Origin of the sequence: Glycomyces sp. YM15, assembly GCF_016918015.1 — a bacterium.
GTDB lineage: Bacteria > Actinomycetota > Actinomycetes > Mycobacteriales > Micromonosporaceae > Glycomyces.
The window spans coordinates 267,261-309,018 of sequence record NZ_JAERMK010000003.1; the positions used below are offsets into that span (position 1 = coordinate 267,261).

At 70.3% G+C, this 41,758-nt stretch carries 34 protein-coding genes and 1 tRNA gene; 13 read left to right on the forward strand and 22 right to left on the reverse strand.

All coding sequences use genetic code 11. The features are described 5' to 3' along the window. Positions 1-92: 92 nt before the first annotated feature. Both JHY01_RS05600 and JHY01_RS05605 read right to left on the reverse strand, forming a co-directional pair. Positions 93-1,004 carry a D-alanine--D-alanine ligase gene (locus JHY01_RS05600; protein WP_205324660.1) on the reverse strand — a complete coding sequence of 304 codons (912 nt, stop codon included), beginning with the start codon at positions 1,002-1,004 and terminating at the stop codon, positions 93-95. Positions 1,005-1,054: 50 nt separating this feature from the next. Further along, positions 1,055-2,302, reverse strand: a complete 1,248-nt coding sequence (locus JHY01_RS05605) for a PLP-dependent aminotransferase family protein (protein ID WP_374199497.1) — start codon at positions 2,300-2,302, stop codon at positions 1,055-1,057. 324 nt (positions 2,303-2,626) lie between these two features. On the opposite strand from JHY01_RS05605, the gene JHY01_RS05610 reads away from it, so the two are divergent. Next, a complete protein-coding gene (locus tag JHY01_RS05610) occupies positions 2,627-3,328 on the forward strand; it encodes a GNAT family N-acetyltransferase (protein WP_205324615.1) in 702 nt (233 codons plus the stop codon). Positions 3,329-3,392: 64 nt separating this feature from the next. Here the strand turns inward: JHY01_RS05610 and trxA are convergent, their stop codons facing one another. The 6 genes from trxA to murJ form a co-directional block, all read right to left on the reverse strand. Then, complete coding sequence (trxA, locus tag JHY01_RS05615) at positions 3,393-3,710, reverse strand: thioredoxin (RefSeq protein ID WP_205324616.1); 318 nt, start codon at positions 3,708-3,710, stop codon at positions 3,393-3,395. A 35-nt stretch (positions 3,711-3,745) separates the two neighbouring features. Then, positions 3,746-4,696, reverse strand: a complete 951-nt coding sequence (trxB, locus tag JHY01_RS05620) for a thioredoxin-disulfide reductase (protein WP_205324617.1) — start codon at positions 4,694-4,696, stop codon at positions 3,746-3,748. A gap of 181 nt (positions 4,697-4,877) precedes the next feature. After that, the gene (locus tag JHY01_RS05625; protein WP_205324618.1) at positions 4,878-5,675 is read right to left on the reverse strand and encodes a hypothetical protein; all 798 of its coding nucleotides are present in this window, start codon (positions 5,673-5,675) and stop codon (positions 4,878-4,880) included. After that, positions 5,672-6,466: an RNA polymerase sigma factor SigM gene (gene sigM, locus JHY01_RS05630; RefSeq protein WP_205324619.1), complete on the reverse strand. Its 795-nt coding sequence runs from the start codon at positions 6,464-6,466 to the stop codon at positions 5,672-5,674. The genes JHY01_RS05625 and sigM overlap by 4 nt, the downstream gene beginning before the upstream one ends. 11 nt (positions 6,467-6,477) lie before the next feature. After that, entirely contained in the window at positions 6,478-7,989 is a 1,512-nt protein-coding gene (locus tag JHY01_RS05635; RefSeq protein WP_205324620.1) for a protein kinase family protein, read from the reverse strand. Between the two features lie 136 nt (positions 7,990-8,125). After that, complete coding sequence (gene murJ, locus JHY01_RS05640) at positions 8,126-9,922, reverse strand: murein biosynthesis integral membrane protein MurJ (protein WP_205324621.1); 1,797 nt, start codon at positions 9,920-9,922, stop codon at positions 8,126-8,128. 30 nt (positions 9,923-9,952) lie between these two features. Between murJ and JHY01_RS05645 the strand changes: the two genes are divergently transcribed. Continuing rightward, positions 9,953-11,377, forward strand: a complete 1,425-nt coding sequence (locus JHY01_RS05645; protein WP_205324622.1) for a CCA tRNA nucleotidyltransferase — start codon at positions 9,953-9,955, stop codon at positions 11,375-11,377. On the opposite strand, the gene JHY01_RS05650 is transcribed toward JHY01_RS05645, so the two are convergent. Next, the gene (locus JHY01_RS05650) at positions 11,268-12,800 is read right to left on the reverse strand and encodes a glycosyltransferase family 87 protein (RefSeq protein WP_205324623.1); all 1,533 of its coding nucleotides are present in this window, start codon (positions 12,798-12,800) and stop codon (positions 11,268-11,270) included. The two genes, JHY01_RS05645 and JHY01_RS05650, sit on opposite strands and share 110 nt — an antisense overlap. 63 nt (positions 12,801-12,863) lie before the next feature. Beyond that, entirely contained in the window at positions 12,864-16,163 is a 3,300-nt protein-coding gene (locus JHY01_RS05655) for a transglycosylase domain-containing protein (RefSeq protein ID WP_205324624.1), read from the reverse strand. A gap of 343 nt (positions 16,164-16,506) precedes the next feature. Here JHY01_RS05655 and JHY01_RS05660 point away from each other — a divergent pair, with 343 nt between their 5' ends. From JHY01_RS05660 to JHY01_RS05675, 4 genes are all read left to right on the forward strand, one after another. Then, entirely contained in the window at positions 16,507-17,190 is a 684-nt protein-coding gene (locus JHY01_RS05660; RefSeq protein WP_205324625.1) for a PadR family transcriptional regulator, read from the forward strand. Continuing rightward, positions 17,183-18,253, forward strand: coding sequence for an inositol-3-phosphate synthase (locus tag JHY01_RS05665; RefSeq protein WP_205324626.1), 1,071 nt, complete (start codon positions 17,183-17,185; stop codon positions 18,251-18,253). The genes JHY01_RS05660 and JHY01_RS05665 overlap by 8 nt, the downstream gene beginning before the upstream one ends. Positions 18,254-18,364: 111 nt before the next feature. Next, the gene (locus tag JHY01_RS05670; RefSeq protein WP_205324627.1) at positions 18,365-19,714 is read left to right on the forward strand and encodes an MFS transporter; all 1,350 of its coding nucleotides are present in this window, start codon (positions 18,365-18,367) and stop codon (positions 19,712-19,714) included. Further along, positions 19,669-20,652, forward strand: a complete 984-nt coding sequence (locus JHY01_RS05675; RefSeq protein ID WP_205324628.1) for a peptidylprolyl isomerase — start codon at positions 19,669-19,671, stop codon at positions 20,650-20,652. The genes JHY01_RS05670 and JHY01_RS05675 overlap by 46 nt, the downstream gene beginning before the upstream one ends. 7 nt (positions 20,653-20,659) lie before the next feature. On the opposite strand, the gene JHY01_RS05680 is transcribed toward JHY01_RS05675, so the two are convergent. The 6 genes from JHY01_RS05680 to JHY01_RS05705 form a co-directional block, all read right to left on the reverse strand. Continuing rightward, a complete protein-coding gene (locus JHY01_RS05680; protein ID WP_205324629.1) occupies positions 20,660-21,343 on the reverse strand; it encodes a 1-acyl-sn-glycerol-3-phosphate acyltransferase in 684 nt (227 codons plus the stop codon). 202 nt (positions 21,344-21,545) lie between these two features. Continuing rightward, positions 21,546-22,154, reverse strand: coding sequence for a bacterial proteasome activator family protein (locus JHY01_RS05685; protein WP_205324630.1), 609 nt, complete (start codon positions 22,152-22,154; stop codon positions 21,546-21,548). A 156-nt stretch (positions 22,155-22,310) separates the two neighbouring features. After that, positions 22,311-22,393: transfer RNA gene (locus JHY01_RS05690), tRNA-Leu, on the reverse strand. A gap of 87 nt (positions 22,394-22,480) precedes the next feature. Beyond that, a complete protein-coding gene (locus tag JHY01_RS05695; protein ID WP_205324631.1) occupies positions 22,481-23,458 on the reverse strand; it encodes an asparaginase in 978 nt (325 codons plus the stop codon). Between the two features lie 21 nt (positions 23,459-23,479). Next, positions 23,480-24,535, reverse strand: a complete 1,056-nt coding sequence (locus JHY01_RS05700) for a folate-binding protein YgfZ (RefSeq protein ID WP_205324632.1) — start codon at positions 24,533-24,535, stop codon at positions 23,480-23,482. Further along, complete coding sequence (locus JHY01_RS05705) at positions 24,532-24,972, reverse strand: Fur family transcriptional regulator (protein ID WP_205324633.1); 441 nt, start codon at positions 24,970-24,972, stop codon at positions 24,532-24,534. Before JHY01_RS05705 ends, JHY01_RS05700 begins: the two co-directional genes overlap by 4 nt. Before the next feature lie 306 nt (positions 24,973-25,278). Here JHY01_RS05705 and JHY01_RS05710 point away from each other — a divergent pair, with 306 nt between their 5' ends. Continuing rightward, positions 25,279-26,133 (forward strand): aminotransferase class IV, encoded by an 855-nt coding sequence (locus JHY01_RS05710; RefSeq protein WP_205324634.1) that lies wholly within the window; start codon positions 25,279-25,281, stop codon positions 26,131-26,133. Positions 26,134-26,453: 320 nt separating this feature from the next. Here the strand turns inward: JHY01_RS05710 and JHY01_RS05715 are convergent, their stop codons facing one another. From JHY01_RS05715 to JHY01_RS05725, 3 genes are all read right to left on the reverse strand, one after another. Then, positions 26,454-27,815 (reverse strand): FAD-binding oxidoreductase, encoded by a 1,362-nt coding sequence (locus tag JHY01_RS05715; RefSeq protein WP_205324635.1) that lies wholly within the window; start codon positions 27,813-27,815, stop codon positions 26,454-26,456. A 145-nt stretch (positions 27,816-27,960) separates the two neighbouring features. Beyond that, positions 27,961-28,932, reverse strand: coding sequence for a hypothetical protein (locus JHY01_RS05720; protein WP_205324636.1), 972 nt, complete (start codon positions 28,930-28,932; stop codon positions 27,961-27,963). Between the two features lie 540 nt (positions 28,933-29,472). Continuing rightward, a complete protein-coding gene (locus JHY01_RS05725; protein WP_205324637.1) occupies positions 29,473-30,411 on the reverse strand; it encodes a hypothetical protein in 939 nt (312 codons plus the stop codon). Between the two features lie 220 nt (positions 30,412-30,631). Here JHY01_RS05725 and JHY01_RS05730 point away from each other — a divergent pair, with 220 nt between their 5' ends. Continuing rightward, on the forward strand, positions 30,632-32,530 hold the full coding sequence (locus JHY01_RS05730) for a hypothetical protein (protein WP_205324638.1): 1,899 nt from the start codon (positions 30,632-30,634) through the stop codon (positions 32,528-32,530). 104 nt (positions 32,531-32,634) lie between these two features. Here the strand turns inward: JHY01_RS05730 and JHY01_RS05735 are convergent, their stop codons facing one another. Next, positions 32,635-33,096, reverse strand: coding sequence for a hypothetical protein (locus JHY01_RS05735; protein ID WP_205324639.1), 462 nt, complete (start codon positions 33,094-33,096; stop codon positions 32,635-32,637). Positions 33,097-33,188: 92 nt separating this feature from the next. Between JHY01_RS05735 and JHY01_RS05740 the strand changes: the two genes are divergently transcribed. Beyond that, positions 33,189-34,412, forward strand: coding sequence for an arginine deiminase (locus tag JHY01_RS05740; RefSeq protein ID WP_205324640.1), 1,224 nt, complete (start codon positions 33,189-33,191; stop codon positions 34,410-34,412). A 102-nt stretch (positions 34,413-34,514) separates the two neighbouring features. On the opposite strand, the gene purD is transcribed toward JHY01_RS05740, so the two are convergent. Continuing rightward, entirely contained in the window at positions 34,515-35,735 is a 1,221-nt protein-coding gene (purD, locus tag JHY01_RS05745; RefSeq protein ID WP_205324641.1) for a phosphoribosylamine--glycine ligase, read from the reverse strand. A gap of 364 nt (positions 35,736-36,099) precedes the next feature. On the opposite strand from purD, the gene purB reads away from it, so the two are divergent. The 4 genes from purB to purL all read left to right on the forward strand — a co-directional run bounded on the left by purB (position 36,100) and on the right by purL (position 40,840). Then, positions 36,100-37,518 (forward strand): adenylosuccinate lyase, encoded by a 1,419-nt coding sequence (gene purB / locus JHY01_RS05750; RefSeq protein ID WP_307814268.1) that lies wholly within the window; start codon positions 36,100-36,102, stop codon positions 37,516-37,518. A 108-nt stretch (positions 37,519-37,626) separates the two neighbouring features. Beyond that, positions 37,627-37,872 (forward strand): phosphoribosylformylglycinamidine synthase subunit PurS, encoded by a 246-nt coding sequence (gene purS, locus JHY01_RS05755; protein ID WP_205324642.1) that lies wholly within the window; start codon positions 37,627-37,629, stop codon positions 37,870-37,872. After that, the gene (gene purQ, locus JHY01_RS05760) at positions 37,869-38,567 is read left to right on the forward strand and encodes a phosphoribosylformylglycinamidine synthase subunit PurQ (protein WP_205324643.1); all 699 of its coding nucleotides are present in this window, start codon (positions 37,869-37,871) and stop codon (positions 38,565-38,567) included. Before purS ends, purQ begins: the two co-directional genes overlap by 4 nt. Continuing rightward, positions 38,564-40,840 carry a phosphoribosylformylglycinamidine synthase subunit PurL gene (purL, locus tag JHY01_RS05765; protein ID WP_205324644.1) on the forward strand — a complete coding sequence of 759 codons (2,277 nt, stop codon included), beginning with the start codon at positions 38,564-38,566 and terminating at the stop codon, positions 40,838-40,840. The genes purQ and purL overlap by 4 nt, the downstream gene beginning before the upstream one ends. Positions 40,841-40,984: 144 nt before the next feature. Here the strand turns inward: purL and JHY01_RS05770 are convergent. After that, positions 40,985-41,758 (reverse strand): IS630 family transposase (locus JHY01_RS05770; RefSeq protein ID WP_205324645.1); only part of this gene is annotated, 774 nt, incomplete at its 5' end.

A 41,758-nucleotide genomic window follows, 5' to 3' on the forward strand; every position in this document is an offset into this window, starting at 1 on the left:
CCCCGGCCGCTGTCGGCCCTCCGCGCCGTGCGGGTTATGCTGCCCCCCACCCCCCCCCCCCCACCCCTCAGGTCGTCGTTGAGCGCGGAATCCTATGAGCGGGCGAGGGCCCGGCGAACCATGGTCGCCAGCGTCTCGCCGAAGTCGAGGCCCGCCGCCTCGATCGCCATGGGCAGCAAGGAGGTCTCGGTCGTCCCGGGGGCGACGTTCGCCTCCAGCACCTGGATGCCGCCGGCGTCGTCGACGATCATGTCGATGCGGGACATGTCGCCGAGGCCGAGCGTCCGGTGGACCTGGACCGCCAGTTCGGCCACGCGGGCCGCGACCGGCTCGCTCATGGCCGCCGGGACGGTCCAGCGCGTCGCGCCCGGGTTGTACCGGGCCGCGTAGTCGTAGTCGCCGTGCAGCGGAGCGATCTCCACCGGCGGCAGCGCCGTCGGGCCGTCGCCGAGGTCGACCACGCCGACCGCGATGTCCCGGCCCTCGATGAAGGTCTCGATGAGCGCCTCGTCGCTGTACGAGAAGCAGCCCATCATCGCCGACGGGAAGTCGTCCTCCTTGTGCACCGCGTGGACGCCGAGACCCGAGCCGCCCGAGTTGGGCTTGACGACGAGCGGCAGACCCATCTTCGCGGCGATCCGGTCGAGGAGCTTGCGGGCCCCGAAGTCCGAGAACGCCTGGCGTGGCATCACGGTCCAGTCCGGCGTGGGAATCCCGGCCGTGCGGAGCAGGTCCTTGGCCGTGATCTTGTTCCATGCGCGGCGCGCGCCGACCGAGCCGGTGCCCACGATCGGGATGTCGGAGAGCTCCAGCACCGCCTGCAGCGAGCCGTCCTCGCCGGGAGAGCCGTGCACGAGCGGCAGCACGACGTCGGGCGGGAACTCCTGGAGCGCGGGCAGCAGCTCGCCGTCCAGGTCCCGGACATCGCAGACCATGCCCTGGCGCTGCAGGGCGTCGGCGGCCCGGCGGCCGGACTTCAACGAGACCTCGTGCTCGTAGGACATGCCTCCGGCGAGGATGAGCACCCGGATGTCCGAGGCTGCGGCGCCCGCCTTCACGCTGCGCCTCCGGCGAAGGTGTCGCGCAGGTCGATGTCACCGGCGACCACGCCCGCCAGGCGGCGCACGCCTTCGCGGATGGTCTCGGAGGTCTGGGTCGAGAAGTTCAAGCGCATCTCCCTGCGGCCATTGCCGTCAGCGTAGAAACCGGTGCCCGGGACGTACGCCACGCGCTCTTGGAGCGCGCGCGGCAGCATCGCCTTCGAGTCGAGCCCTTCGGGCAGCGTGGCCCAGATGAACAGGCCGCCGCCCGGCATCGTCCACGTCATGCCCTCGGGCATGTAGTCGCCGAGCGCGCCGAGCAGCGCGTCGCGCCGGTCCCGGTAGAGCGTGTTGAAGACCTTCACCTGCTGGCGCCACTCCATCTCGGTGAGGAAGCGGAGCGTGGCCTCCTGGGTGAGCCCGGAGGGGCACAGGATCGAGGCCTCGATCGCCAGCAGCAGCTTGTCGCGCACCGCGGGCGGCGCGAGGACCCAGCCGAGGCGCAGCCCCGCGGCGAAGATCTTGGAGACCGTGCCGAGGTAGATGACGCCGCGTTCGGCGCGGGCGCGCAGCGGCGCGGGCGGGGCGCCGTCGAAGTTGATCATCGAGTACGGGTCGTCCTCGATGATGAGGAGACCGTGCCGTTCGGCGATCGCCAGGATCTCCTCGCGGCGCCCCTCGGTGAGGGTGACGCCGGCCGGGTTCTGGTACGTCGGGATCGTGTACAGGAACTTCGCTTGGCGCCCTTCGCGTTCCAGCGCGGCGAGGCCCTCTTCGAGCCCGGCGGGGATGAGCCCGTCGTCGTCCATCGGCAGATGCCGGACGTCGGCCTGCGCGGCCTGGAAGGCCCCGAGCGCGCCGACGTAGGTCGGGCCCTCGGCGAGCACGATGTCGCCGGGGTCGAGGAAGGTGCGGGCGAGCAGGTCGAGGCCCTGCTGCGCGCCGGTGGTCAGGACGAGGTCGTCCGCTGAGGCGCGGATGCCCGAGAGCTCCAGGACCCCGCACAGCGCCTCGCGGAGCGCGACGCTGCCCTGGCCGGGGCAGTAGCCGAGCGCTTCGGCGCCGACCTGGGCGAGGAGGCGGGTGAACATCTCGCCGAGCTCGTCCATGGGGAGCGCGGCGGTGTACGGGTTCCCTCCGGCGAGGGAGACGACCTCGGGGCGTGATGCGACCGAGAACAGTGCGCGGATCTCCGACTGTGCCATCCCGTGAACCCGGGATGCGTAGCGACCGGTGTAATCGTCGAGTGTTGTACCGGACACGCGGAGACCTCCTCTGATGGTCCTCGTCGCCCGCGATCCGTGGTCGCGGGTCGGTGCGGCGGTGTCGTTCGGCCCTTCGCCCGGAAGCTCGGGTCGTGTACGGCGCCGCTCGCGCGGGATCTCGTATGGACACGTCCGGCCGCGGCACGCGGTTGACCCGCGAGGGCCGAAACGGTGTTCCGACCAGCGTACGCGCTGAGGCGTCGCCGCCGCTCGAAAGATTCGCGGCGCGTGACGTGCGATCGGACAACTCTACTGGCACCAGGAGCGAAGGCCCCGCGTGTTTTCCGTCATGTGGACTGCGGCTCGACGTAGTCTGGACGGGTGCATCGGCGCATGGTCAACCTCACACTCGACTCCTTGGAAGACCTTCCGGGGCGTTGCCGGGCCTGCGTGTTCTGGGAGCTCTCACCCCTGTGCGCGGAGGCCGCCCGCGATGTGGGCGAGCCCGCCCTCGAGAAGGAGGCGTGGCTGTCGCACACGCTGCTCGAATGGGGCGGGTGCGGCCGGATCGCCTATGAGGGCGAGGAAGTCGCCGGATACGTCACGTACGCGTCCCCGAAGTTCGTGCCGCGTTCCATGGAATTCCCGTCCGGCCCGGTCTCGCCGGATGCGGCACTCTTGATGACCGCCTACGTGAACCCGACCTACGCGGGCACGGGCCTGGGCCGCCAGCTGGTGCAGACCGTCGCGGCCGACGTGGCGCGGCGGGGGATCTACGCGATCGAGACGTTCGGCGACGCCCGCGGCGAAGCGCGCGCGTGCCTGGTCCCGGCCGACTTCTACCGCTCGGTGGGCTTCAAGACGGTGCGCCAGGACCCGCGCTATCCGCGGCTGCGCCTGGAGCTGCGCTCGGCGCTCGACCGGAGCGTCGAGGCGGAGGAGTCGTCGGTGTTCACCGACTCGGTGGAGTGGTTCAAACTCGACGACTTCGAACTGGAGCAGTTCCTCGGCGAGCCGACCACGGGCGGTCACTCCCGGATCGACCGCCCCGGCACGCAGCGCGGCGGCGAACGCTTCGACTGATCCCGAGTCCTTGACACGGCGATGGGCGCGACGCCAGCGGCGTCGCGCCCATCGCGCTACCGGGCTACTGGCCCAGGAACTTGCGGATGGCGGCCTTGGGCTGGGCGCCGATGAGCTGCTGGGCAGGCTTGCCGTCCTTGAACAGGATCATCGTGGGGACGCTCATGACCTGGTACTCGCGGGTGATCTCCGGGTTCGCGTCCGTGTCGAGCTTGCGGATCACGAAGTCGTCGGTCTCCGCGGCCAGCTCCTCGAGCACCGGGGCGACCTTCTTGCAAGGCCCGCACCATTCGGCCCAGAAGTCGACGAGCACCGGCTTGTCGGACTCCAGCACCTCGGCCTGGAATTCGGCCTGGCCGTTGACTGCTTTGATGGCGCCCATGGGCATCCTCCTGTGTGTCGATGAGAGCGGGTGGGTCAGCTGATCTGCGCGGTGCGGTCTTCGAGTGCGGCGATGTAGCGCTCGGCGTCGAGCGCGGCCGTGCAGCCGGTGCCGGCGGCGGTGACCGCCTGCTGGTAGGTGTGGTCGACGAGGTCGCCCGCGGCGAACACCCCTTCGAGGTTCGTGCGGGTCGAGGGCGCGGCCACCTTCACGTAGCCGGACTCGTCGAGCTCCACCTGGCCCTTGAACAGCTCCGAGCGCGGGTCGTGGCCGATCGCGATGAACAGGCCCGTCGCCGGCAGCTCGCGCTCCTCGCCCGTGACCGTGTCGACGAGCTCGACGCTCGAGACCTTGCCGTCGGTGCCCTTGATCTCCTTGACCGCGGAGTTCCAGGCGACCTCGATCTTGGGGTTCGCCAGGGCGCGCTCGGCCATGACCTTGGAGGCGCGGAACTCGTCGCGGCGGTGAATGACGGTGACCTTGGAGGCGAACTTGGTGAGGAACGTCGCCTCCTCCATCGCCGTGTCGCCGCCGCCGACCACCGCGATGTGCTGGTCGCGGAAGAAGAAGCCGTCGCAGGTGGCGCAGGCGGAGACGCCGCGTCCCATGAGCTCGCTCTCGCCGGGCACGTTGAGCGGGCGGAACGCCGAGCCGGTCGCGAGGATCACGGTCTTGGCCTGGTACTCGCGGTCCTCGACCCAGACCTTCTTGATCGGGCCGGTGAGGTCGACGCGGGTGACATCGTCGGAGACGAGTTCGGCGCCGAAGCGCTCGGCCTGCTTGCGCCACTGGTCCATGAGCTCGGGGCCCATGATGCCCTCGGGGAAGCCGGGGTAGTTCTCGACTTCGGTGGTCTGCATGAGTGCGCCGCCGAACTGGAAGCCCTCGAACACGAGCGGGCGCAGATCGGCGCGGGCGGTGTACAGCGCGGCGGTGTAGCCGGCGGGGCCCGAGCCGATGATGATGACGTCGCGGATTTCGCTCACCGGGTTCGCTCCTGAGATGGTTCGGCGCTCCAGGGACGGCTCCCTGAACTGACTGCTTCAACGTCATCTTATTGACCCGAAATTCCGCCCCCGGGCGCTGTGGCGGGCTTGTGACAGGTGAATATCCCGATCGTGGGGAACCTCACCCGTCCGCCGGCCGCGAACGGGCCGCGCCGCGGCCTCAGGGCTGCTCGGCGAGCGGCTCGATGACGCCCTCGGCGCACGCGGGGGAGAGGGCCACGGCGATGTCGCCGTCCTCGCCGACCATGAGCGCCATGATCGCCGGCTGCGAGTCGAAGCGGGCGAAGTCGACCGCGACGAGCAGGCCTTGGTACCGCTCCGCGATGGCCTCTTCGCAGTTCCGCCAGAAGTCGCCGCCCGCGGCCAGGTCGGCCAGTTCGGGCGGGACCTCGCCGGAGGTGCCGCCCGCGCCGAGCTCGCGCAGGACCGCGACGAGATCGGTGCCCTCGCCGTAGTCGCTGCCGGTGGCGAAGGTCTCGATCCCCGCGAGGCCGTCGGCACCCGCCTCGTCCTCGGCGGATTCGTTCTGCGCCTCTTCGGACTCCTCGGAGCCGGGCTCGCCGGGCGCCGCCTCCTGGTCGCCTCCGCGGTCGGTATGGTCCTCCGCGAAGATCTCGGAAGAGGTCGCGGCGCCGTCCTGCGACCCTCCCGAGGTCAGCTGGATCGCGGTGGCGACGCCACCGACGGTGACCAGCACGGCCGCCGCGGCACTGGCGATCGCGTACCGGACCCGCTTGGGCCGCAGGCGCTCAGCGAACCGTTCGGCCCAGGTCTCGACAGCGCCCTTTCCAAACCGGCCGCGCTCGCCCGCGTGCAGCGTGTCCGCCGGGGGAAGGGCGCCCAAGACGCGGTCGAGCCGGTCCCCGACCTGGTCGGGAAGGTCGCCGTAGCCGCTGGAAGCCCGCCGCAGCATGCGGCTGACCTCGGCCTCGGCGTCATCCGGGCGGTGCGGGCTCATCGGTTCCCCTCCCCTCTGCCGTTGCCGTCCTCGAGCGTGCCGGTCTGGTACGTCGCTCCTGGTTCGACGCCCGGCTGCCGCGGCGGGTTCCCCGCCTCGGCACCCCCGGCGCCTCCCCGCGACGTGTCACCGCCCACGCCGCCCAGGGCATGGTGCCCGGCGGCCGGATCGGGGAAAGCGCGGCCCTGCAAGGCGGGGTCGAACTCGGGCAGGCGCGCCGCCAGGCGCTTGCGCGCCCGCGAAGCCCGCGACTTCACCGTGCCGGGACGCACCTTGAGGATCGCGGCGACCTCCTCGACCGGGTAGCCGAGCATGTCGACGTAGACGAGCACCGCCCGCTGGTCGAACGGCAGCTCCGCGAGCGCCCGGTGCACGCTCAACCGGAGCGCGGCCTGCTGCGGATCCGAGGCCGCGTCCACGGTGGGGAGCGACAGGCCGTCGTCGTCGGCCAGCGGCACGGTCGGCCGCCGCCCCGAAGCGCGGATGCGGTCGAGGCAGGCGTTCACGACGATGCGGTGCAGCCAGGTGGTCACCGCGGAGCCGCCGCGGAAGTTCCCGGCACCCTGGTAGGCCTTGATCATCGCGTCCTGCACCGCCTCGGCGGCGTCCTCCGGGTCGCCGATCGTGCGCACCGCCACGGCCCACAACCGCCCGCGGTGGCGGCGGAACAGCTCGCCGAAGGCCTCCCGCTCGCCGCCCACATGGCGGCGCAGCAGCTCGGCGTCGGTCGCACCGTCCAACTCGGGACCCGGTCCGACCGGGCCCCGGCCGTGCGGGAGAGGGGCGGGCATGCGTGTCCTCGCTACCGGGCGAAGACGTTGATGTCGCTGATGGTGAGCTTGTAGCCGTCGGAGACCGCCGGCAGCTCGGTCACCCACACGACGATGTAGCGGACCGTCTCACCGCCGGCCTTCAGCTCGATGTTGGTGTCCGCGTCCGGGACCTGGTCGGCCAGGACGGAGAAGCCGTCCACGATCGCCTGGTCGCCCTCGCTGGAGTCCCCGGGGTCCTCGGCGCCGCCGAGCAGACCCACCGTGGCACCGGCGCTGGTCATCTGGACCCGCACGGACGCGACCTCCTTGGCCTCGCCGAGGTCGATGAGGATGCCCATGCCCGGCTTGAGGTTGCCGAAGTTCGCGTCGCCGCGGTACGTGTTGGTGGTCCAGCCGGTGGAGGCGTTGTCGTCGATGACGTTCTCGACGCCCTCGCTCTGGTTGCGGTCTCCGGTCGGCGGGTCGACCACGCGGATCGAGTCGGCGGTGAGCGCCACCTCGGTCGGCGCGGCGGTGTCGGTGGTCTCGCCTTCGGCGCCAGAGGTCGTGTCGGTTCCGGTGTCCTCGCCGGTGACCTGGTCCTCGGCCCCGGCGGGGTCTTCGCCGCCGCCGAAGACGACGGCGCTGGTGACCACGCCCGCGAAGATGACCGCGGCGACGACCGCGGCGACCACCGCGAGGCGCTTCATCCCGGCGGGCGGCGCGTCGGCCGCGGCGCCTCCGCCACGGCGGCCCAAGGTGATCGCACCGAGGACGCTCGTGGGCGCCGCGATCGCGGCGGTCGGTTCGACCCCGCCGGTCTCGGCGAGGCGGCGCAGGTCGACCGCGAGTTCGGCCGCGGAAGGCGGCGTCTGCGAGTGGTCGAGCAGGTCGGCGGTGAGCTTGGCGAGGGAGGCGGGGAGGCCGGGGACGACCTTGTCCGCGTCGAGGACGCGACCCCACTCGTCGGTGGCGGCGTCGGCGAGGCCGGTGTTCTCGGCGGGCACGACGCGCGGCCACGTGCTGGTCAGGCAGGCGTAGAGGGTCGCGCCGAGCGCGCGGACGTCCTCGATCTGGGTGTTGCCGGGCTCGTTGCGGGGCTCGGTGACCATGACCCGGTCGTCCTCGGAGAGGAGGATCGTGCCCGGGTGCAGGTCGGCGTGCGTGACGCCGCCTTCGTGGAGGGCGGCGACCGCGTCGGCGACGGAGGCGACCAGCTCGAGCGCGTGCGCGCTCTCGAGCTGCTGCCTCTCCAGCACGCCGCGCAGGGAGGAGCCGTTGACCCATTCGCGCACGACGTACGCGAAGCGTCCTTCGTCGACGGCGTCGTACACGTCGACCATCGAGTCGACGTGCGCGCGGGAGGCGGCGACGGCGGCGGTCATGGTGGGGGCGGCGTCCTCGCCGCCAGGGGAGCGGAGCACGACCGCTACGGAGCGGTGCAGCAGGACGTCGACGCCCCGCCACAGCTGGCGGTAGCCGTTCGCGCCCCCGACGTGCTCTTCGAGGCGGTACCGCTCGGCGAGCAGGTCGCCCACGGACGGCACTTCGGCGGTGGTCATGATGCGGGGTCCTCCCCTCTCAACGCGACCCCGCGAGGGGGTCCCGGCCGGGGCCTTCGTGGGCCGGTTCGGTCATGGTGCGATCCAAGTGGCTCTGCGGGATCCGGCCAGAGTGCACGTATGGATCGTACTTGCCTCATCGTCGCAGCTTTGCGCGCACCGTTGCCTGGAGCGACGCCGTTTCAGTGACGCGGAATACCAGGCAGGCCGCGAAGTACACGCCCAGCAGCGCCAGCCCGAGGACGATCGACGAGGCGAACTGCCCCAGTTTCGCCATGGCCCCGTCGACCGGCAGGTCGGGCCAGAGCAGCCATCCCCCGTACGCGACCGCGCCCGCGATGACGGCCGCCGCACCCGTGCGGACCAGGCCGTTCGCCGTCTTGCGCATGTCGAGCAGCCCGATCCGCTTGCGCAGCAAGCTCATCGAGAGCAGCAGGCTCACCAGGTAGGAGACGCCGTTGGAGGCGAACAGTCCGACCACGACCCACTGGGCGGGCAGGAACGCGAACGCCAGGAGGTACCCGCCGATGCGGAACGCGATCACCGGCAGGTTGAACAACGCCACGGTGCGCGTGTCCGTCTGCGCGTAGAACGCGTAGATCTGCAGCTGGCTGACCGAGAACGGCAGCAGCACCAGCCCGGCCATGAGCAGCACCTGCCCGGTGGCGACGGCCTCGGCAGGCGTGTAGGCGCCCCACTGGAAGATCATCAAGGCGATCGGCTCGTGCAGCGCGACGAACGCCGCCGCGATCGGCACCAGCAGGAACGACGCGAGCCGGATGCCCGAAGAGAGGTGTCCGGCGAGCTCGGGCCAGCGCCGGTCGTCGGCCGCGCGGGTCATGCGCGGCATGAGCGCGGTGATGACGGAGACCGCGACGATGCCGTGCGCCATCATCATCATCAGGTACGCGTTGTTGTAGACCGTGACACCGGGGACGAACACCTCGCTGTCGACGTCGGTCGCGGCGTTGGCGACCTTGATGACCGCCATGACCGCGATCTGGTTGGCGGCCACGAACAGCAGCGTCCAGGCGGCAAGGTGGCCGATCGTGCGCAGCGGCAGGCTGCGGAAGTCGAAGCGCAGCCGCCAGCGGAACCCGGCTCTGCGCAGGGCCGGGGCGAGGCAGAGCACCTGGATGACGACGCCGGCGGTGGTGCCCGCGCCGAGGAGCACGATCATGCCGGTCGCCACCTGGTCGGCGCTGTCGAACAGGCGCCCTGTGGTGGTGCTGACTTCGGCGTCGCGGGTGTAGATCACGTAGAAGGCCGCGGCGACGGTGATGACGACGAGGTTGTTGATGATCGGCACCCACATGGGGGCGCCGAAGTGCTCGCGGGAGTTGAGGACGCCGGAGAGGACCGCGAAGAGCCCGTAGAGGAGCAGGGCCGGGAGCATGTAGTAGGAGAACTGGGTGACGAGGTCGCGTTGCTCCGGGTTCGCCATGAACAGGGAGATGAGGGGCGCGCAGAGGGTGACGAGGATCGCGGCGACGCCGAGGACGAGCGTCGCGAGGGTGAGGAGGCGCTGGGCGAAGGCGTCGCCGCCGTCGGGGTCGTTCTTGTGGGCTTTGACGAACAGCGGCATGATGATGCTCGCGAACACGCCGCCGAGGACGAGCTCGTAGATCATCTGGGGGAAGTACTGCGCGGTCGTGTACGAGTTGCCGAGGAGTCCCGCGCCGATGGCGGCGGAGATGGCGACGGTGCGGCCGAAGCCGGTGACGCGGGAGACGAGGGAGCCCGCGCCCATGAGGAGACTGGAGCGGACCACGTTCTTGCCCTGCGGCTGCGGCTGCGGCGCCGGAGGGACCGGCGCGCCGATGGGGGCGTAGCCGTTGCCGGTCTGAGGATAGTTCGGAGGGGTTCCGTAGGGGCCTCGGACGGGCCCAGACGGCGAGTGCCCGGGACCCGGTCTCGCGCTAGGTTCGGCCATTCTCGCACTCTCCGCTAAGCTTGCCCGGCGATGTCTGACAACAGTAGCGGTAAGGAAATCACGGTCCCGCCCATAGCCGATGATCTGGGTCGGGTGTTCGCGGACGGCGGCTACGAGCTGCACCTGGTCGGCGGCCCGGTCCGGGACGCGGTGCTGCGCCGCACCGTGAGCGACCTCGATTTCACGACGGACGCCCGTCCGGAGTCGACGGAGGCGATCCTGCGGGCGCACTGTTCGACGGTGTGGACGACGGGAGCGGACTTCGGGACCATCGGGGGGTTGTTCCGGGGCGAGCAGGTCGAGGTGACGACGTTCCGCGCGGACGCGTACGACCGGGTGGGCCGCCATCCGATCGTCCAGTACGGGGACAACCTCGTCGACGACCTGGAGCGCCGCGACTTCACGGTGAACGCGATGGCGGTCTCGCTGCCGGGGCACGAGTTCACCGACCCGTTCGGCGGCTTGGCGGACCTCGCCCGCCAGACGATCCGCACGCCGGCGTCGCCCGAGTCGTCGTTCGCCGACGACCCGCTGCGGATGCTGCGGGCCGCGCGGTTCGCGGCGCAGCTGGGCTTCGGGATCGACCCCGAGACGCTGGACGCGATGCGCCGCATGGCGCCCGAGCTGGGCCGGATCACCGCCGAGCGGATCCGGGACGAGCTCGTGAAGCTCATCATGGCGCCCGACCCGGTGGTGGGCCTGCGCATCCTGGTCGACACCGGCCTGGCGGAGCAGTTCCTGCCGGAGCTGCCCGCGCTGCGCATGGAGATCGACGAGCACGCCCAGCACAAGGATGTCTACGAGCATTCGCTGCAGGTGCTGCGCAACGCGATCGGGCTCGAACAGCACGGCCCGGACCTGCTGCTGCGGCTCGCGGCGCTGCTGCACGACATCGGCAAGCCGGAGACCAAGGACGTGGTCCCGGGCGGCGGCGTCACCTTCCACCACCACGATGTGGCCGGGGCCCGCCTGGCGCGCAGGCGGATGCGGGAGCTGCGGTTCCCGAAGTCCGATGTGCAGGCCGTTTCGCTGCTCATCAGCCTCCACCTGCGCTTCTACGGCTACGGCGACGCCGGCTGGAGCGACTCTGCCGTGCGCCGGTACGTGACCGACGCGGGCGCGCAGCTCGACCGGCTGCACCTGCTGGTGCGATCGGACTGCACGACCCGCAACCGCCGCAAGGCCGAGCGGCTGCGCCGCGACTACGACGCGTTCGAGGACCGGATCGCGCGCATCCGCGCCGAGGAGGACCTGCGCGCGGTGCGCCCGGACCTCGACGGCAACGCGATCATGGAGCTGCTGGGCCTGCCGCCCGGCCCCGAGGTGGGCCGGGCGTGGGCGTACCTCAAGGAGCTTCGGCTGGAGCGGGGCCCGATGCCTCGCGAGGAAGCGGAGTCGGAGCTGCGGGCTTGGGCCGCAAGGGAAGGCGTCGTACCGCGTCCATCCGCGGAATGAGGATCTCCTGCACGACGAGGGCGCACATCACGGCGACCATGATCCAGCGTGACGCGGCGGCGGTGAGGAACAGCCATTCGGCGATGCCGCGGTCCTCCCCTTCGGCGGAGACCTGCAGCATCTTGCCGTAGAACGAGAAGAAGTAGAACAGTTCGGCGGCCTGCCAGAGCAGGAACGCGCCCCACTTGGGGCGGGCGAGGACCACGAGCGGCAGGAGCCACAGCACGTACTGCTGCGACCAGACCTTGCCGAAGAGCAGGAAAGCGGCCACGACGAGGAAGCACAGCTGCGCGAGGCGCGGCATGAGGTCGTCGGCGGTCGCGACGCCGCGCAGCCCGGGAACGCCGGGGCGGCGGCCCGCGAAGCACCCGAGCAGCGCGATCCCGATGCAGGACAGGGCGAACAGAACCAGGTAGAGGTCGTTGACGAACTCGGAGTCCCAGAGCCTCTCCCAGCCGGTGACGCCGCGCAGGACGTACCAGCCGGTGCCCCAGTCGACGGGGCGTTCGGAGTTGAGCTCGAAGAACCGCATCCACGAGTCGCGCCAGAAGTAGGCGACGGGAGCGTTGATGACGGCCCACACGACCGCGGCGGTCGCGGTCGCCTGCAGCGCGGGCAGGAGTTTGCGCTGGCGCAGGGCGAGGACCAGGAGCGGGCCGATGAACAGGAGCGCGTAGAACTTCGCGGCCACGGCGAGGCCGAGGAACAGTCCGGCCATGATCGGGCGGCTGCGCTGCCAGTACAGGAAGAACGGCATCGACAGGGCGATCGCGAACAGGTCCCAGTTCACGGTGGCGGTGACGAGGACGACCGGCGCGGCGGCGAGCATCATCGCGTCCCATGGCCGTGAGGGCCGGGAGTGGACGAGCGCCGGGTCGGGGTTGGGGCCGGGGAGGTCGGTGCGGCGGTTGTCCTCGCGGATCCTGTGGAGGATCGCGATGGCGGCGGCGCCGCAGATGAAGAGCACGATCGCGTTGAGGTGGTAGAAGATCGGGCCGCCGTCGGTGCCGAAGACGTTGCCGATGCGGTAGGCGATCTGCCCGAGGATCCCCATGAACCATCCGGTCAGTACCGGGTATTCGACCGGGTGGTCACGGTAGGGGACGGCGCCTTCGTTGAGTCTCTCGGCTCCCCACAGCGCGCGGATGTCGGTGTAGCAGGCGTTCGTGTACTGCGACCAGTCGGTCCAGCCGCCCGCCGCGCACGGGTACTTCTGCAGCCAGTTGACCGCGAAGGCGATGAGTCCGGTGAGGAGGATGACGCGGACCGGCGTCCAGTAGCGGCGCCGCGGCGGGTCGACGGCGTGGTCGCCGAGGGGTCCGCCGATGAGGCCGGAGGCGATGCGGGCGATGCGGTCGGTGAGGGTGGGGGCGACCGGGGGGCGTTCGACCGGACGCGGCTGCTCAGTGAAAGACGGCGGCATGGGCCCTATTGTGGCCCATGCCGCCGTCCCGGCGCTATCGGCGGTTCGCCGCGTTACCGCGGGTCAACCGTTGCCGTTGCCGTTGCCGCCTGCTTCTGGACTCGAGCTCGACTCTGGGTCGGGCGATGTGGACTCCTCGTTGCAGCTCGGGGGCGGGATGAATCCGCCGCATTCGTCCGTGCCGCCGGACTCGCCGTCGGTGGGTTCCTCGGTGGTCGTCGGCTCGCCCTCGCCAGGGGTGGTCTCGCATTCCTGGTCGTTCCCGCCGCCGTTGTTGCCGTCCTCGCAGGTCTCTTCGTCTTCTTCTTCCGGTGTGCCGCAGGCGGTGTCCTCGGGGTTCGCGGCGCAGTACGCGCCCTCCGGGTTGAAACCGGCGTTCTCGAGGTCCCAGGTGTTGGCGGAACCGTACTTCGCGGGATCTTCCCAGTCGATCGGCTTCCAGTCGTCGTCGCCGTCCTTGGCGTCGATGATGAGGTTCATCGCGTCCAACCAGACCGGGTAGGCGGTGTTTCCACCGAACACGCCTTCAAAGCTGCCGTCGGGGCCGGCGATCGGGGCCGACTCAGAGGAGAGGTTGCCGACCCAGGACGCGATCGCCAGCTGCTTGATCGCGCCGACGTACCAGGCGTGGGCGTTCCAGCCGGACGGGTACTTGTTGCCGTCCTCGTCCTCGCCGGTGGCCTCCCAGGTACCGGTCTTGCCGAAGTAGTCGCGCTCGAGTTCCTCGCCGACCGTGCTCTCGCCCTTGATCTCCGAGCCGATCCACTGCAGGTCGCGGGCGACCTCGGGCTTGATGGCCTGGCCCTCGTTGAGATCCCGCACCGGTTCGATCTCCTGGCCGTCGTTGTTGAAGACCCTTTCGACGTAGTGGGTCTCGTGGTAGTAGCCGTCGTTCGCGATGGTGGCGTACATGGCCGCCATGTCGCGGACGCTGGTCGGGTACTGGCCGAACGAGAGGTGGTAGTAGAACGGGTCGGTCTCGCCGTTGGCGCCGACCTCGCACGAGGTCGCCTCCGCGGCGGTGTCCTCGATGAACGCGCCGTCGAGATTGATCTCGGGGTTGCAGTCCTCGTCGACCTGGATGAGCGCCCAGTCGTCCCAGTTGCCCGAGGCGTTGGTGACGGGTTCGCCTTCGGCGTCGACGGCCTTGCCGTGCAGCGTGTACCTCGGGGTGTCCCCGCCGGTGATGGAGTAGTTGACTATGACGTCGTGGTTTTCGCCGTTGTCGTCCTGAAGCGACCGGGTCTGGCTCATCTGGGTGAGCCCCATCTTGGCGGCGTACTGCAGGATCGCGTCAGCCCCGTACTCCTCGGCGATGGCGTACATCGGCGTGTTCTTGGAGTCGCGCACCGCGTCGGTGAGTTCGAGCTCGAGGTTCGGGTTGGACTGGCTGCCGTTGCGCAGCGTGCATTTCGGGTACTCGCCGCCGCCGATGCAATCCTCGGCGTCGTCGAGTTTGAGGCTCTCGAATTCCCGGGGCGAGCCGGCATTGAACCAGGACTCGAAGGAGTCGCCGTTCTCGATGGCCGTAGCCGCGGTGATCATCTTCATGGTCGAGGAGGGTGGGTGCGGGGATTCGGCGCCGGCCTTGTCGACGCCGAACCCGTCGTCGCCGCCGTAGTAGCCGCGGACCGCGCCGGTCTGCGGGTCGATGGCGACCATGGCCGACATCATGTATCGCTTGTAGCTCTCGAGTGTGGCGTCCGGGTTGTCGTTCTTGAACTGCGCATAGCCCTCCTCGGACTCGACCGGGGCCGCCTCCGCTTCGGTCGCGACGGGATTGCCCTCGGAATCGACCCACTCGCCGTCGTCGTTCCTCTGCTTCTCGACGCCGCCGCGTGAGCCCGTGGTGACCAGGGCGTTCTGGATCTCGCTGTCGATCGTCAGCTCGACCTTGTAGCCGCCGTTCTCGCCGTTCTCGCCGCCGAGCATCTCCGGAGTGATCCCGTACCGCTCCGCGAGCTCGGCGAAGACGTACCCGTCCTGCTCGTTGATGAGGAACCCGAGGGGGGTGTTGCCGCCCCAGGAACCGCTCGCGTTGAACTTGTCGATCGGCGTCGGGTACTCGTACCCGTCGCGATCGGCCTGGGAGAGCTTCTCGGTCTCGACCAGGGCGCTCATCGCGAAGTTCCAGCGGCCTTTCGAGGCCTCCTCGTCGAAGTAGTCGCCGTTCTCGGGGCCGAAGTACGGGTCGTAGTAGCCGTTGGGGGACTTGACCTGCATGACGATGAACGCGGCCTGGCCGTAGTCGAGGTCCCCCAGGGGGACGTTGAAGTAGTTCTTCGCCGCCGCCTCGATGCCGTAGGCGCCGCGGCCGAAGTAGGCCACGTTGAGGTAGGCGGTGATGATCTCCTTCTTGGAGTACTTGTTCTCCATCTGGATCGCCAGGGCCGCTTCGCGGGCCTTGCGGTCGTAGGAGATCTGGTCGCGGGCCTCGAGGTAGATGCCCGCGTACTGCTGGGTGATGGTCGAGGCGCCCTGCATGTCGCCGCCGGTGAGGTTGTTGACGAGCGCGCCCGCGGTGCGGGTGAAGTCGACGCCGCCGTGGTCCCAGAACTTGCGGTCCTCCAACGCCACCAGGGCGTCGGTGACCGTCTTGGGAATGTCCTCTTCCTTCGCCTGCATGCGGAGGGTGTCGCCGAACGCGCCGACCTGGGTGGTGCCGTCGGCGAGGTAGAAGGAGGAGGACTCGCCGTCGCGGGCGAGGCCGGTGAGCGGCGGCGTGTCCTGGAAGTAGTAGACGCCGACCACGGTGATGGAGGCGATGCCGATGACGCCGAGGGCGATCATCGCGGCGAGCATCTTGCGGCCGATGCGCTTGCGCTTCTTCTTGCCGCCCTCGCCTTCGAGGTCGCGCTTGTTCCTCGGGCCGGCGCGGCGGGTGCCGGTCACGCTGGCGCGGCCGGTGCCCTCGCCGGGACCGGCCGGGCTGACGGGCCGGACTGAGGCGGAGCCGACGGAGGCCGATCCCACGGAAGCGGAACCGACCGAGGCGGAGCCGACGCTCGCCCGGCCGGTGCGGCCGGGGCCGCCGACCGAGGCGCTGCCGCCGACGGAGGCGGAGCCGGTGGGGCGGCCGCCCACGGCTGCGCTTCCGGACGTGCCGCGTCCCGGCGGGACCGAGCCGCGGCCGACCGAGGCGCTGCCGACCGAGGCGCTGCCCGAGGCAGGCGTGCCGTACGGCTGCTGGCGCGGACGCGGGGCCTGGCCGTGGCCGCCCTGCTGCGCGCCGCCCCAGCCGTAGTCGCTCTGGCGGTCACCGGAACCGGCGTTGCCATAGGCGCGGCCGTCCGGTCGTCCGCCTTGGCCCTGGGGCCTGCCGTCCTCGGGGGGCGGGGCGGGACGATAACCGTAGTCGCTCATGCTCAACCATCCACGTGCTGTGTAACCCAGGCATATTGCGGGTTTTGCCGGTCGGCCCGGTGCACCTGGCGCGCGCTGTCCCGAGGGGGACGCGCCCGGCGGACCGGCGGTCGCAAAGGTCTACTCCCGGCATGGGGGGTGGCCGGTCGTCTCGCAGTTTCGCACATCGAAATTGAGAGAACTCTGCTAGATCGCTCGGTGGGCCAGCTTATCGGATGACAAGCCCTCTGAACAGGGCGCGGACCCGTACCTTGACGTGATTTGCGCCTGCCGCTATGGTTAACCCTGATGTATCGGAGCGATACATCAGCGCGTTAGATCGCCGTGTGAGAGGAGGGACGCGATGCTCGAGCTGGCCATCCTGGGACTCCTGCACGAGACCCCCATGCACGGCTACGAGCTGCGCAAACGCCTGCTCGCCCTGCTCGGGGCCATCAGAGCCGCGTTCAGCTACGGCTCCCTCTACCCGACGCTCAAACGCATGCGCATGCGCGGGCTCATCGCCGAAGAAGCCCCACGAGAGGGTGCGGCAGAGACCCCGCTGCTCACCGGGCGCCGGGCCCGCAAGGTCTACCGGCTCACACCCGAAGGCAAAGAGCACTTCGCTCAGCTCATGGCCGACGCCGGCCCCGAATCGGCCGACGAGGCCCTGTTCGGGGTGCACTTCGCGTTCTTCTCCCGCACCGACCCGGCCACGCGCCTGCGGATCCTCGAGGCCCGCCGCCGCCGCGTCGAGGAGCGCCGCGAGCGCATCCGCGAGGCCCTCGCCCGCACCGCCGAACGGCTCGACGCCTACGGGCTCGAACTCCAGCGGCACGGGCTCGAGACCGCCGAGCGGGAGGTGCGATGGCTCAACGAGCTCATCGCCTCCGAGGAGAGCCGCCGCCCCGAGCGGCACGACGACTTCGGCGAGCCCTTCGCCGAACCGGGACGGCACCAGGCCGTCACGGAACAGGGAACACCCGATCCGGCTGCGAGCGCCGGAGACCCAAATAAACAAGGCAAAGGAGGCATGCGCGATGGGTAAGCTGCGCGTAGCCATTGTCGGCGTGGGCAACTGCGCCAATTCGCTGGTCCAAGGCGTCGAGTACTACCGCGACGCCAAGCCCGAGGACCGGGTGCCGGGCCTCATGCACGTCCAGTTCGGCGACTACCACGTGAACGACATCGAGTTCGTCGCCGCATTCGACGTCGACGCCAAGAAGGTCGGCCAAGACCTGGCAAGCGCGATCTTCGCGTCGGAGAACAACACCATCAAGTTCGCCGACGTGCCTCCGACCGGCGTCCCGGTCCTGCGGGGCCCGACCCACGACGGCTTGGGCGAGTACTACACCGAGATGGTCACCGAGTCCTCCGACGAGCCGGTCGACGTCGTCGCCGCGCTCAAGGCGGCGAAGACGGACGTCGTGGTCTGCTACCTGCCCGTCGGCAGCGAGAAGGCCGCGAAGTTCTACGCGCAGGCCGCGATCGACGCGGGCGCCGCGTTCGTGAACGCCCTCCCCGTGTTCATCGCCTCCGACCCCGAATGGGCCCAGAAGTTCACCGACGCGGGCATCCCGATCGTCGGCGACGACATCAAGTCGCAGGTCGGCGCCACCATCGTGCACCGCGTACTGGCGAAGCTGTTCGAAGACCGCGGCGTGCGCCTCGACCGCACGTACCAGCTGAACTTCGGCGGCAACATGGACTTCATGAACATGCTCGAGCGCACCCGCCTCAAGAGCAAGAAGATCTCCAAGACCCAGGCCGTGACCTCGCAGATCCCGCACGAGATGCTCGGCGCCGACGTGCACATCGGCCCCTCGGACCACGTCCCGTGGCTCACCGACCGCAAGTGGGCGTACATCCGCCTGGAGGGCACCACCTTCGGCGACGTGCCCCTCAACGCGGAACTCAAGCTCGAAGTGTGGGACTCGCCGAACTCCGCGGGCGTCATCATCGACGCCGTCCGCGCGGCGAAGATCGCCCTCGACCGCGGCCACGGCGGCCCGGTCGAATCGGCCTCCAGCTACTTCATGAAGTCGCCGGCCAAGCAGTTCTCCGACGAAGAAGCTCGCATCTCCGTCGAGAACTTCATCGCGGGCCTGTAGACCCGACACGCACCCAAGGGGGACTCCGACTGGAAGCCCGAGCCGGATTACGGCTCGCGAGCTCGCCGAGAAGGGGTCCCCCCGGGCATTCACCGGAGTTATCCTCGGACAATGCGCACCGACGGCCACGTTCGGAACCTCGCGAGCAACCGCCGATTCCGGCACCTGCTGGCGGTGCGGCTGACGTCGCAAGCGGCCGACGGCATGTTCCAGGCCTCCCTCGCGCTCTCCGTCTTCTTCAACCCCGCCCTCGGCGAAGCCAGCGACCCCTTCCGCTACGCCGCCGGCGTCGCGATCCTCCTCGGCCCGTACTCCCTGCTCGGGCCCTACGTCGGCACCGTCCTCGACCGCTTCAGCCGCCGCAACCTCATCGGCGGCGCGAACCTCGTGCGCGCCGCACTCATGATCGTCATCGCCCTGACACTCCCCGGCGGCTTCAACTGGTCCTGGGTGCTGTGCGCGATGATCGTCCTCGCCGCCAACCGGTTCGTCCTCGCCGGACTCGGCGCCGCCCACCCCCAGGTCGTCCCCGCCAAAGACCTCGTCACCGCCAACTCCCTCGCCTCCACCCTCGGCGCGCTCGCCTACGGCCTCGGTCTGGCCACCACCGGCATCGCCAAACTCCTCGACTCCGGCGTCTCCTACTCGATGCTCGCGCTGGCCGCCGGGGTCGGCTACCTCGCCTCGGCGTGCATCGTGGGGGCCTCGTTCCGCAGCGCCGACCTCGGCCCGCCGGAGGACGCGAACGCCGCCACCGGCCTGTGGCGCGGCATCGCCCAGACCAGCTCGGGCATGTGGGAGGGGTTCAAGCACCTCGGCCGCCGCAGAGGACCCGCGCTCGTCATGGCCGTGCAAGGCCTGCACCGGTTCCTGTACGGGATCGTGTTCATCATCGCGATCGCCCTGTTCATGGGCTTCTTCTGGGACGTGCAGTCCGACCCGACCCGCACCACCACCATCTCGTGGCTGCTCGTCCTCGCCGTCCTCGGCAACGTCGGCGTCCTCGCGGCGGCCATCGCCACCCCGCGCGCCACCCGCGTGTGGGGCCCCAAGAACTGGATCGTCGTGCTCATGGCGCTGTGCGCGCTCGTCGTCGCCGCGCTCTCGAGCACGATGCTGCCGGTCATGTTCGCCGTCGCGGTCCTCCTGGTGAACATCGCCTCCCAAGGCCTCAAGATCACCGTGGACACCAGCATCCAGCGCGGCGTCGAGGACGCCTACCGCGGACGCGTCTTCAGCGTCAACGACACCGTCTACAACGTCGGCTACCTCGCCGGCCTCTTCGCCGCCGCGTTCGTCGTCCCCGAGAACGGCTACGCCCCCGGCACCCTCGTCGGCGTAGCGCTCTCCTACGGTCTGATCTGCGTCGGATACGCCTACCTCGCGCGAGACGAGGCACCGTACGATGCTCAGACATGGAGCCCCGCCGCGACCCCAGCGAGACCGACCACGAACCCGTAGCGTCGAATCCCTACCGCGGAACGGCGCCGTGGCAGCGCGAGGGCACCGGCAGCTGGAAACGCGGACTCGCCGGACTCGGCGCGGTCGTCCTCACCGCCGGCTCGATCGCCGCGGTCACCTGGCTCGCCTTCCGCGACGACGGCGGCGACGCCGGCGAGACCGGCGACGTCATCGCCCGGCAGTGCACCGTCACCGAAGCCGACGACGCCGGGCAGGGCGCCGACCCGATGGAACCGGGCACCCCCGCCGAACGCTCCCTCGCCACCGTCCAGACCAACTACGGCGAAATCGTCGTCCTCCTCTGGGGCGACCTCGCCCCCTGCGGCGTCCAGGCCTTCACACACCTCTCCCAGACCGCGTTCTACGCCTCCCACGAATGCGACCGGCTCACCACCCAGGCCGTCGCCCCGACCGCGATCCTCCGCTGCGGCAGCCCCGGACTCGAGCCCGGCGCCGCCGCTGAGAACGGTGAGGAATCGCACGGACCGGGCTGGCGCTACCAAGCCGAGACCGGCATGGCCGGCAACGACGTCGCCGACGTCCTCGCCCTCATCACCGACGACCAGGGCCGAGCGGGCAGCTCCTTCGCGCTCATCCGCGGCGCCGCGGTCCCCACCCCCGGAGTCAGCATCATCGGCGGCATCGTCGACGGCTACGAAGTGCTCGACCAGATCGCGGCCCTCACCGAAACCGTCGAATACGACGGCGCACCGCCCGTCCCGGTGGAGATCTGGGGCGTCACCATCAGCGACGTCGACGGCCTCCCGACCGCCCCCGCACCGACCACCGAAACCCCTGCGCTCCCAACGGGAACCGCGACACCGACCGGCACCGCCGCCACCGCGCCCGGAAGCACCCCCAGCGGCACCCCCACGGGCACGACCACACCCACGGGAACCGCCACGCCGACCGGCGCCGCCACCACCACCGGCGGCTGACGAAACGTCAGTCGGAAGCCTCGGAACTCGAACCGTTCCGCTTCGCGTACTTGTCCACGTACTCCTGGCCCGTCAACCGGCGGATCGCGTCCATCACCTCATCGGTGACGGCACGGATCACCACCCGGTCGTTCTCCATGCCCTTGTACCGCGTGAAATCGAGCGGCTTGCCCACCCGCACGCCCACCGGCGCCACACGCGGCCGCGACTCCCCGATCGGCAGCACCTTCTCCGTCCCGATCAACCCCACCGGGATCACCGGCGCACCCGACGTGAGCGCCAACCGCGCCACCCCCGGCTTGCCCCGGTACAGCCGCCCGTCAGGCGAACGCGTGCCCTCCGGGAAGATCGCGAACACCCGGCCCTCCTCGAGCACCTCCAGCGACGGCTCCAGCGAAGCGGCGCTCTTGCGCCCGCCCGAACGGTCCACCGCCACCTGGCCCAGCGCCTTCACCGTCGACGAGATCAGCTTGCCCTTCAGACCCGCACCCGTGAAGTACTCGATCTTCGCCATCGTCGCGATGTGCCGCTTGGTGGTCAGACCCAGAAAATAGTGGTCGGCCACGGAGAGGTGGTTGGACGCCAGAATGACCGGACCGTCCTCCGGGATGTTCTCTTTCCCGTCGATCCAAGGCCTGTAGATGAGCTTGATGGTCGGCGCGGCCGTCCATTGCAACGTCTTGTACAGCACCGTGTTCAGCTCTCCAGTGGTCTCACCCCGACTGCGGGAGACGTCGGGGTCGCGCAAATTAACGGCTCGCGGGCTTCGCCGTGGCTACCAATTATGGCTCGCGCAACGCACCAGGCGAAACCCTCGAACCACACCGGCCCCCGCCGCGGGCGCGGCCGGACCCGCCGGGAAGGCAGGCCCGAGTCTAAGGCATGAGACAGCCCTACAGGTACTGACCAGGGTGGTGGTCGCGATCGTCACCGCGCGCCGCCCGCTCCGCCATCACGGCCCGGAGCTGCGGCGGAAGGTCCTCACCCGCGGGCAGCGCCTTCAACTCGCCCGAACGCATCTGGTCCAACTGCAGGCGCGCGGCCATCTGCTGCGCCACCAGCGCCGCCTGGATGCCGTGGAACAGGCCCTCGAGCCAACCCACGAGCTGGGCCTGAGCGATCCGCAGCTCCGCCTCGGTCGGGATCTCATCGGCACTGAACGGCAGCGACAGCCGCTCCAGCTCGTCCCGGAGCTCCGGGGCCAGCCCGGACTCGAGCTCGGCGATGGAGCGGGCGTGGATGTCGCGCAGGCGCTGGCGTCCCTTGGCGTCGAGGTCGGCGGCGCGGACCTCTTCGAGCAGCTGCTTGATCATCGAGCCGACGCGCATGACCTTGGCGGGCTCGGGAACGAGCTTGGTCGGGTCGGACTCGTAGCGGTCCTCGTCCTCGACGTCTGCGGGCTCGGCCTCGGTCTTCACCGGATTGCCCTCGGCGTCGACGATGAACGGCTGCTCGTCGGACTCGCGTTCGCCCTGCTCCGACTTGCTGTTCGCTTCACTCATGGTTCGGTGTGGCCCCACTCGTCTCGATGCTGATCCGGTTCCCTCCCGAGCCTAACGCGCAAGGTTCGCGGGGTGTTCCCGCTCGCGTCCGGCCAGGAGGCCGGGCTCTTGGAAGAAGTGAAGGGCCCGGAGGTCGAAACCTCCGGGCCCTGTCGGTGCGCGAGGGGGGACTTGAACCCCCACGTCCTTACGGACACTGGCACCTGAAGCCAGCGCGTCTGCCATTCCGCCACTCGCGCGAGTGTTGGTACTTGCAACGCGACGATACTACCGTGCCCGGACCTGGGTGTTCAACGGGGTATTGCCCCGGTTGAGTTGCAGGCCACTCACAGGAGGGTGCGCAGGCGCCCGACCGGTTGGTCGCCGCCGACCACTTCCGGCCACAGGAGCGCGTCCACCTCGGGCTTGGCCTCCGCGGGGATCTCGAGTCCGGCGATGGTGGTGAGCGCGCGCAGCGCGACGGGCGTGGAGGCCCGGCCCGCGCCGTCGTCGATCTTGACGGCGACCGCGCCGACGCCGGGAGCGGCGAGCACGTGGACGCCTTCGGCGCCGCCCTTGGCGAGCAGGCCGGGGAGGGCGGTCATCATGCGGTGGTCGGGACCGCGGGTCCCGTCGATGAGCTTCGGGTTGGCGCGCATGGCATCCGCGACGCGGCGTTCGTTCGTGCCCGCGGGGGCTTCGACGAGGCGCGAGAAGGCGCGGGCGATCCCGGCGAGGGAGACGGCGAGGACCGGGGCGCCGCAGCCGTCGACGCCGATGGTCTCGACCTCGTCGCCGGTGAGCTCTTGGACGGTGGTGATGACGAGCCGCTGGAACGGGTGCTCGGGATCGCGGTAGGTCGCGAGGTCCCAGCCGTTCGCGGCGCAGGCCGCGAGCATCCCGGCGTGCTTGCCGGAGCAGTTCATGTAGACGCGGCGGGGCTCCCCGCCGTCGGCGACGACCGTATTGCGGGCGGTGGGGTCGCTCGGCAGGTCGGCCGGGCATCGGAGGTGGTCCTCGTCGAGCCCGGCGCTGCCGAGCACGGAGGCGACCTGGGCGAGGTGGAACGGTTCGCCGCGGTGGCTGGCCGAGGCGATGGCGAGGTCGGCCTCGGTGCCGGGTGCCCAGCCGGCGCGGAGCATGGCGAGGGCCTGCATGGGCTTGTTGGAGGAGCGGGGGAAGACCGCGGAACCGGTGTCGCCGATCGAGGCGAGGAGGTTTCCGGAAGGGTCGGTCACGGCGACGCTGCCCCGGTGGAGGCTCTCGGCGAATCCGGACCTGACGATCTCGGCGACGGGTTCGCCGCCGCGGTAGGAAGCACTCATACCGCGAGGTTAACCGCAGTGTCACTGGCGCGCTGCCTGATCACCCACGATGAGACGCGCGTCAGTGTCGTCGGCGACGTTCCGCTTGAGCAGGGCGAGCGCGATCTGGCCGAGCTCGTAGTGCTGCACGGCGGTGCCGATGGTGCCGACCTGCTTGTCGCCCAAGGTGATCGGAGTGCCATGGGCGGGCGGGTGCTCGTCGGTGCCGTCGAGGTGGAGCATGACGAGGCGGCGGGGCGGCTGGCCGAGGTGGTGGACCTTGGCGACGGTCTCCTGGCCGCGGTAGCAGCCCTTGTTGAAGTGGACGGCGCGCTGGAGCCAGTGGTGGACCTCGTGCGGGACGGTCTTCTCGTCGGTGTCGATCCCGAAGGCGGGCAGGCCGGCCGCGACGCGGAGGGCGTCCCAGGCCCAGGTGCCGGCCGGGGCGGCGTCGCCTCCGAGGACGAACGAGTCGATGTCCTCGTAGCGGACGCACAGGTCGAAGGTGGGTACGCCGAGTGCGTCGGTGCGGCGGATCCATCCGGTCGTCGAGTCGAGCGCGTCGCCCGGGTAGAGCGCGGTGGGGGTCAGTGGGACCTCCCGCTGCACGAACTTCGCTGCGGGGACCGGCTGCACGACCGGAGCCGACTCGTCGGCGTCCTTGAACGTGTAGGTGAACAGGGCCCAGGTGCCGTTCTCGTCGCGGAGGTCGACCTCGGTGCGGAACTTCATGAGCTCCAAGTACTTCAGGAGCGGCTCGCCGCGGCCGGGCTCGGTGTCGAGCCAGGTGGACCGGCCGTCGTCGAAGACGTTCATGTGGTGCTCGACCCGGCCGGTCGGGGAGAGGACCAGCGCCTCGGTGCCCTCGTGGGGCTTCAGGGACTGGAGGTGCTGGGTGGTGAGCGAGTGCAGCCATTCCAGGCGGGCGGCGCCGGTGACCGAGATGAGGTCGCGGTCGGAGCGGTCGAACAGCGCGCCGGACGCCATCGCCTTGCGCTGCTCGGTGAGCGGCCCGCCGTAGTGCCAGGCGGTGCGGCCGCTTTCGGTGGCGACGGCGCCGGGAAGGCTGAGCAGCGGGGACGGGGTCGTCTCGGTCATCGTTCCTTCTCCAGGCATTCGGCGCAGGTCCCGAACACGGCGACGTGGCCGATGTCCATGACGAACCCGCTGGCGTCGGCGACTTCCTCGCGCGCGTTGGCGAACAGGGAGGGGTCGACTTCGGTGATCCGGCCGCAGCGGTGGCACACGAGGTGGGCGTGGCCGCGGTCGCCTGACAGATGGTACGTCGGCGCGCCGTGGGAGAGGTGGGTGTGGGAGACGAGCTGGAGCTCTTCGAGCAGGTCGAGGGTGCGGTAGACGGTGGTGATGTTCACACCTTCGACCTGGCCGCGGATGCGCTCGTGGATCTGCTCGGGGGTCGCGTGCCCGAGCGCGCGGACCGCTTCCAGGACGAGCTGGCGCTGCGCGGTCATGCGCAGGCCCTTGGCGCGCAGCACCGCGGCCAGTTCGGTCTCCGCCTCGGCTTCGGTGGGCATAGGTGCATCGTACTGCGCCCGCGAGGGGACACGTTCGGGTGACAAGGGCGCCGCGGGGGCCGGTTCTTGTCGGTCCCGCGGGGGATATTTGCGCCGGACCCTTCGTTCCCCTCTCGTGGTGGGTGGGGGTTGGTGGACGGGGGTCCACCCGGGGCCGATGCGGCCTGGCTGCGGCGGCTGCTGACCCGGCACGCCTGGCGGCGGCCGCGGGGTCGACGGGCCTCGCGACGGCAGCGTCGGGGTCGACTCCGGGCCGACACGGCCTCGCGGCGGCGGTCGCGCTGCAGCGAGGAGCAGAATGAGTTCATGGCACTAGTGACCGCAGTACTGCACCGCGGCGTCGTCGACTCCGACGCGCCGCTCCTGTGCGCCGACGACCTCGGAGTCCTCCGGGGCGACGGCGTCTTCGAGACCATCAACGTCCGCGCCGGTCAGGCGTTCCTCCTTTCGGAGCACCTCGACCGGATGGCGAAATCCGCTCGCCGCATAGAGTTCGAGCTGCCCGCGAAGGCCGACATGGCCGAGCTGGCCGAGCAGGCCCTGGAGGCCTGGCGCGAGCGGGCCGACGGCGAGGGCGCGCTGCGCCTGGTCGCCACCCGCGGCCGCGAGCACGGCGGCCCGCCCACCGTCTACGCGACGGTGGACCCCGTTCCGCGCGAGCGCATCCTGCCGCGTCGAGACGGCCTGAAGATCGCCACGGCGACCCTGGGGGTGAATGCCGACGCGCGGGGCGAAGCCCCGTGGCTTCTAGGCGGCGTCAAAGCCCTGTCGTACGCTTCGATGATGGCGGTGACCCGCTGGGCGAAGACCCAGGGCGCCGATGACGCCCTGTGGGTCTCGGCCGACGGCTTCGCGCTGGAGGGCCCGACCTCGTCGCTGCTGTGGCTGGAGGGCGAAACGCTCTGCACCACGCCGACCTCGGCGGGGATCCTGCCGGGCACGACGAGCGCGTACCTGCTGGAGCAGGCCCCGAAAGCGGGCCTGAAGACGGTGGAGAAGCTGATCTCGTTGGGGGACTTGAAGAACGCCGAGGCGGCGTGGCTGAGTTCCTCCGTGCGAGGTGTGGCCTTCATCACCCAAATCGACGGCGAGCCGGTCGCTCAGCGCCCTGACATCACCGCTGAGCTGGACAAACTCGCGGGTTTCGAGGTTCCCGAGTAACGGTTTGACATCGTTTCCCAGGTTCTTCTCAGGCTCAGCACAGGCCACGCCCAGAGACGGTCCTCATAGTAATGAGTGTTCCGGTCACGCCGACAAGCCAAACGGACGGACATGGGCAGTCTTCCGGGAGGCACGGAACAATCCGGGGGCACAAAGCCAGTAAGGGCAATCGGGCACAGCCCTACTGGTGCCAATGAAAAGTGGAGCTCCTCCACTTTATCGGGGCCGCAGCGAATGGGCAAGCGCTGCGGCCCCATTAACGTGTAACAGGATCGACACGAAACCGTATCGGCCGCACCAGAACTCTGAGTCCGTACCGCTCAACCTGCGAGGACTTTTCCGGGGTTGAGGATGCCGAGCGGGTCGAGCGCGTTCTTGATCCGCCGCTGCACGGCGAGATTCACCGGGTCGAGTTCCTTTGTGAGCCAATCGCGTTTGAGCATTCCCACGCCGTGCTCACCGGTGATGGTGCCGCCCATGGCGAGTGCCATCTCGAGGATCTCGTCGAACGCGGCCCGCCCGGCTTCGAGGGAGTCCGGCTCCTCCGGATGCACGATGATGTTGGGGTGCAGGTTCCCGTCCCCCGCATGGGCGATGACGCCGATGACCACGCCGTGCCTCGCCGCCGCGGCCTGCACGCCGTCGAGCGCTTCGGCCAGGCGCGAGCGCGGGACCGCGATGTCGTCGACCAGGACCGTGCCCAGCCGCTCCATCGCGTGATAGGCGCTGCGCCGCGATTCGAGGAGCGCGTCCGCCTCTTCGGCATCGGTCGCCCGGTACACCTCGGAGGCGCCGGACGCATTGCAGAGCGCTTCGATCGCGGCCAGTTCCTCGGCCGGGTTCGCGTCGGCGGCCACGAGCAGCATCGCGGCGGCCTCGGTCGGCAATCCCATGGGGCGCAGGTCTTCCAGTGCCCGCAGGTGCACGTTGTCGATGAGTTCGAGCAGGCTCGGCTGTTGACCGGAGGCCATGATCGCGGTGACGGCGCGACCGGCGTCGGCGGTGGTGGCGAAGACCGCCGCGAGGGTGAGCCGCCCGGCCGGGACGGGCGAGAGCCTCACCGTGGCCTCGGTGATGATCCCAAGGGTCCCTTCGGAACCGCAGAAGAGCCGCACCAGGTCGTACCCGGCGACGCCCTTGGCGGTCTCGCGGCCGCAGCGCATGACCTCGCCGGAGGCGAGTACGACTTCGAGGCCGATCACGTATTCAGGGGTGGTCCCGTACTTGACGCAGCACATGCCGCCGGCGGCGGTGGCGATGTTCCCGCCGATGGTGGAGATCTGCCATGAACCCGGGTCGGGGCTGTAGCGGAGCCCGAATTCGCTCGCGGCGCCCGTGATCGCGGCGTTGAGGACGCCGGGCTGGCAGACCGCGAGACGGTTCACGGGGTCGATCGAGAGGATCCGGTCCATCGGCGAGACGTCGAGGAGGATCGCGCCGTCGACGGCGGTGGCCGCCCCGGCGAGCCCGGTGCGCGCCCCTTGCGGCACCACGGGGGCGCCGAACTCCGCGGCGACGCGCATCGTGGCGCTGACCTCCTCGGTCGACCGCGCCCGGATGAGCGCGACCGCCCGGCCGGGCGGCACGAGCGCCGCGTGGTCCACCGAATGCGAGGCGAGGACGTCCTCATCCGTGACGGGCTCGAGCCCGGCTCCGGTCAACGCGGAGATCAGATCGCTCATCCCGCGAGGGTAAGGCCCGCAGTTCCCCGTCCACAAACCCCCACCCACCACTGGAGGGGAAAGCAGGGTCCGCCGCAAATATCCCGCCCGGGGCCGACAAGAACCGGCCCCAGCGGCGACCTTGTCACCCGAAAGAGCGAACCGCCTACGTGTCCAGGTCGGTCTCGACGACCTCGCGGATGATCTTCGCGAGCTCCTCGACCCGCTCGATGCCCTCGTCGTCCGTGGCCGATCCGCCGGTGAGGATCGCGATCTTGACGGGCTCCTCGGACTCGCCGTCGATCACGCCGATCGAGTTCACCACCCACTCGCCGCCCATCGCGTCCCGCGTGTCCCAGCCGTTCTTCATCCACACCGTCTCGCCCTCGGCCGCCGCGGCCGAGACGCCCCACTCCTGCGACTGCGACAGGTCGCCCATGAGCGAGCGCGCGTACTCGACCTGCTCGGCGTCGAGCACGTCCTCGTACAGCGCGAGCTCCAGCACCCGCAGCTGGTCGACGGCGGTCGTCTGGGTCTTGCCCCACTGCTCGGTCTCGTTCGGGTTCGTGTGCTCGAGCCCGTAGTCGATGTGCGCCTGCCGGATCGCGTCGTGCCCGTCGTCGAACGTGCCCCCGTACAGCATGTCGTTCGTGGCGTCGTTGCTCGAGTTCTTGATCATCGACTCGGCGCGGTCGAGCAGCCAGCCCGGCACCTCGTCGAGCGTCCCGTACGCCTCCAGCACCATCGTGAGGATCTCGACCTTCACGATCGACGCCGTGTCGTGCTGCACCTCGCCCTCGTACGCGAGCTGGAACTCGGTGTCGTCGACGGCGACCGAGGCGTAGAAGTTCTCGTCCTCCAGACTCGTCACGTACTCGCTGACGGCGGCGTCGAGGTCGGCCTGGAGCCGCGCCTGCGCGGCCGCGTGCAGCTCCTCCTCCGAAGGCTGCATCGAGGAGTCGTCCTCGACGGACTCCTGGGAGCCGGGCAGGGTCCCGGCGGCGGCACCGCCGGAGCCGCCGTCATCGCCTGAGAGGTCGACGATGTAGATGACGGCCGCGATGATCACGGCGATCGCCGGGACGGCGAGGAAAGGCCAGAGCCGTCGCGAGGGGGTGTGCTTGGGCTGGGAGGTCACAACAGAAACCTGACTTCAGTGCGGGGGCGCGAACGAGATGCTGCGGCCCACGCTAAAGCAGTCGTCGAAGTGATGACAAGCAGGGTTGATGGAGAGTTCCGTAACGGTTGCACAACACCGCCTGAAACACTCGGTGATACTGCTCTCTCCATGGTCGCTCGCACGGCCGCGACCGGCAACGACGCAGCGCCCGCCGAATCGGCGGGCGCTGCGTTCGAACCTGTGGAACTCGGTAGGCCGTGAGGCACTGGGACTGGCGTTCGGAGTGGGACCTGGGGAGGAAATGACCATCAACGAGCGCCCGAACCTCAGTGCCTCACGGAGACTCCACCGCACCGCGCCTCGGCCGTCCGGCCCGCGAAACGCGGGTCTGGTCGGGGCCGGTGAGGCACCGGGCCGCACGCAGCCGGTCGCGCCGGTTCCGCACACGGCCGCTCGGCACCCACGGCGACGCTTGCGCGCCGTGAAGGTGACGGGCCGGACCATGCACGGGAGCGCTCGCGGCGGCCTGCGGCGCCGGGCTCGGGACGGGTACCGGCGTCATGCCGCCGCCCGCTGCTTGAGAAGGGTGCGCGTCACCGCGGCGGCCATGCCGACCAGGCAGATGATCGCGACGAGGGCCAACAGGCCGTTCGCGCCGTCGGCCACGGCCTTCGGGTCGACCGCCACGATCTCGTCCTCAGAGGCGGGAACGAAGTCGTCCGCGCCGGAGTCCTGCGCCGAAGGCGGCGGGCCGAACGCGTTCACCTCGTCCTCTTCGAGGACCTCCTCCGCAGCGGAGGAGGGCGCTGCGGGCTCGGGGCCCTGCTGGGCCTCGCCGGCGCCATCCGAGACGCCGGCGCCGTCGCCCCGCGAGTAGTCCTGCGGCGCTTCGGCATCGTCCTCCGCGGCGGGAAGCTCGACGTCCTCGCCGGCCTCGTCCTCGCCGGCCTCGTCTTCGCCCGCCTGCGCGTCGTCGGACTGCGCCTCGACGACCCGCACCTGCGCCGACCCGTACTCGGCGAACAGCCCGTGGCAGTTCGGGACCATCGCCACCTCGGCCGAGCGGTTCATCTCGAACACCTGGCTCGCACCCGAGCCGATGTCGTAGACCTCGTCGCCCACGTGCAGCTTCGCGTCAATGCCCAGGTCGTTGCTGTAGCGCACCTGCGAACCCTGCTCGACCGTCAGCTCCGAGGCGTCGGGATAAGAGCTGGCCGAGACCAGCCCGAGGGTGCCGCAGTCGCCGCTGAACACGACCTCGCCGCCGCTGCCCGACTCCTGCTCGTCGGCGGTCGCGATGCTCACCCCGGCCGCTCCGCCGATCGCGAGCATCGAAGCCGCCGAGATCGCCGCCAAGCGCGACTTCCTCCGATGCGCACGCCGGTCCATGGCCTCCTGGATCGCGGGAGCGATCCGGCCGTCGTTCACCGGGTACGGCAGCGGAGGACGCGTCTGGGCCCGGGACTGCTTGCCGGGCTTCGTGGTGTGACTTCCCATGCCTGCGTCTCTCCAACTGCGTCTTCGACCGGATGCCGACCTGATCGTTAGCGGGAATCAGGTCTCAACACCGTTCAACGAGCGGGCACGGGAAAGGTGACGGCCCCGGCCGCCCCGAATCCGGCGCCACGCCCGGATCCGTCCTCATGCGCCCGTATCGAGCGGCGCACCCGTCCGTAGGATGTGCGGGACAGCACCGAGCGAGGACCGCGAGAACCCCATGGCGACGACCAAGCCCGACACCGAGCCCGCAGAACCGCGCGAGCCCGAGGCCCCCGCGCACCCGGGCGAAGCCCCCCGGACCGGCACCGGCGACAGCAGCATCCGCGAACACGAACGCTGGCAGCGCTTCGCCGGCGGCGAAGACCCGCCCGAGACCCTCCCGCCCGGCCGCATGCGCGCCCTCGGCCGCGGCCTCCGCCGCGCCGCCACCCACGAATGGACCCTCGCCGGGCTCTGCAGCGTCCTCCTCGCCCTCGCCATGACCTGGCCCCTCGCGCGCCACCTCACCGATCGCATCCCCCACGACACCGGCGACCCGCTCCTCCTCACCTACATCCTCGGCTGGGTCGGCCACGCCCTCCGCGAGAACCCCGCCGGCATCTGGGACACCAACAGCTTCTGGCCCCTCGACGACGCCTACCTCTTCACCGACACCCTCATGGGCTACGCCCCCGCGGCTCTCCTCGCCACCAGCCCCACCAGCGCGCTCGTCGTCTACAACATCCTCTACATCGGCACGTTCGCCCTCGCGTTCCTCGGCGCCTACGCCCTCCTGCGCCAACTCGGCGCCCGCGTCGCCGGCTCGGCCGTCGCCGCCGCGGCCTTCGCCTACGCCCCCTGGAAACTCGGCCAGGCAGGGCACCTCCAGGTTCTCTCCAGCGGCGGCATCGTCCTCGCCCTCGCGATGCTCGCGCGCGGCCACGGCTACTCACTCCGTGGAGGCTTCAAACCCGAGCGGCAGCGCCCCGGCTGGATCCTCGCCGGATGGCTCACCGCCCTGTGGCAGTTCTCGATCGGCGCGGGGCTCGGCATCCCGTTCGTCTACCTGCTGCTCGGCATCGGCGTGGTCGTGGGCCTCCACTGGCTCGCCAAACGTCCGCGGCTGCGCTGGCAGACCTTGGCCGCCAACGGCATCGGCGGCTCGGTCTTCAGCCTCGGGGTGCTGTGGATCGCGGACAAGCACGCGGTCGTCGCCGGCGACTACCCCGAGGCGGTGCGCGACGCCGAGTACATCAGCTGGTTCAGCCCCACCTGGCAGAGCTTCATCATCGCCCCGCAGGAGTCGCGCGTGTGGGGCGCGGCGCACGAGGCCGCGCGCACGGACCTGACGTGGGCGCCCGAGCAGGCACTGCTGGTCGGCTTCACGCTGGTCGCACTGGCGGCCGCGGGGCTGGTCTGGTCCTGCTGGACGGGTTGGCAGCGGGTCTGGCTCGCGCTGGGCGGCGCCGTCGTGTTCGCGGTCGCCATGGGCCCCAACTTCCTCGACGACGGTTCGTGGGCATGGGCGCTGCTGTACGAGTACGCGCCGGGCTGGGACGCGATCCGCACACCGGGGCGCCTGGCGATCTATTTGACGCTGATCCTGGGGGTGCTCGCGGCGGGGACGCTCACGCGCATCGCGGACGAGGCCGACGACGTGGCGCACCGCGCGCGCGTCGACAGGCGATTGCGGGTGAAGGCGCCCAGGCGGGTGCATGCACTGCTGTTCGTGCCGATCGGCCTGGTCCTGTGGGAGGGGCTCACGGTGGCCCCGTACGTCGAGGTGCCGGAGGCGCCCGTCGACATGTCCACGCTGGAGGGTCCGGTGCTGTTCCTGCCCGCGGGCGGCGGCGACACGAAGGTCCAGTACTGGAGCATCGACGGCTTCCCCGAGATCGCCAACGGCGTCGCGGCGTTCACGCCCGACGAGCAGGCCGGGATCCGATCGATGTCGATGGGCTTCCCGAGCGAGGACGCGATCGCGTCGTTGCGCGAGGCCGGCATCGAGACGGTGGTGGTCCTCCCCGGTTCGCTGCCCGGCAGCGACTGGTCCGGGATGGACACCGAGTCGGACCCGTTCGGTGTCGAGGTGGAGCGCACGGACACGGCCGTGGTGTACGACCTCAACGCCGACTAAGAAACGATATAGACGAAATTACGGATATGTCTCTTAAGGGACCCCTGGCGCAAAAGTACCTGGAGGCGCCGACGTCTCGGTTTCGAACGAGACGTGAGCCCCGCTCAGGCGGGGCCCATCGGCGTCAGGAACGTCAAGGACCCCACCGCGTCCAGGCGCGGCGGCGAATGCAGCGGCGAGGCCGTCACGTCGAACGTGCGGTGCACGCCGCGATGCTCGATCCGCATGAGGCTGCGCTCGAGCGCGTCGGTCTGCAGCGTCTGGACGGGCGCGAGCCGGGCGAGCTCGGCATCGACCAGCGGGTGCGCGCCGGCCGTGAAATCCAGGAAGCGGATGCCCGCGTCGAGGAACCGCGGCATGGCGGACTCCACGTCGGGGCCGAAACCGAGCACATGCCGGGCGGCTCGGGAGACGGCGACGATCCGCGTGTCGGCGGCGAGGAGCAGACAGGCGTCGGCGGAGGCGGCCACGGCGGTGCGCCATGCGGCCAGTGCCGGATCCAGCCTCCTGCCATCAGGTCCGGGCGCGGAGGCCCGCAGCGGGATGACGAGTTCGAGTTGTGTCAATTTGGGCGTCCCGGGGGTAGTCGTAACGCTCAGTCTGTCCACGTTAACAGAGATAAGTTGATCTTCGTCCCCCGCGCGTCTACCCTCAGATCATGAGTGCCAACGACGCGCCTGCCTTCGGTGTCGATTCCGAGGTGGGGCGCCTGCGCAGTGTCATGCTCCACCACCCCGGGGGCGAACTGCGCCGCCTGACCCCGCGCAACAACGGGGCGCTGCTGTTCGACGGGATCCCCTGGGTGGAGCGGGCGCAGGCCGAGCACGACCGGTTCGCGGGGACGCTGCTCGAGCACGGCGTCGAGGTCCTGTACGTCGGCGCGCTGCTCGCGGAATGCCTGGAGCTGCCGGGCGCGCGCGAGGCCGTGAGCGTCTCGGTGACGGCCGACCCGCGGCTGGGGCAGACCCTGGGGCGCGAACTCGCCGCGTACCTGTCTGACCTCGAGCCGGAACGCCTCGCGGCGGTCCTCGTGGAGGGCTTGACGAAAGAGGAGTTCGGCTCCTCGGCATCGTTGCGGCACAAGATGATGCGACCCACCGAATTCGTGATCGACCCGCTGCCGAACATGATGTTCACGCGGGACTCCTCGGTGTGGATCGGCGACGCGGTGGCCGTGACCAGTCTGGCGATGCCCGCGCGGCGCCGCGAGACCACGTTGACCGGCCTGATCTACCACCACCACCCGCGCTTCGCGGACGTGCCGAAGCTGTACGACCCTTCGCTCGAGCACCTGGAAGGCGGCGACGTGCTGGCGCTGGCGCCCGGCGTCCTGGCCGTCGGAGTCGGGGAGCGGACCACGCCCGCCGGCGCGGAGCGCTTGGCGCGCAGGGCCTTCGAGCGGGGCCGGATCCACACGGTGCTGGTCGTCCCGATCGCGCAGCGGCGGGCGACGATGCACCTGGACACGGTGTGCACGATGGTCGACCGGGAACGGATGGTCATGTACGCCCCGGCCGAGCAGCGCCTGGAGGCGTTCACGCTCACCAGCGCCGACGGCGGCGAGAGCCTCTCCATCAGCGGCCCCAAGCGGTTCCTGGACGCCGCGGCCGAGGCGATCGGCGTCGACCGGATCGAGATCATCCACACCGGCGAGCGGGATGTGGTGACGGCCGAACGCGAGCAGTGGGACGACGGCAACAACACGCTCGCCCTCGCACCCGGTGTGGCGGTCGCCTACGAGCGCAACACGGTCACCAACGCGCGCCTCGAACGCGCCGGCATCAAGGTCATGACGATCCCGGGCTCCGAACTCGGCTCGGGCCGCGGCGGCCCGAGGTGCATGTCCTGCCCGATCTCCCGCGAGGAGCTGAACGGGGCGTGAGCCCACCGGTTCGCGGGCAGTGACCGCGCGCACCGGCGATTGACGTGGAAAGCGAGTGAGTGCCGCCCCGACCGGGGGCGGCCTTCACGCTGCCCGCGGCGCTCAGATGCCGGCGGCGATGTCCTTGCGGTAGTAGCCGCCTTCGAGCTTGACGCCTTCGGCGAGGGCGTAGGCCTCTTGGCGCGCCTGGGCGACCGAGGCGCCGGTGCCGACGCAGTTGAGGACGCGGCCGCCGGTGGCGATGAGCTGGCCGGTGTTGTCGAGCGCGGTGCCGGCGTGGAAGACCCCGGCCTCGTCGGCGCCGTAGAGCGGACGGCCGGTGACGGTGTCGCCCGGGTAGCCCTCGTTGGAGACGACGACGCACACGGCCGCGCCTTCACGCCACCACAGGCTGCCGAACTTGTCGAGCTTCCCGGTCGCGGCGGCGTGCAGGAGCCCGCCGAGCGGGGTCTCCAGGAGGGCGAGGATCGCCTGGATCTCCGGGTCGCCGAAGCGGGCGTTGAACTCGACGACCTTGAGGCCCTTCGAGGTCAGGGCCAGACCGCAGTAGAGGGTGCCGACGAACGGGATGCCGCGCCCGGCCAGCTCGGCCAGGGTCGGCTCGGCGACGCGCTCCATGATCTCGGTGACGAGGTCGTCCGGGGCCCACGGCAGCGGCGTGTACGCGCCCATGCCGCCGGTGTTGGGGCCGGTGCCGCCGTCGCCGATGCGCTTGAAGTCCTGGGCGGGCAGCAGCGCCCTCGCGTGCGTGCCGTCGCTCACGACGAAGAGGGAGACCTCGGGGCCGTCGAGGTACTCCTCGACGACGACGCGCTCGCATACGAGCGCGTGGGCGAGGGCCTGCTCGCGGTCCTCGGTGACGACGACGCCCTTGCCCGCGGCGAGGCCGTCGTCCTTGACGACGTAGGGCGCGCCGAACTCGTCGAGCGCGGCCTCGGCCTCTTCGCGGGTCTTGCAGACGCGCGCGGCGGCGGTCGGGACGCCCGCGGCGGCCATGACCTCCTTCGCGAAGGCCTTCGAGCCCTCGATGAGGGCGGCTTCGCCGCTCGGGCCGTAGACGGGGATGCCCTTGGCGCGCACCGCGTCGGCGACGCCCGCGACGAGCGGAGCCTCGGGGCCGACGATGACGAGGTCGGCCGCGGAGGTCACCGCCAGGGACGCCACGGCGGCCGGGTCGGTCTGGTTCACCGGCACGCAGTCGCCCAGGGCGGCCATGCCGGGGTTGCCCGGCGCGCAGATGAGCTTGGTGACGGATTCGTCTGCGGCCAGCGACGCCGCGAGGGCGTGCTCGCGGCCGCCGGTGCCGATCAGGAGTACTCGCACACCGTCAGTTTACGTGCCGGATACGTGCAGGTAAGCCGCCACGCCGAGTGGTTCCCGGCACTCGGGACGGCGGGAGCGGGTCGTGAACGGGCGACGCGCTCGCCGCTTGTCCTCTTTCGGGTGACAACGGCGCTTCGGGCGCCGGTTCTTGTCGTACCCGCCGGGGATCGTGGGCATTACGGTCCCCTGGGTGGGTGGGGGCTAGGGATGGTCGAACAGTGACCCACCCTTACTAGGGCGGGCATGCGTGCGGGCCATGCGTGGCGCGAGCCTCGCAGATCCCGCCGTGACCCGTGCCGCCGACCGGGTCACGGTCGGCAGCCGACCCTGCGCGGTCGGACGCGCGCAGTGCCATGATGGGCGCGTGACTGCGAATGTGCTCGCCGAGCGTTATGCCTCCGCCTCGATGCGCGACATCTGGGACCCCGTCGGCAAGATCAAAGCCGAGCGGCGCCTATGGCTGGCCGTGCTCAAGGCCCAGCACGACCTGGGCGTCACCGTCCCCGACGGTGTGATCGCCGACTACGAGCGGGTCCTCGACCAGGTCGACCTCGCCTCGATCGCCGAGCGCGAGCGCGTCACCAAGCACGACGTCAAGGCCCGCATCGAGGAGTTCTCCGCGCGAGCCGGGCACCAGCACATCCACAAGGGCATGACCAGCCGCGACCTCACCGAGAACGTCGAGCAGATGCAGGTCCGCCAGTCCCTCGAGCTGGTGCGCGACCGCCTCGTCGCCGCCCTCGTGCGCCTCGCGGCCCGCGCCGCCCAGCACCGCGACCTCGTCATGGCCGGACGCAGCCACAACGTGCCCGCCCAGGCCACCACCCTCGGGAAGCGCTTCGCGACCTGGGCCGAGGAACTGCTGGCCGCGCTCGACCGCATCGAGGACCTGCTCAAGCGGTACCCGCTGCGCGGCGTCAAAGGCCCCGTCGGCACCGCCCAGGACATGCTCGACCTCTTCGACGGCGACACCGCCAAGCTCGCCGAGCTCGAGAGCCGCGTCGCCGGGCACCTCGGCTTCGACCGCGTCATGGACTCGGTCGGCCAGGTCTACCCGCGCTCCCTCGACTACGAGGTCGGCTCCGCGCTCGTCCAGGCCGTCGCCGGGCCCTCCTCCGCCGCGATCACCATCCGCCTCATGGCCGGGGCCGAGCTCGCCACCGAGGGCTTCATGCCCGGCCAGGTCGGCTCCTCCGCCATGCCGCACAAGATGAACACCCGCTCCTCCGAGCGCGTCAACGGCCTCGCCGTGGTGGTGCGCGGGTACGCCGCGATGCTCGGCGAGCTCGCCGGCGACCAATGGAACGAAGGGGACGTCTCGTGCTCGGTGGTCCGCCGCGTCGCCCTCCCCGACCTGTTCTACGCCGTCGACGGTCTGTATGAGACGTTCCTCACGATCCTCGACAACTTCGGGGCCTACCCGGCCGTCATCGGCGCCGAACTCGACCGCTACCTCCCCTTCCTGACCTCCACAAAGGTCCTCATGGCGGCCGTCAAGCAGGGAGGCGGCCGCGAAGACGCCCACGAGGCCATCAAGGAGCACGCCGTGGCCGTCGCCCGTGCCATGCGCGAGAGCGGCCAGCGGGAGAACGACCTGTTCGACCGCCTCGCCGCCGACCCGCGCCTGCCCCTCGACCGGGCCGGCCTCGACGCCCTCGTTGCGAATCCGAGTGAATTCATCGGCGCCGCAGGCGATCAGGTGGATCGCGTAGCCGAAAGAGTGGCTTCGGCGGCGAAATCGCACCCCGAGGCCGCGTCCTACCGGCCGGGAAACATCCTATGACTCGGCTGTGACCTGGCACCGTCCTCGTAGCTCGGCAGTGGCCCTGGTCAGGGCCGGTGAATATGCTTGGCCTGTTGTCCCGTCCATGTGACCGACAGGAGTGCGCCCGTGGCCCGTGTAGTGGTCGACGTGATGCTGAAGTCCGAAATCCTCGACCCCCAGGGTGAGGCCGTCCTCGGGGCGCTGCCCCGCCTCGGCGTCAACGACGTGTCGTCGGTGCGGATCGGCAAGCGCGTCGAGATCGAGTTCGACGAGAACGCCCAGAACGTCGAGGAGCAGTCGCGAGTGATCGCCGACCAGCTCCTGGCCAACCCGGTCATCGAGAGCTTCTCGCTGTCGATCGAGGGCGCATGAGCGCGCGCGTCGGGGTCGTGACCTTCCCCGGTTCGCTCGACGACCGGGACGCCGCCCGCGCAGTGCGCCTGGCCGGCGGCGAGCCGGTCGGGCTGTGGCACGACGACGCCGCGCTCGCCAGCGTCGACGCCGTGTTCCTGCCCGGCGGATTCTCCTACGGCGACGCCCTGCGCTGCGGCGCCATCGCCCGCTTCTCGCAGGTGATGGACACCGTGAAGGCCGCCGCCGCCCAGGGGATGCCCGTCCTCGGGGTGTGCAACGGCTTCCAGGTGCTGTGCGAATCGCACCTCCTGCCCGGGGCCCTGGTGCGCAACGCCCACCTGCGCTACCGCAACCGCCCCGCGCGCCTGCGCGTCGAGACCGCCCACACGGCGTGGACGCGTCTCTACGAGCCGGGCAGCGAAGTGGTCTTCCCCGCCAAGCACGGCGAAGGCCGGTACGTCGCCGACGAGGCCGTCCTCGACGAGCTCGAAGCGAGCGGCCGCGTGGTCTTCCGATACCTCGACAACCCGAACGGCTCGATGCGCGACATCGCCGGGGTGACCAACGAGGCCGGGAACGTCGTGGGCCTCATGCCCCACCCCGAGCACGCCGTCGACGAGCTGACCGGCCCGTCGACCGACGGGCTCGGCATTGTCGCCTCCGTCCTGGCCCACCTCACCGGGGCCGTCGACACCAGTGGAGTCAGCCGATGAGCCAGCTCAACGTCGCGATCGACACGGTCGGGGTCGCCGACGCGACCCCCGACGAGAAGCAGCCGTGGCTCGAACTGGGCCTGAAAGAGGACGAGTACCAGCGGATCCGCGAGATCCTCGGGCGCCGCCCCACCCAGTCCGAGCTCGCCATGTACTCGATCATGTGGTCCGAGCACTGCTCGTACAAGTCGAGCCGGGTGCACCTGCGCCAGTTCGGCGAGAAGAACCCGAAGACCCCGCGCCTGCTCGCCGGGATCGGGGAGAACGCGGGCGTCGTCGCCATCGACGAGAACCTCGCGGTCACCTTCAAGGTCGAATCGCACAACCACCCGTCGTACGTAGAACCCAAGCAGGGCGCGGCCACCGGCGTCGGCGGCATCATCCGCGACATCATCGCCATGGGCGCCCGCCCGATCGCGGTCATGGACTCCCTCCGCTTCGGCGCCATCGACCACCCCGACACCGCCCGGGTCCTCCCGGGCGTCGTCGACGGCATCGGCCACTACGGCAACTGCGTGGGCCTGCCCAACATCGGCGGCGAGACCTACTTCGACCCGTGCTACCAGGGCAACCCGCTCGTCAACGCGCTCAGCGTCGGCGTCCTGCCCCGCTCGCGACTCCAGTCGATGCAGGCCAGCGGCGTCGGCAACACCGTGATCCTCATGGGCGCCAAGACCGGCCGCGACGGGATCGGCGGCGTCTCCGTGCTCGCCAGCGCCACCTTCTCCGAAACCGGTGAAGGCGACGCCCGCCCGAGCGTCCAGGTCGGCGACCCGTTCACCGAGAAGCTGCTCATCGAGGTCTGCCTCGAGCTCTTCGACGCCGGGCTCGTCGTGGGCGTCCAGGACCTCGGCGGTGCCGGGCTCACCTGCGCGCTCTCCGAGACCGCGGCCGCCGGCGACGGCGGCATGCACGTCGACCTCGAGCGGGTCCCGCTGCGCGCCAAGGGCATGGAACCGCACGACATCCTCGCCTCGGAGTCGCAGGAGCGGATGCTCCTCATCGTCGACCCCGCCAAAGCCGAGGAAGTGCTCGCGCGCTCGCGTCGCTGGGGCCTGCTCGCCACCGAGATCGGCACCGTCACCGACACCGGCCGCCTCGTGGTCGACTTCCACGGCCAGACCGTCGTCGACGTCCCGCCGAAGTCGCTCGCCGACGAGGGCCCGGTCTACCACCGGCCCATCGCCGAACCGAACGACCTCGCGCTCATCGCCGTCGACCGGGCCGAGACGCTGCCGCGTCCGTCCACCGACGAGGAGATCCGCCAGACCGTCCTCGACATGGCCGCCAGCCCGAACCTGTGCGACAAGTCCTGGATCACCGAGCAGTACGACTCCTCGGTGTTCGGCAACACGGTCCTCGGCACGCCGCACGACGCGGGCGTCATCCGCCTGGACGAGCGCACCGGCGTGGGCATCGCGATCTCCCTGGACGGCAACGGCCGCTTCGCGCGGCTCGACCCGTACGTCGGCGCGCAGCTGGCGCTCGCGGAGGCCTACCGGAACGTCGCCGTCACCGGCGCGACCCCGATCGCCATCAGCGACTGCCTCAACTTCGGCTCGCCGGAGGACCCGCACGTGATGTGGCAGTTCGAGCGGGCCGTCACCGGCATCGCCGACGGCGCGCAGCAGCTCGGCATCCCGGTCACCGGCGGCAACGTCTCGTTCTACAACCAGACCGGCCGCGACGCGATCCACCCGACGCCCGTCATCGGCGTGCTCGGCGTGATCGACGACGTGCACCGCCGCATCCCGCTCGGGCTGGGCAAGACCGGCGACACGATCGCGCTGGTCGGCGAGACCCGAGAGGAGCTCTCGGGCTCCGAATGGGCCTCGGTGAAGCACGGCCACCTCGGCGGCGTCCCGCCGGTCGTCGACCTCGACCACGAGATGAAGCTCGCCGAGCTCCTCTCGCGCCTGGCCCAGAACGAGCAGCTCGCCGCCGCGCACGACCTCTCCGAGGGCGGCCTCGCGCAGGCGCTCGTGGAGGCGATCTGCCACTCCGGGCTCGGCGCGCAGGTGCTCCTGCCCGAGGGCGCGGACCCGTTCACGTACCTGTTCTCGGAGTCGTCCGGGCGGGTGCTCGTGGTGATCCCGCGCGGCCAGGAGCTGGCGGTGCGCACCGCTTGCGAGCAGCGCGGACTGCCGATCACGCCGCTGGGCGTGGCCGACGCGAACACCGACGGCCTGCACCTGAGGGACCACTTCGACATCGGCCGCGAGGAGCTCGAGGCGTCCTGGAAGGGCCGCATCGGCGCCCTGCTGGGCGAGTAGCGCAGCGACAGGGGAACCGCCCCGGGGCTTCGGCTCCGGGGCGGTTTCGTATTCGGCGCATGGCGAAGACCCGGCGCTCGGCTGGTGAGGATCCCCGGTTCTCCGAGCTACTAATCCGGAACTGTGAAGTTGGTTGTTCTGGTGTCATTCCGGTTGGGCGGCAAGGATGTAGGCGAGTTCGGGGTGGTTGAAGAAGCGCTTGACGGTCTCAGGGAGTTTCTGGAGACTGCGCAGGGCGCTGAGTGCGACCCGGTGCATGTCGCCTTCGTTCTTGATGACGGCTTTCCCTATGCGGCCGTTCTTAACGGTGTTCCAGACCAGTTCGTCGGGATTGAGCTGGGGCGAGTAGGGCGGCAGGTAGAACAATCGCAGTCGGCCCTGGGACTCCTCCTCGAACGCCTTGACGATCTTGGCGTGGTGGACACGGGCGTTGTCGACGATGAGGAACACCGGCTTGTCGGTCGTGGCCATCAATCGCTTGCAGAAGTCGATGAACGCGACCGCGTCGAACGAGCCCGACTGCAGTCGGAACCGCAAGTGCCCTTTGCGGGAGATCGCCGAGACCATCATGATGGTCTTGCGGCCCCCGACCGGACCGGTAGCGGTCACGACCGGGGTCTGGCCTTTCCTGCCCCAGGTGGTCCCGGCGTGGAACCCCAGCTGGATGGCGGACTCATCGCCGAAGAAGATCTCGGCGCCTTCCTCGCGGGCCCGGGCGGCGATGACAGGGAAGGTCTCGGTGCGCCATTGCTCGACCACGGCCGGATCCTGGCGGTCCGAGCGATACCGCGGCCGTTGCGGGGTGAATCCCAGATCGGTGAGGATCTGACCGATCCACTTGGGCGAGAATCCAACCCCGAACCGTTCCTTCACCAGGGCTGCAACGATCTCGCGGGTCCACAGGCGCGAATCGAAGCC

Coding starts and splice junctions, on each gene's coding strand:
- JHY01_RS05600 (WP_205324660.1), bottom strand. CDS start 1,004: ATGTCCTACGAGCACGAGGTCTCGTTGAAGTCCGGCCGCCGGGCCGCC.
- trxA (WP_205324616.1), bottom strand. CDS start 3,710: ATGGGCGCCATCAAAGCAGTCAACGGCCAGGCCGAATTCCAGGCCGAG.
- JHY01_RS05625 (WP_205324618.1), bottom strand. CDS start 5,675: ATGAGCCCGCACCGCCCGGATGACGCCGAGGCCGAGGTCAGCCGCATG.
- sigM (WP_205324619.1), bottom strand. CDS start 6,466: ATGCCCGCCCCTCTCCCGCACGGCCGGGGCCCGGTCGGACCGGGTCCC.
- JHY01_RS05635 (WP_205324620.1), bottom strand. CDS start 7,989: ATGACCACCGCCGAAGTGCCGTCCGTGGGCGACCTGCTCGCCGAGCGG.
- murJ (WP_205324621.1), bottom strand. CDS start 9,922: ATGGCCGAACCTAGCGCGAGACCGGGTCCCGGGCACTCGCCGTCTGGG.
- JHY01_RS05645 (WP_205324622.1), top strand. CDS start 9,953: ATGTCTGACAACAGTAGCGGTAAGGAAATCACGGTCCCGCCCATAGCC.
- JHY01_RS05650 (WP_205324623.1), bottom strand. CDS start 12,800: ATGCCGCCGTCTTTCACTGAGCAGCCGCGTCCGGTCGAACGCCCCCCG.
- JHY01_RS05655 (WP_205324624.1), bottom strand. CDS start 16,163: ATGAGCGACTACGGTTATCGTCCCGCCCCGCCCCCCGAGGACGGCAGG.
- JHY01_RS05660 (WP_205324625.1), top strand. CDS start 16,507: ATGCTCGAGCTGGCCATCCTGGGACTCCTGCACGAGACCCCCATGCAC.
- JHY01_RS05665 (WP_205324626.1), top strand. CDS start 17,183: ATGGGTAAGCTGCGCGTAGCCATTGTCGGCGTGGGCAACTGCGCCAAT.
- JHY01_RS05670 (WP_205324627.1), top strand. CDS start 18,365: ATGCGCACCGACGGCCACGTTCGGAACCTCGCGAGCAACCGCCGATTC.
- JHY01_RS05675 (WP_205324628.1), top strand. CDS start 19,669: ATGGAGCCCCGCCGCGACCCCAGCGAGACCGACCACGAACCCGTAGCG.
- JHY01_RS05685 (WP_205324630.1), bottom strand. CDS start 22,154: ATGAGTGAAGCGAACAGCAAGTCGGAGCAGGGCGAACGCGAGTCCGAC.
- JHY01_RS05695 (WP_205324631.1), bottom strand. CDS start 23,458: ATGAGTGCTTCCTACCGCGGCGGCGAACCCGTCGCCGAGATCGTCAGG.
- JHY01_RS05700 (WP_205324632.1), bottom strand. CDS start 24,535: ATGACCGAGACGACCCCGTCCCCGCTGCTCAGCCTTCCCGGCGCCGTC.
- JHY01_RS05705 (WP_205324633.1), bottom strand. CDS start 24,972: ATGCCCACCGAAGCCGAGGCGGAGACCGAACTGGCCGCGGTGCTGCGC.
- JHY01_RS05710 (WP_205324634.1), top strand. CDS start 25,279: ATGGCACTAGTGACCGCAGTACTGCACCGCGGCGTCGTCGACTCCGAC.
- JHY01_RS05715 (WP_205324635.1), bottom strand. CDS start 27,815: ATGAGCGATCTGATCTCCGCGTTGACCGGAGCCGGGCTCGAGCCCGTC.
- JHY01_RS05725 (WP_205324637.1), bottom strand. CDS start 30,411: ATGGGAAGTCACACCACGAAGCCCGGCAAGCAGTCCCGGGCCCAGACG.
- JHY01_RS05730 (WP_205324638.1), top strand. CDS start 30,632: ATGGCGACGACCAAGCCCGACACCGAGCCCGCAGAACCGCGCGAGCCC.
- JHY01_RS05740 (WP_205324640.1), top strand. CDS start 33,189: ATGAGTGCCAACGACGCGCCTGCCTTCGGTGTCGATTCCGAGGTGGGG.
- purQ (WP_205324643.1), top strand. CDS start 37,869: ATGAGCGCGCGCGTCGGGGTCGTGACCTTCCCCGGTTCGCTCGACGAC.
- purL (WP_205324644.1), top strand. CDS start 38,564: ATGAGCCAGCTCAACGTCGCGATCGACACGGTCGGGGTCGCCGACGCG.